This window comes from Desulfovibrio sp. SGI.169 (assembly GCF_050313595.1).
Classification (GTDB): domain Bacteria; phylum Desulfobacterota; class Desulfovibrionia; order Desulfovibrionales; family Desulfovibrionaceae; genus Desulfovibrio.
This window is the reverse complement of sequence record NZ_JBNPLS010000019.1, coordinates 1-49279: the sequence shown is the minus strand read 5'-3', so window position 1 is coordinate 49279 and position 49279 is coordinate 1. Positions and strand designations below refer to the sequence as shown.

The following is a 49279-nucleotide window of genomic DNA, read 5'->3' as shown; positions in this document are numbered from 1 at the left end:
TCTTCCCTTCCCCAGCGCTTTGCGGAGCTGCCCGGCGTTGAGGCCGACAGCTCGCAATGGTTCGGAGAAGGGAAGGCCATTGCGGCGGACACGAAAAACCTGCGCAAAAACCTCAAAAAATGGGCCAAGGAAAATTTCTCCGGCAAGACGACTGTTCCCAATGCGGATACGGGTTGGGAAGTGCGGGTGACGCCCAAGGGTATTGAAAGCTCTCTTTCTCATGGATTTGATGAGCCCCTCGCCCGTTCCGTGCCATTCATTCCTCAGATTGTGGAAAGCGGCATCCATGTGGCTTCCGCAAAGAAAAAAGCCGGCCTCATGTCGCATATTTTTGCCAACAAGATCAGGCTGGACGGCAAGGATTATGTTGTCGGATTTGTTGTGCGGGAGGACGCGAACGGGAATCGCTTTTATGATCACGAGCTGACGGAAATAATCGACCCCGGTTGGTTATATCAGGACCACTTCCAAAAAAAGGAAAACTGGTACACTGAGCCGGCCAACCGGGGCGATGTGATGAACATACTCCGGGACAAGCTCGGCGTCAATGACGGGAGCGGGCAAGTGCTGTTTCAGACGGCCTGGCACGGCACGCCTCACCGTTTCGACGAGTTCAGCCTTGACGCCATAGGCACGGGCGAAGGGAACCAAGCGCACGGCTGGGGTTTGTATTTCGCGCAGAAGAGAGGGACGAGCGAGAGATACAAAACCGACCTTGGCGTCAATATCACACTTGACGGAAAGCCATTTTACGACGGTGTGAAAGGCACTCTGGAATCCAGTACAGGGAACAAGATTGCTGATGATGAGCTTCTTGCGTCCATCGGAAATATCGACGAAGCCATAGCGGAATTGCAGAATGATGTTGATTACGGAGTGCCGGAAGCCGTGGACGCCCTTGAAGTCTTGCGGAATATCAAGGCTGGCGATCGGCTCAAGGTTGAAGAACGCGGACAGCTTTTCGAAGTGGATATTCCCGAAGACGATGTGCTGCTGGACGAGCAGAAGCCGTACTACGACCAACCCGAAGTTGTCCGCAAGGCCATCCATGCAATAAGGGATGAGTTTGGCGAAGAGGCATCATTAGGAGATATACTGAAAGACTGGTCAGGCAAAGGGGTGTACAATTACCTGCGAGGGAAATTGGGCACGGATAAAGCTGCCTCCCTTTGGCTCAATGAACACGGCGTCAAGGGCATCACCTATGACGGCCAACAGGATGGCCGTTGCTTTGTGGTGTTCGACGACAAGGCCATTGATGTTCTCAATACGTACTTCCAGGCCGACGCCAAGCCGGCCAGCGCGCGAGGCGCTATTGTTTTTCGGCCCGAAGACGGACAAGCGTTGATAGGTCTGTTCAGGGGAAAAGCCGATATCTCTACGGTTATTCACGAAGGCGCGGGGCATTTCTTTCTGGAAAACCTGCGGGCAGCCGCTCAGCGACCCAATGCGCCCGCCTGGGTGCGCGATGGATGGAAGGACGTGGCCAAAGCCATTGGAGCGGATGCTGACCCGGGCAGATCCATCGGCACGGAAGCGCATGAAGCATTCGCCAATATGGCGGTGGATTATTTCCGCAGGGGAGAGGCCCCCAACATTGCCCTGACGACAACATTTCAGCGTTTTGCCCGCTGGCTGGCGCATATTTACCGGGCGCTGACGCGCCGAGGCGAATTAAGGGATGTCACTCCAGAAGTAAAGCGCGTCATGGATCGTCTGCTGGTGGCGGAAGACCAGTTGCGCGCGCGGGAAATTAATCGGCGCGTGACCGATGCCCGCAACGATGAGGCCGACCTGTTGCGGGCTGGACTGGCCGGGCGGGAAAAGCGCGATATCATGCGTGCCCAGGAAAAGGCTTTAGCGGATATGGCCGCCGGCCAGCCCGTGGATGTGGGGCCAGTATTAAGGGATTCGCAGGCATTGCGGAAAGCGCGCGCGTTGCAGCGGGAGTTTCCTGACTCAGAGGCAGGCGCGTCGTCCGGAAAAACCGCGCTTGAGCCGGATTACAGCATTGAACGCCGGGATGATTTCCCGCCCGCGCCGGAGGTAAAAAGCGGCGAGGACGCCGAGATGTCTGATATGGACGCCGATGCCGCCGTGGATGCTGACGTGGAAGCGCGTATGGCGGATCTGGAAGCACAGGGCAAGCTGGACGGAGAAGATGCCGCCCTGCTGGCTGAAGCCGCGGATCAGGCCGCCCGCATCGAAAAATATGAAGAGCTTGGGCAATCCGTTCTGGAATGCGTCATGGAGGTGGCGGAATAGCCATGAAAAAGCGAGACTGTATTGCCGCGGTCAGGCAGGCCGGAGCGTCTGAACTGGAAGCCCGCGAAATCGTGGACATACTGCTTGCACAAAAGGCCCGTCTGAAAGAATCCGGCGAGTTATCCCCGCAGAACCTTTCCCGCGCATGGACAGCAACCGCTGAAGGCATGAAGCGACAGCAGGTCGTACAGCGGCGGCGCACAGCCCTGGGATTGATCAGGTATCGCGAGATGGCCGACTTCATTGACTCCGTGAAGGCGCAGGGTTTTTCCGCCCTTGACGGCATTCAGGCCATGCTGGTTGGCATCTCCAAGCGGTTTGACGGCGCGCGGCGTTCTGTCTCCGCATTACGCAATGGCATCTTCAAGTCGTGGATATCACCCATGCTGACAGAATTGGAGGCCGTGGGCGACGGTGAAGCGTTACGACTCATGCGCGAAAGCAAATCTTTCCATGACAACATTTTTCTTGAAATGCGCGAGCCTGGCAGCACCGGAGACGAAAACGCCCGCGCCATAGCAGACATTTTCAGCCGTTATCTGGAGCAGAGCCGCGTACAGCTTAATGCCGCCGGAGCTGACATCGGGCATCTGGAAGGTTGGACGCCACAGAATCATGACCCGTACAAGCTTATGGCAGGCGGCAAGGAGGGAAAACAGAAATGGATTGATTTCATGATGCCCCGCCTTGACCTTGAACGTACCTTTGACGGCGTTGGACTGATAGATGAAGCGCGGGCGCGCGAGTTGCTTGAAGGCGTCTACAAAACATTGACAGTGGGGAAAAACCCGCGTTTGCCCGGAGATTTTACGGGCGGCGGTTCGTCTGTATCCGGTCCGCGCAACTTGGCCTCAAGCATGGGCAAAAGCCGTGTGCTTCATTTCAAGGACGCCGTCAGCGCTCTGGAATATCATGACGCCTACGGGCGCGGTAATATTCTGGACGCCATGCTCTGGCACATGGAGCAGGATGCGCGGGCGCTGGCCTTGATGCAACGGTTGGGGCCAAATCCGCAATTTACCCTGGAACGTCTTTTGAAACGGGAGCATCTTGCGCTTAAAGAAGACAAGACGCTTTCCCCTGAGGAAATCAGCCGGAGAGACAAGGAACTCAGCAATGCTTTTTCACCTGGGATTATTCGCCAGGGTAAAGTCGCACAGTGGTTGGCGGAGCTGAGCGGCGAAACGTCATGGGCCGTTAACCCCACCCTGGCGCGGGTTGGAGCCGTATTGCGGGCGATACAGACGCTTTCCAAACTTGGCGGCGCTTCGCTTTCCGCTGTTTCCGACGCATTTGTCAAGGCGGCAAGCATGCGCGTCAACGGCGAAACCTGGCCGGGGGCCATGTCAAAAAGCCTTGGGCAGTACTTTCAGGGATATGGTGGAGGCAAACGGGAAGTCGCCCGTCAGTGCGGGGCGTTTTGCGACAATATCCGTGGTGAGATTTGCGCCCGTTGGGATGATGCCAGCGGCGCGCCGGGCATGATTTCTGATTTGCAGAACAAGCTTTTCCGCTGGAGTGGGTTGAACTGGATCACCGAGCGCGGCAAGGCTGGCTATACGCTCTGGTTGTCCGGCCACCTGGGCGAAGTTGCGGGCAAATCCTTTGACCAGCTGGACGCTCCGCGCCGGGCCATGCTGCAATATCACGGCGTGAGGCCGGAACGCTGGGAAGTCATGCGCAAAATGAGTCGTCAGGCGGAAGACGGCAAGATCTACTTCACGCCGGAAGCCGCCGCCGGGCTGACGGACGCCGACCTTGTGCCGCTTTTGCCGAAGCGATTGAGAAACGCTCCACCAGATGTTCAGGCGCGCGAGTTGGCCCGTATACGGGATAGCCTGCGTTTTGACAGCATGGCCATGCTGGCGGACGAAACGAATTTTGCCATCATTGAACCTGATGACGCCACGCGCGCTATCATGCGTCAGGGCACACGTCCCGGTACAGCCGCCGGTGAATTCTGGCGGGCGATAATGCAATTCAAGTCATTTCCCATTGCCTACATGCAGCGCGTTCTTGGTGGTCGCCGCTGGGTGCGGGGAGACAGACAACAGGGCATGCGTTACGGCTTGCGCAACTTGCCGGGAGCTGCGCGTGACGCGTTAACGCGGGATATGGGCGGGCTCATGGGATTTGTGTTGTCGTCCGTGGCTTTCGGCTATGCGGCCATGACTCTCAAGGACATCGTCAAGGGCCGCGAGCCGCGAAGTCTGGCCCATAAGGAGACCTGGCTTGCCGCATGCATGCAGTCCGGCGGACTGGGTATTTTCGGTGATTTTTTGCTGGGCAAGGTGAACCGTTTCGGCAACAGCTTTGCGGAAACCGCCGTTGGTCCTCTGGGCGGCCTGGCCGGTGAAATAGGCGCTGTTGGGGGGCAGCTTGTACGCGGCGAGTTCATTGATGCGGGAGAAGACGCCCTTCGCATGGCTATCAACAACGCGCCATTCATTAACCTCTGGTACACGCGGGCGGCTCTGGACTGGTCGCTACTCTACCATATCCGCGAAATGCAGTCGCCGGGGACGCTGCGACGCATGGAGCGCAAAATGAAAAAAGAATTCGGGCAGGAGTTTCTTTTCCCGCCTTCGAAATATATCAGGCGTGGAGGAGGATTCAGGTAAATCTCAGGCAAGAGGCGGGGGCGTGGCAACGCCCCCACCGACCCGGCTGGGGGAGCCGGGCCACGGCCCCGCAAGTGGCGAGCCTCCACTTGCAGAGTATCCGCCGCCAAATGGCTCATCCGTGACGAATGAGTGCCACAGCTTAATCTGGGAGGATACCGGTGGCAAGCTGAAGGACGCCAATATGGCTAAGAGCGCCGAACGTTGCCCCAACTGCGGCAGGCCCGTACCGGCTACCAAAACGGATACCGTGCCGGCCATGCCGGACGACAACTACAAAGGATGGCCGCTGAATGCAGTGAGATACCAGCGGTTGCGCTGTCCTGCCTGCGGCTATGTTGGCGACAGGCTTGTACTGGTCGCCAAGACCCGCTGGACAAAACCGCAAGACAAAGAAGACAGGGGCCGCGCACGATGAAAAGGCCGGACGCTTGTGGCGTCCGGCCTGCATTTGGGTAAAAACGGAAGGTTTAAGAAGTCGTTTCCATATTGCGCCTTCGGTATCCAAAGACGTAGCCTACGCCCCCACCTCCGCCTGCGGCCACTATGTATTTAAGGCATTCCAAGATGAATTGCTCTTTCCCTGAAATGAAAGCTGCAATTACCGCAATAAGGAGGAACGCCCCTACAAAAATCCAGATTCTTAAAGAGGCTTTGTATATTTTCTGTACATGTTCTCTATAGGCTTGGCGGTCTCTCTCCTGTGCCGCCAGAACAGCCATGGAGTAATCAAACTGATTCTTTTCGCGCAATGTTAATAATTCTTTTTGTGCCTGGACATCAGTTGATGATTCAGGAGGCTGGCGCATAGGAACATTGTCAGAAGACACTGTGCTGCTCCTTTTCATTAAAGGCTATACGATATCGAGGTGTAGCCAATTTTACCATAAATCCCCCAGGCTGGCCTGCTATAAGATCGGGGAGGACGATGCGCGTATTCTGGGGGTCAATCTTCCCCTCCGCCCGTCTTTTTTGGTATTCCTCCGCCGTGATAAATTCTTCCGTTTCGATGAAGGAGTCATAAGTCATGGTGGTCATAGCATAACCTCCTTGCTCATGATTAGATAGCAACGAAAGCTAGTCATGGCAATGCTTTTGTAAAAATCCAGCCGCCCAGGTAACGGTCACCTTTGTGGCCTCGCCCATGAACAGCAGGGCCAGCGCCTCCCTGGGCAGGCGGTAGGCGCGTACGGTTTTGCCGTTTTTGCCCGGCACATCCACGCGCGCCAGCAGGCGGGCGGCCAGCTCCGGCGGGAGCATGGAGCGCACCCGGTCAAGGTCGCGCATTAACTTGGAGTGCTTGCGTTGCATACCATGGGCCGCGTCGATGGAGAGGATTGTCCGCGTATCCATGACAGCCCCCTACCTGCTGAAGCTGACGTGCGCCCTGATGTTGTAGATCATGCGCAGAGCGTAGATGGCCTGATTGAGCGAGGTGACGGCCACGTTGGCGGCTTCGTTGGCGTTGTCATAGAGCATCTGTTTTTCATGGGGCAGGATTGCGCTACGTCCGCCGGGGCGGGCAAAAATGTGCAGAGCTTCCCGGATACCCTCGGCATTGCGCCTGAGCTTGCTCACATCGTCGAAAAACTGCTTGCCGCTCGCATAGGTCTTGGCGTCAAGCGTGGCGGCGGCCAATGCCTGTTCAGGCGCGGGTTCAATGGCTGGGGCAACTGTCAAGGATTCCTTGTCGGTTGACGGCAGGGCAGGGGTCAGGCTGTCGATCTTGGCCTGTACCCATTCCAGCGCATCTGGCAGCCAGCTTTCCGGCAGGTCGTCGATGCGCGAAAGCTGGAAGTGCGCCTTGACCTGCGGCCACAGCGCCGTGTGCGGTGTGCCGGATACCTGCGCCCACGCATGCACCAGCGCCCGCAGGGGCTTCCGGCTGGCGGGCGTGGAGAGCCGGGAGACGTCGGGAAGTTCCCTAGCTTCCGCAGCACGTCGCGCCCGCTCCTGCTCCGCGAGCTTGTCAAGCTGTTCCTTCATGGCGTTGAATGCTTCGATGTAGGCCAGCTTCATGGCAAGCGCCTTCTTGCCCGTGTAGCCCATGACGAGCAGGATGAAGCCGTCGAAGTAGACGGTGAAAAATTTTTCTTGACGTTGGGAATTGTTGGGCCCGGCAACGGTTCGGAACGTCTCCGCAAAATTGCGGGCACGAAATTCGTCCGGGCAGTTGGCGTGCAGATTGCGGATGGATTTTGTCACATCATCATGTCGCTTGCCGAAGCACTCGGCTATGGCAAGAGAGGTGGTCGCCGGGCGACCTTCGATGAGGGAAACTGACGGGGAAAAATGTTCGGTGGGAAGGACTTGGGCCTGTGACATGATAAAACCTCGCGTGGTGTTGTTATTGGCCCTTGTCAAAAAACAAAGGCCGGGAGCTAACAACCGCACGCGAGCGGCAGGCATATTCCCCTTGCGGGTATTGTATTAGCCTACTCCCGACCAGATAGCCGTAATCATACCCTAAAAGGGGCAAGAAAAAAGCCTTGACTTTCGGGAAAGGCGTCCGTCGCGTGAGGAGTTGTTAAGCTCCGTGAGCGAATGACGCCATAAAATCAGGAGAATGTCAAGGGGGATATGCCAAACAGCCATGGGTGTTACCGCTATATTTAAGTTGGAATTCCACGAGCCGCAGCTTTTTTATTTATCAGTTCTATATTATTTTTCGCAAAAGACGGGATAGCATTAAAATAGCTTTTTGCATACATGAATTTTTCATATTTGTTAAATATCATCATGTTTTTTATTATATTCCAGTCTTTAATATTAAAAATATAGTTTTCACAATACATTAAAAGTGATAAGTTGAGGGCATATGCTCTCACCTTGTCACTTGTATAGGATTTTTCTATTAAGGGTAGAATAACATCTATAGCAAATTCATCATTTGCGATATTATCTTTTTTGTTCTCAAGAAGTGGACATAAAATAAAGTCTGATAAAGCCGCTGATTCTCCACATATCATAGGGAAAGACTTCGGATGAAGAAATATTACTTTATGCATTAATTTTATAGATGATAATATGATTTCCTCGTTGTTTTTATTTGAGAATTCATAATGTTTTTTTGTGATGCTCTTCGGCATCAATTGTGAAAGTCGTTGTCTTTCAGTGATTTTTTCAGACCTAAACCCTTCAGGAATAAAAGAAATATCATCTTCCATTTTCCCTAAATATTCCCATATTTCTTTACCAAGAAAACGTAATTCTGGAGAAATTGCGGCTCTTATAGTGAATAGCCATATAGAAAAAGCTGATGATAATTCAAATTCATTTTGCTCACTAGATTTCTTTATTAAAAATTTTAACTTCTGCGTAATATTTTTGTCTTGCTCTATTGCAAGAAATGGTTTATATACATTAAGATGCATTTTGTTTTGCAGTGCTATACCAGTTTCTTTTACACCTTTATATATAAAAAATAGTTCTTCATTATCCATCCCTTTGAGCACATCTGCCATAGATTGCAAATCTTTTTTTTGCCTATTAACTGCCCAACGAGTAACGATATCAAAAAAAGCCATCCCCCCCTCCCTATCTTCGCATTACCCTATTAGTCCACAACCTCGCCTGCTGACACGGCTCCTTGACTCTTTGCCCTCAGCTTCCTGCATCGCCGCAGATCATCCCGTGTCTTCTCGCGGTGCTGTTCCCTTGTCAAAAGCTGCATGTTGTCCGGGGTGTCCTTTCCTCCGGCACAGAGCGGAACGATGTGATCAACCTCATAACCCGGCGGGACTCGCGTCAAACCCTGTTGACGCAGAAAGGCGTTCACCTGCGTGCGAGATCGCTCCGGGCGCGCGCAAACACTTATAGACGTCAGGACGAGGCAACAGAGCAGGGTGGCGCACAGCGTAAACTTCTTCATGCCCCCACCTACCAGCAAACCGACGCTGGTGCAACGGGCACGGATTTTTCTTGAGAAAGTCGAGAGAGTGAGGGCAAGAAAAAAGCCGCCCGGAGGCGGCTGGAAAAATATGCTACAGCTGGTGTCCACAGCAAAGATTATCATCTGGGCGTGCGCTTTGCCCTCATTTGACGTACAGCTTGGCGGGTGCAGCCAAGCTCGTCAGATATATCAGCATCACTCTTATTCCAATCCACAGCAGACCAATCTATTTCCTCACGCTTAGAGGGACGCCCACGAGTCGGCTTGTGTTCTGGCAATGTTGGACGCATATGATAATATCCAAGATGCGCGTCGCCTTGCTCAGTAAGGGTAAGATTTTCTGGCCAAGATTGCACCTCGGATATGATTTTTCCCATGAGATCATCGATATCTGGCGGCAACGGTAAGGCCTTGCGCATGAGTGACGCAAAGTTATTTGCCGGTGATGTCATGGCATTATTCAATGCCACAACAGTAAGACCACGCGGCGTCGCCGCGTCTAAAAGGGCCAATACTTGCCCCCAACGATAGGCAATAGATTTAGCGGTGTTCATAGGTACCTCCTTTCGCTAACTTCAAAATATCTTCCTTGCATTTAATTGTCAATAAATTTAAGTTTAATTTATAAAAATTAAACATCGTCGCAGGATTGGCCAAACCTGGCCAATCCTGCGATTTAAAGGCTGACAAAAATCCCCACATGGGCAAAATGATTTTGAAAGCGGATATCCCGCTTTCGGAACCATTTCATCTCATCTGGAGGAATATCATGGCTGAATATGCAAGCAAGGGAGTGGCCGGTTCCGGTCTTGGTCTGGGCATTGCGGGCACCGCTCTTGGTCTGCTCAACGGCGGTTTCTTTAACGGTTTCGGCGGCTGCTTGGGCGGCAACGCTGCCGCCATGGCCGGGCAGGGAGCCTATCAGGTTGCCATCTCTGCCAAGGATGCGGAAATCGGTCAGCTCAAGGCCGAACGCTATGCCGACGGCGTGGGCATCAACACGTTCCGTGAGGCCCTGACCGCCATGGACAAGCGCTTTGACGAAAACCGCGCTCGCATCGGCAACCTTGAGCGCGTGGTTGCCGAAGCCGCCGTACGCGAAGAGGCCATGCGCGGCGAAATCCGTCTGCTGCGCTGCCAGATGCAGGGCACCTATGTGCCCGGCAAGCTGGTGATGCCCGCCGACGCCATCTGCCCCGAACAGATGCCGCGCTACAATTCGTGGGTGGCCCCTACCACGCCCGCCTCAGCCTAATGGCAGCCCCGGCCCAGGCTCCCGCCAAACAGGCGGCCAGCGCCAGGGCGAAAAGGAGCGGCAGAAAGCGGGGTGGGTAAGCCCATAGTGGGGAGGGGGCCGGCCCCTCCCCCATTAAACCAGAGACAAGGTAGGGGAAAATGAAAATCGCACCAACCGACATCGCCACCATCTACGCGGGTTTTGTGGATAACGAACTTGCGCCCAAGGCCGTAAGCGGCCTGCAACGCTTTATGGCTTATGGCTCTGTTTTTGTGGCGCAGCACAGGGCGACGGAGTATTTCGCCAATCCCGATCTGGTGGCGCAGCTCAAAAGCATTGGCGTCATGGATAATGACGGCATGATAGACTTGGATTACACGAAGGAAATGGCCAGCTTTGCCATGCAGAAAAGCGGCGGCAAGGTGACGGTCATGGGGCTGATACTGGATCAGAGCGATATCGACAAACTTTACCAGCTTGGCAAGGCTGTGGCGCGGCAATAGCGCCGGAGGAAACATATATGGAATTTACCGAATGGCGGAACCGGGCCGCCGAAAAAACCGAGGAAAAGGCGCTCAAGACCGTTGACCACATCCTTGAGGAGAGCAACGGCCACCTGGACAGCGAAGAGCTGGACGACCTCAAGGACGCCTGGAAGATCATCTGCATGGCTTCTGGCTGCCATCACCATGAGATGAAGGCCGGAACCGCAGCCGGCAAATAGTCTTGACATCCTGCAAAATGGCCCCCGGTTCCCTATTGTGGCTCCGGGGGCTGTGTATTTTGGGGAGGGGAGGATCGCCCGAGCGGGCTGAGGATGTGCCCTTGGGCACATAGGGAGGGAAGATAAAATGCCAAATTGGACACATTTGGCACATTTTTGATATGCTTTTGTATTATAATTTAAGCATGTTATGTTCTAGGCGCTGGGCCAGCATGGTTTTACCACTGCCCGGCGGCCCGATCATCAACAGGTTGTGCCCTCCGGCGGCGGCTATCTCCAGCGCGCGTTTGGCGGCCTGCTGCCCTTTGACCTCCGCGAAGTCCGGCAAGACGGAGGGCGGCGCGGGGCTTTCGCCCGGCAAGCGGGCCTCCAGAGCCTCGGCCCCGGCCAGGAAGGCCGCGCACTGCGCCAGGTCGCGCGGTGCATACACCGGCAGGCCGCGCACCACGGCGGCTTCCGCCGCATTGCCCGGCGGCGTCACCAGGCCGGCGGCCTTATGCCCGCGGGCGAGAATGGCCAGAGGCAGGACGCCGCGCACGGGTTTGAGGCTTCCGGTCAGTGACAGCTCGCCTGTAAAGAAAAAACCGGACAGTTTGTCCGAAGGAATCAGCCCGGCGGCGGCCAGCAGGCCCACCGCCAGGGGCAGATCATAGCCGGTTCCCGCCTTGCGCTGCCCGGCCGGGGCCAGATTGACGGTGATTCGCGCCGGCGGCAGCCGGAAGTTGCAGGCCCGGAGCGCGGCGAAGACACGATCCCTGGCCTCGCGCACCTCGGTTTCGGCCAGCCCCACCAGGCTGAAGCCCGGCAGCCCCTGGCGGGCGTAATCCACCTCCACTTCCACCGGGAAAGCGTCCACGCCTTTCAGGCCGCCGCTGTACAGACGAATCACCATGGGTTCGCCGCAAGGCTACCTGATCGCCTGCCCGATACGCCCCCAGCGGATGTCGTCCAGTCCGCCCCAGGACCAGTAAATGCGCCAGGCCTTGGCCCGGATGGCGTTGCGATCCACAAAGCCCCAGAAGCGGGAATCCAGTGAGTTGTCGCGGTTGTCGCCCATGACGAAATATTTGCCGGGCGGCACGGTGACCGGCCCGTAGTTGTCCCGCACGGGTTCCATGCCGTCCGGGTCGGCAAAACGGATATAGGATTCCATGACCGGCTGGCCGTTGCGGTAGAGCTGCTTGTTGCGCACCTCGATAACGTCGCCGGGCAGGCCGATGATTCGCTTGATATAGTCCACGCTGGGATCATTGGGGTACTTGAAGATGATGATGTCGCCCCGCGCCGGGTCGTCCCCCTTGTAGACATAGGTGTCGGTAAAGGGAATGCGGACGCCGTAAGCGAACTTGCTGGCCAGCAGATGGTCGCCCACCAGCAGGGTCTGAAGCATGGATTCGGAGGGAATTTTGAACGCCTGAACCACAAAGGTGCGGATAAGCAGGGCCAGAACCAGAGCGACCAGCAAGGCTTCACCGTATTCGCGCCAGAGCGGTTTCCGGGGGCGCGCCTTTTGCCGCAGCAAAGATGCTTTCATGACGATTCCTTTTCAGGGCGAATTCCGGGATGCCCTCCCGGCGCGCGGCCCGCGCAACAGGGCCGGACGCAAAGAAAAAGTATGCCGCGATGCGACGGCAAAGGCAAGACACTCCGCCCGCCTCCTTTCAGCTCTTCCAGAATTTGTCCACATAGCCCGCCACAAAGAGCAGCAGAATCAGGCAGGGCAGCACCCAGGTCAGATAGGCGCGCAACCGGCGCGGAAACCTGACGCCCACGCCCTGATCCACTTCGGCCAGAAAGCCGTCCCAGCCCCAGCCCCGCCGCAGGCAGCAGAACAGCAGAAAAAGCAGGCCGCCCAGCGGCAGGATATTGTTGCTGATTAGAAAATCCTCAAGGTCCAGAATGCTGCTGCCCGCGCCCAGGGGCTGCACAAAACTCAACAGATTGAAGCCCAGCGCGCAGGGCAGGGACAGCAGCCACATGACCCCGGCGTGCAAGACCGTGGCCCTGCGGCGCGGCATGCCCCAGACGTCCGCGCTGTAGGAAATGATGTTCTCAAAAACCGCGATGATTGTGGACAGGGAGGCAAAAGCCAGAAAGATGAAGAACAGCGTGCCCCAGAGGCGGCCGCCGCTCATGGCGTTGAAGATATTGGGCAGAGTCACGAAAACCAGCCCCGGCCCGGCGCCTGGCTCCACACCAAAGGCGAAGCAGGCCGGAAAAATGATCAGACCGGCCATGATGCCCACAAAGGTGTCCAGCACCATGATCCAGAGCGCTTCGCCGGTGAGCGAGCGATCCCTGGTCTGATAGCTGCCGAAAATGGTCATGGCCCCGATGCCCACGGAAAGAGCGAAAAACGCCTGGTTCATGGCCGCGTTGCAAACGCTGAACACGCCCACTTCACTGAATTTGCCCCAGTCCGGCACGAGGTAAAAGCGCACGCCCGCGCCCGCGCCGGGCAGCAGCAGCGCGCGAACCACCAGAAGCAGCAGAATCAGCAGCAGGCCCACCATCATCAGCTTGACCACGCGCTCCACGCCCTTCTGAACGCCCAGGGCGCAGACGCCGAAGCCTATGGCCACGCTCAGGCTCATGCCGATAATCTGCACATCGGCGCGCCCCAGCGCGTTTTTGAAAAAACCGCCCACGGCTTCGGGCGTCAGACCGGACAAGGCGCCTGAAGCCATGAACCAGCAGTAGGAGAGCATCCAGCCCGTCACTGTGGTGTAAAACATCATCAGCAGATAGCTGCCCACCAGCGCCAGCCAGCCAAAACGGTGCCAGCCCGTGCCCGCCGGTTCCAGCACGCGCAGGGCCAGCCCCATGTTCCGGCGCGAGGCGCGGCCCACGGCAAATTCCATGATCATGATGGGCAGGATGGCGAAAAGAAAGAAAATATAGATGCCCACAAAAATGGCGCCGCCATACGCGCCTGTGATATAGGGAAAACGCCAGACATTGCCGAGGCCGATGGCGCAGCCCGCCGACAGTAAAAGAAAGCCCAGGCGGCTGCCCAGCATTTCGCGTTTGCCTTGTTCCTTTTTCATTCCGCCCCCCTGGCGCGGCGCGCACCGAAAATTTCCAGACTGCCTTTTTGCCCTGTCTGCCGACAGCGCATTGCAACGTGAAAAGGCTCTAATGCAGCCGTAGCGCGAAGTTCACCCCGAAACACAGGGCAATGACGCACATGATCAGATTGACGTCTCTGAAACGGCCCGAAAGCAGCCTGACGCCCACCCAGCTCACAAAGCCGAAACCGAAACCCGTGGCGATATTAAAGGTCAGCGGCATGCTTACGATGGTCAGGAAGGCGGGCAGAGCCACGGTGAAGTCCGCGAAGCGGATGCGCCCCACCTCCTGCATCATCAGCGCGCCCACAATGATCAGCACCGGCGCGGTGGCGAAGGAGGGCACGAGCGCCACCAGGGGCGCAAAAAACAGCGAAAGAAAAAACAGCCCGGCGATGACCACGGCGGTCAGACCCGTGCGACCGCCCTCGGCCACGCCCGTGGCGCTTTCCAGATAGCTGGTGGCCGTGGTGGCCCCCAGCAGGGCGCTGGACATGGTGGCCAGAGAATCCGTAATCAGGGCCCTGTCCAGATTTTCAATATGTCCATCCTCGCGCATGAAGCCGGATTTTTGCGCCAGGCCGATGAGCACGCCCATGTTGTCAAAAAGATCCACCATGGTCAGGGTGAAGATAATCGAGAACAGGCCGTGGTGCAGCGCGCCCCTGAGATCCAGCTGCAAAAAGGTTTCCGTGGGCAGCGGCAAGGATGTGGAGAAAATTCCCTCTTTCGGCACAGGCGTTATCCCCAGCAGCATGCCCGCCAGGGTGACGGCCAGAATGCCTATGATCATGGCGCCGGGAATGCGCAGGGCCATGAGCGCGCCGATCAGAAACAGCCCGGCCACGGCCAGCAGGGTCTGGGGCTGGCCCAGATTGCCCAGCGTCACGAAGGTGGAGGGATCCGCCGCCACAATGCCGCAGCTCTTCATGCCGATAAAGGCGATAAACGCGCCAATGCCCACCACAATGGCGTATTTCAGGTCCATGGGCACGGCATTGATGATCATCTGGCGCACGCGGGTGGCCGTAAGCAGCAGAAAAATCACGCCGGAAATGAATACCGCCCCCATGCCCGTCTGCCATGTGTAGCCCGCCGGGCCGCAAATGTAATAGGCGAAAAAGGCCGTGATGCCCAGCCCCGGCGCCACGCCCACCGGAAACCTGGCCCACAGGCCCATGCCCAGGGTCGCCAGAATGGTCACCCAGATGGTGGCGGCCACAGCGGAGTCTTTCGGCATGCCCGCGTCAGCCAGCATGGCCGGCGCCACAAAAACAAGGTAGCACATGGCCATGAATGTGGTCAGACCAGCCAGGCATTCCTTTTTGACGGAACTGCCCCTGGCGGCGGGGTTGAAATATTTTTCCAGCAGACGCATTCCCGACCTCCTGCCCGTACGCGGGCTTATTTCAAAAAACCGTTGATGCCCGTGAACACAACCTGGGCCGCAATGGCCGCCAGCAGCAGCCCCGTAAGTTTTGACAGCACGGCGATGCCGGTTCGGCGCAGCACCCGCGCCACGCCGTCGGACAGGCAGAGCAGCAGAAACATGCCCCCGGCCGCCAGCAGCAGGGAAAGCACCCCCACCAGCATCCCGCGAAAATCAGCGGCGGACGCGCCCATGACCATGACCGCGCCGATGGAGGCCGGCCCCATGCCCAGCGGAATGGCCAGGGGCACCACGCTGATGTCGCCCTCGTGCCTGGCGTGCACAGTGTCGCCGTCGTCGTTCATCAGGGTCACGGCCGTCAGCATAAGCAGAACCCCGGAACCGATGCGAAAGGCGTCCAGCGTGAAGCCGAACAGCTCAAACAGATTGGAGCCAAACAGATAGAGCACCACGCCGATAACAAAAATCGCCGTGGAGGTTTTGAAGGCCACGGAGATTTTCTGTCTTTTGTCATACTCCTTGGTGCCGCTGATAAAGGCGCTGAGCACTGCGGGCGGGGTCATCAGAGCATACAGCTTGATGCTCGTTCCCAGCAGGTCGCTGACGGAGCCTTCCATACATCATTCTCCCTTTCGGCCCCGGCCCGCCGGGGCATGACAACGCAGGCGCATGCGCCGCGCGGCGGGGCCTGCCAGTCCAGTGAGTCCAGCGAGTCCAAAAACGCGGCCATGTTCGTAAAAATCACCCGGGCCGCAATGGCCGCCAGCAGCGGGCCCGGGCCGATGCTAAGGGCGTCCGGCGTGAAGCCGAACAGCGTGAACAGGCGCGAACCGGACAGAAAGAGAAGGGAACCGGCGGCGAAAATCGCCAGGGAGGTTTTGCAGGCCGCCAGCGTCCTTTCCTTCCGCGCACAGCTTCCGGCGCAGCCGATAAGGGCGCGGAGCACGGCGGGGAGCGTCATCAGCGCATACGGCCTGATGCTCATGCCGACAATGCCGCCGGCGGCCATGTTGCCCATGTGTCCTCCAGAGGCGCTCCGCGGGGGGTCTCCGTGGCGGGAGAGCCGGAACCGTTCAGCCCGTTTCCCGCGCGGGGGCGTCTTCGGCCTGGCCGGCCTTCAGCCCGCGCGCCGAAAAACAGCCTGCGCCCGCCCCGCTGACGCGGGAAAGCCCATGGGGCTCTGGCGACGACAGGCGCGTTTTTCGGCTGAAAAGCCTTTGAATCACAGCGCATGGTAAAGGCAATCAGCTCCAACGCGGAACGAATGGGAGAAAAAAGCGACCGCATGCCGGGCGCGGCCGTTTTCGCATACCAAAGCGATGTCGCAGTATGCCACGCGCCCAGCCGGATGTCCATGCGCCGTCCGCGCCCGCGACCCCGGTGTCTAATTGCAAAGGTTCCGCGCGGAATTCCGCGAAGAATTTTTGCGGGATTGTTGGCGAAAAAACGTGGTTTTTCGCAAATGCCCCGGCTGCGCCGCCGCAAAATCCTTGCGGATTTTGTAGTGTGCCCACTTTTGCAATCAGACCCTAGCCGACGGTGGCGTCGCCCGCCTCCGCGTTGTCCCGCCCGCTCTGATACCTGTTCAGCCGGGCGTGCAGGGTCTTGCGGGTAATGCCCAGAGCCCTGGCGGCCTCGGTTTTGTTGCCGCCAAAGCGCTTCAGGGTTTTCAGAATCACGGCCCGTTCCACATCATCCAGGGTCGGGCAATCCGATTCCAGAGCGTCGGCCAGGGCGTCGCCCTGTTCCGGCGCTTTCAGTCGCTCCGGCAGTTCCCGCTCGCTGATGTGCTCGCCCAGCAGCAGAATGGAGGCCCGCTCAATGACGTTTTCCAGCTCGCGCACATTGCCCGGCCAGGCATAGCGCACCAGACGGTCCATGGCGCCGGGCGTGAAGCCTTTGATCCGCTTGCCGTTCCTGGCGGCGAAACGATTCATGAAATGCTGCGCCAGCAGGGGGATGTCGTCCGCGCGTTCGCGCAGCGGCGGCAGGGCCAGGGCAACCACATTCAGCCGGTAATAGAGATCCTGCCGGAAGTTCCCGGCATCCACCTCTCGCGCCAGATCGCGGTTGGTGGCCGCAATGATGCGCACATCCACGGGCACGGCCCTGTTGCCGCCCACGCTGAGCACCTCACGCTCCTGAATCGCCCGCAGCAGCTTGACCTGCATGGACAGGGGCATTTCCCCTATCTCGTCCAGAAAAATCGTGCCGCCGTCCGCCCTGAGAAAAAGCCCCTCGTGCTTTTTGTCCGCGCCGGTGAACGCGCCCTTTTCGTGCCCGAAAAGTTCCGAGGCCAGCAGCGATTCCGTGAGGGCCGCGCAGTTCACCGCCACAAAGGGCCCCTGCGCCCGGCGGCTGGCCGCATGCACGGCCCTGGCCACCAGCTCCTTGCCTGTGCCCGACTCGCCGGTGATCAGCACTGTGGCGTCCGTGGGCGCGATGGTGCGAATCATCTCCCAGAGAGCGGACATGGCCGCGCTGCGCCCCACCATGTCCGAACGGGCCTCGGTGGCGGCCAGACTGCGGGAGAGGGAGGCGTTTTCCTCCACCAGGCCCACATGGGCGAAGACGTTGCGCAGAACGACCTTGAGCTTTTCAAAATCCAGCGGCTTGGTCAGATAGTCGTATGCGCCGGATTTGATGGCTTCCACAGCCGCCGCCACGTCTGAAAAGGCGGTCATGATCAGCACTGGCAGGGCCGGATTGTGCGCCTTGATGTCCTTCAGAGCCTCCAGGCCGTTCTTTTTGGGCATGCGCACGTCCATGAGCGCCAGATCAAAGGGCTGTTCGCGGCAAAGGGCCACGGCCCGTTCGCCGTCCGCGGCCTCGCCGGCGGCATAGCCCCATTCGTGCAGCAGGGTTCGCAGCATCTCCCGGTGAGTGGCGTCGTCGTCGGCCACCAGAATCGTCAGCTTTTTCATGGCCCATCCTCTTCGCGCGCGGCCGCGGGCAGCAATATGGTGAAGGTGGTTCCCTTGCCCGGCCGGCTGAATACCTTTATTTCTCCGCCGTGCTGCTCCACAATGCGCTGGCTGATGACCAGGCCGAGGCCGACGCCGGAAGCCTTGGTCGTGAAATAGGGAGTGAACAGCTGGGCCACGGTCTGCGCCGGCATGCCGCAGCCCGTGTCGCTGATGCTGATGCTCCAGAAATCGTCCCCCCCGCCGGGAGCGCTCTTGCCGGCCCTGTCCCGCGCGCTTTCCAGGCGTATCTCAATGTCGCCGCCGCTTGCCGTGGCCTGCACGGCGTTGACCAGCAGATTGAGCAGGGCCTGCATCAGACGGTCGGCGTCCAGCGGGATGCCCTGCTCTGGAAAAACGCCGGGCGGCGGCAGGCGCAAATGCACGGCCACGCCCTTTTCCTCCGCGTCCGGGGCGATCAGCCGCGCGGCCTGCCTGAGCACGCCTTCCACGCGCACCGGTTTCAAGCGCAGCTCCAACGGCCTGGCCACGCTCAGCAGATCCGACATGACGCGATTCAGGCGCTCGGTCTCCTGAATCAGAATATGCCCCGTGGCATAGGCCATTTTGTCGTTTTTCAGCTTCTCGGTCAGATAGGTGGCATAGCCCTTGATGGAACTGAGCGGATTGCGGATTTCATGGGCCACCCCTGCGGCCAGATTGCCCAACGCGGAAAGCCGCTCGCTCTGCCGAAGCTGTTTCTGAAGTCTGCGTATCTCCCCCAGGTCGCGCAGAATGAACAGATAGCCCAGAAAGCTCTGTTCACTGCCGATGATTTTCGCGGCGCTGAGGCTGACCGGCAACGGCTTGGCCCTGGAACGGAACAGATCCATGTCCCGTTCCAGAATGACAGCGCCGGCATCCAGCTCGTCCATCAGGGCCTGCCAGTTCAGCGACGGCGCGTCATGCAGGGAAAGCGGCTCCTTTTCCCGCCCGGAAAGCCCCAGCATTTCCAGGCCGTGGCGGTTGCTCAGCGAGATGCGCCCATGCGGGTCCGTCACCACCAGCGCGGCGGGCAGGCTGTCAATGACCTGCGCGGCCAGAGCCCGCGTATCCTCCAGCATTCTTCTGGAAAAACGGTAATTCTGAATGTAGAACAGCAGCACGACGCCGCCCAGAACCGCCAGCGTCACAAGCCCGGCTATGACGCTGAGATGAAAAACGTATTCATGCAGCCTTTCCGCAAAGTGCGAGGCGTCCAGCCCCACGAAGACGGCTTGGCCCTCCGCCGGATTCGCCCACGGCATGGCGTGCCCGCCGCCCGCCATATGCCGCCGCATGTGCCCCATGCCGCCCGCGCGGGGCCGGGAAGGCGTGAAGGTTTTGTAGGTTTCGAACAGATCAGGGTCGCCCGGCACGAAACGGCTTTGGGAACTGTCGCTTACACGCAGGCCGCGCAGGGTCTCGCTGTCATAGAGCAGCGCGCCCGCCAGAGCGGGGTCGCTGTGCAGCAGTATCCGCCCGTCCGCATCCACCAGGGCGATATAAGCCACGCCCGGCTGTCTGGCCACTTCCGCCACCAGATTCAGCATGGGGTTCTGGCGCATGTGGCCGAAAGAGCGGGCGCTGCCCTCCAAAGCCCAGATCAGCACATCGGCCCGGCCCTGCATATTGTCCAGCAGCTGGCGCTTTTCCTGCTCGGCCCCGCGCGCGACCATCATGGCCGTGGCGCATATGCCCGCCAGGGCCAGCCCGGCCAGCGCCCGCCAGAAAAACCGTGTATGTCGCCGCTGTTCCTCGTGAGAGAGCGTCGCGTGGCGCTTTTGCATACTATCCCTGTACAAGGCGGATTGCCTTCAGGGCATTGTCGCCCTGAACATATCCAGAATCAAATATGAACCGCCGCGTCCGTATTATTTACAAATTTCATGCCCGCGCCGCCCCTGAATGCCGCAAGCGCGGGCGGCCGTTACGCGGCGCGGTTTCCATATCAGCCGTTTCCACGCCCTCAGGCCATGCGCGTAACCTTTTTACCCGTCAGCGGGTAAAAAGGTTACGCCTTTCCCGCGTTACGGACAACATTTGAGGCAGTACTTTTTAATTATTTATTTTATTTCAATATGTTGATGCAAACGGCACGCGCTTTGCTTTATATCGGGCGGTTCGCCTGAAACATCAGCGCGAACGCCAAAATATATGACAAGCTGTGCGCGCCGCGACGGTTTCGCACACAAACCCTCTGGAGAACACAATGAAAAAGACGACTCTGCGCACAACGACTCTGGCCCTTGCGGCGATGCTTGTTCTGGGCTTCGCCGGCATCAGCCAGGCGCGCGGTTATGACGACTGCGCCGGCGGCCCCCGCTACAATGCCCCCCTCTCGCCGGAGCAGAGGGAAAAGGCCCAAAGCATTTTCAACAGCCATTATGCGAAAATGGACTCCGTTCGCCAGGCTCTGATCACCAAGCGCGCCGAACTGGACGCCCAGATGAGCAGCCCCTCGCCCGACAAGGGTAAAATTGAAAGCCTGTCCAAAGAAATCGGCGAGCTGCGCGGCAAGATGCTTGCCGCCCGCGTCGACCTCCGGGCGCAGCTCGACAAAGAGGGCCTGCCCACGGCGTGTGGCCACATGGGCCCCGGATACGGCCACATGGGTTATGACCACGACATGGGCATGCGCCACGGCGGTCACGGTCATGGCGGTTACGGCGGACGCGGCGGCTGCTGGAGACAGGGGAACTGAAAATACGCCTTTCAGAGCGCGGCCCTGAAAAACGCCTCCTGAACACAATACACGGCAACGGGCGGAAATTTCCGCCCGTTGCCGTAAATCCTTTTCAATGCGGCAATGGACTGTCGGCGGCGGGCGCTGACAGTGCGCGCCGCCATGAGGGCACATATGCCGGTTACTATCCGCCCTGAATCCCCGGAGGACTTTCCCGCCATTCACGACCTGGTGCGCCGCGCCTTTGCGCGCGCCCAGCACGCCGACGGCGACGAACACCATCTTGTTGATCGCCTGCGCCGTTCACGGGAGTATATCCCCCAGCTGAGTCTTGTGGCGGAAGAAGACGGCCGCATTGTCGGCCATGTCATGTTCAGCAGGCTGAAGGTCGGCAATGCGGCGGCCCTGGCCCTGGCCCCGCTGGCTGTGCTGCCGTCGCGCCGCGGTCTGGGCATAGGCGGCGCCCTTGTCCGGCGCGGCCACGAACTTGCCCGCGCTCTGGGCTGGGAATTTGTGATTCTGCTGGGTCATGCGGGCTATTATGCGCGTTTCGGCTACCAGCCCGCATCCGTTTTCGGCCTCGCTTCCCCTTTTGACGCGCCGGAGGAAGCCTTTATGGCCATCCGGCTCGGCGGCACAGGCCGCCTGAGCGGCCTGGTGGAATACTCTCCGGCCTTTTTCCTGGAAAAGGGGGCATAAACGCCATTCCGTCGGACAGCGCGCATGCCGCCGCGCGACATGCGCGCCGCAACGTCAGTAGAGTTTTTCCAGCAGCTCGGCCTCGCCTTCCATGGTGTAGCAGTGTTCCGGCGCGGGGTAGGCCCCCTGCCGCACTTCCCGCGCATAGTCCATGAAGGCCGCGCGCGCGGCCTCGCCCACCGCGCCGAAGCGTTTGACAAACCTGGCGGTTCCGCCGTCGTTGAGGCCCAGCATGTCCTGCCAGACCAGCACCTGACCGTCGCACTCCGGCCCCGCGCCGATGCCGATGACCGGAATTTCCAGCTCCCGCGTGATGCGGGCGGCCAACGCGGCGGGCACACATTCCAGCACCAGGGAAAAAGCCCCGGCCTCCTGCACGGCGCGGGCGTCGTCCAGCAGTTTCTGGGCCGCGGCCAGGCTTTTGCCCTGCACTTTGTAGCCGCCCAGGGCGTTGACCGATTGCGGCGTGAGGCCCAGATGCCCCATGACCGGAATGGAGGCCCGCACCAGGGCGCGCACCTCGTCGCAAAAATCCGCGCCGCCCTCCAGCTTGACGGCCTGGGCCCGGCCTTCCTTGACCAGCCGCCCGGCGTTGCGCACGGTATCGGCCACGCCCACCTGGCAGCTCATGAAAGGCATGTCGCAGATCACCAGGGCCGATTGCGCGCCGCGCGCCACGGCCGCGCAATGCCGGATCATATCCTCCAGGGTCACGGACAAGGTGTCCGCATGGCCCAGCATGACCATGCCCAGCGAATCCCCCACCAGCAGGGCGTTGATGCCGGTCTGGTCCATGAGCCGGGCGATGCTGTAATCATAGGCCGTGAGCATGGTCAGCTTTTCTTTGCCCTTGGCCTGCCTGAACGTGGCGACGGTGTTTTTCATGCGTCTTCTCCCTGTAGGGGGCTCCGGCTTTGCAGGGCCAGAGCCATAAGCAGATGCGTCAGCTTGGCGGCGGTAAAATCCGCGTGGTGCAGACCGGGAATGGGGGCCAGCTCAACCACGTCCAAGCCCACGACCTCCCGCCCCCGGACGCAGCGCTCCAGAATGAACTGGGCCTCGCGCCAGGAAATGCCGCCCGGCGAAGGCGTGCCCGTGGCGGGCATCAGGGACGAATCCAGCCCGTCCACATCAAAGCTGATGTAGATGTGGCGCGGAAAATCCCCAGGCAGGGGCTGTTCCGGCAGGCCCACGCGCGCCAGAAAATAGGCGTCGTAATGGGTGACATTGTAGAGCCTGCGCGCTTCGGCCTCTTCCCGGCTCATGTCGCGCACCGCAAATTGCGCCAGGGGCAGGCCCAGATCAGCCACGGCCCGGCGCATGACGCAGGCGTGGGAAAAGGGGTCGCCCTCGTATTCGGCCCGCAGGTCCGCATGCGCGTCAAACTGGATAACGCCGAACGGCTCGCCGGCTTCCCTGGCCCGCCGGGCCAGAGCGCGCAATGCGCCCAGGCTCACGCTGTGCTCGCCGCCCAGCAGCACGGGCACGGCCCCGCAGTCCAGGGCATGGAGCGCGGCTGCCTCAATGCGGGCCAGCACGGCTTCCACCGCGCCGGAGCAATCCACGGCGGGGGCGGTATAAAAACCTGACTCGCCCGGCGCAAGGCCGCTTTCCCAGGCTTCCAGCTGCTGGGAGGCGGCCAGCAGGGCCGCCGGCCCCCTGGCCGCGCCGCCGCCGTAAGAGACGCTGCGCTCCAGCGGCGCGGGGATGATGTGAAAAGCCGCCTCCCCGGCCTGGGCCGGGGCATATTCCGAAGCAAGAAAATGCTGCTGATCCATGCTGTTTCCGTCCATAAAAAGGGCCCGGCATAAAAAACGGCCCGCTTGGGGAGGCAGGCCGCTTTATTTGGAGGAGGCTGTCAGCAAAAGAAAGGAAGGTACTTTTTATACTGCAACAGGCATGCCAAATTAGAAACTTTTGGAAGTTCTTTTAACTTAATGAAATATAACATAAAAATTTGTGACTCGTTTGCCGGATCGTTAAAAATTTTAAACCCGCCCGCCTCCGACGCAGCCTCGCAAGCTTCAGACGTACAAAAAATTATTCCGTCGCAAGAAGGCCATCTGTTCTAGGCTTAAACCCCAGTAAAAATACGTCATGGGTTTTGTTTGTCAGTAAAAAAGGGAGATTTTTCCGCACGCCGCCCGAAGCGCAACGAAGGGCGGGGCTGTCGCCACAAGAACCCCCAGAATAAGACTGGTTCTTGACTAGTAAAGAGGATTTTCCCTGAGCGGTTTTAGCACCAGAAGGCAAATGTCCTCTTGCCTATGAGTAACCGAAACTCACATTCATTCAAATGGAGATAAAAAGTTTGGGGGCTGTCCTAGTTAAGGCTAATGTTTAGCCCTATTAACCCAATGAATTAGCTGAGATAGAAGCTTTCGATGGTTGCCTCCATTGAACCGCCATTCACACTCCTTCAGGAACCAATAAAAATGTTCCGGTGTTATGCCGTTGAAACGCCGCAAATGCCTTTTCGCTTGATTCCAAAAATTTTCTATCCCATTGATATGGTTAGCTTGTTCCGCAAACTGCCTTGAATGATTGATTCGGTGGTGATGGAACCCGCTGATGTCCAGGGCATTATATGCCTTGAAAGTATCAGTGTACACGATACTGTCCGGCTCAACTCGCTCCTCGATAATCGGCATCAGCGTTGCGGTGCATGCGTTGGGAATTATGGCCGTGTAAACCTTGTCATTACGCTTCAGTAACCCGAAAACTGCTATTTTCCCGGCGGCTCCACGCCCGCGTTTCCCTTTTCGTACCCCGCCAAAATAGCTTTCATCCGCTTCAACTTCTCCAGACAAACGATAACTGGGCAAATGCGTGGCAATCAGGCGTCGCAGGCGCATAAAATACGAGGTTGCCGTATTGCGATGGACACCTACAATTTCTCCTGCCGCACGAGCCGTTGCTCCCGCAACAAAAAAGCGAATCAGCTCAGATTGCTGCCGGGTGGTAAGCTTGCTCCGTCGTTCGTACATGAGCCATCCTAAAAGCATATCCGGGAGGATCATGTAAATTTTATTATATTGCCATGGTTCATTGCCAAGCTTTTATTCTGAAGAAATTTTTTATATGGCGGCAAAACCGCTTCCGCCTTGTCGCCCATCACAATCTTTCCTTCATCTATCCAGTATATATAATCACACTTCTCCACTGTCGTCAGCCGATGGGCCACGACGACCATAGTCACCTGGCCGCTCAGGCTGTTGATGGTATTTTGTATGGCCTGCTCCGAGGCCCCGTCAAGAGCGCTGGTAGCCTCGTCAAAAAGTATCATCTGCGGGCTTTCGTACAGGGCCCGGGCAATGGCGACACGTTGCACCTGGCCGCCTGAAAGGCGCACGCCGCGTTCGCCGATGACCGTATCCATGCCTTCCGGCAGTGCATCCAGAAAATCCATAGCCGCCATGCGACAGCACCGGGCTACCCGCTCTCGGTCAATTGTTCCTCCCCACTGGCTGAAAGCCACATTTTCCGCTATGCTGGCATTGAGCAGAAAAGGCGACTGCGGCACATAACCAATGGAGCTTTGCCAGCCTTTCCGCCGGGCGGGCGTCAGGGGCCGACCATCCACAAGCAGATCGCCGGATGTGGGTTCCAGCAGGCCCGTGAGCAGACCCACCACCGTGCTTTTGCCCGCCCCCGACGGGCCGATAAGCCCGACCATGCCGCCGCGCGGAATCCGCAGGCTGATTTGCCGCAAGGCATCCGGCTTGTCGCCGGCGCTGCCGGGGTACCGAAAGGACACGTCACGCAGTTCCAGGGCCTCATGCAGTGAACAGGATTCTGCTGTGATGCGTGCGGTTCCTGTCTGAGACTTTACCGCGTCCAGCAACGCGAACATGCCTTGAACGTTTATAAGACATTGCTGTAATTGCAGTAAGTATGTGACAAAACGATTTATCGTGGGCAGCAGCCGCCACGCCACCGCCGCCAGCAGAGCCAGTGTGCCCGTAAGGCGCGCGAGAGGCGCATTCTGGGCATTCATATAAAGCACCGCCATAAACAGCATGCCCATCCCCACAACTTCCAGAATCCAGGAGGGCAAGGGATGCACCACAGGCAGCAGTCGTTGCGCCGCGGCGTACTCCCGGCGGGAAGCGGCGTATTCTCGTAAAAACGCTTGCTCCTGACGGTAGATTTTAACTTCCCGGATGCCATACAGGGCGGGATGGCTCGCCTTGCCCATGGCAATTTCCGATCGGGCCAGGACAGCGCTCAACTGCCGTATCTTGTGTCGGCTCAGCCTGTAGGTCAGGGCAGCGCAGCCGCCTGTGCACGCGCAGACAAGCAGGGCCACCACGGGAGCCGCCGCAAAGACCACACCCAGCAGGATAAAGACGACCACCAACTGCCCCAGGGCCTGTTGAACGGCCAGCATAAAATTTGCCGCTGACTGGCACCAGTCGAGCCTGGTCTGAAGTGTGCTGATCTGTTGTTGCACATGCCACAGATACGGCGCATGCAAAAGGCGTCGAAAAAGATCCTCGCTGAAAAACAGCCCCACAGCCTGGCAGAAGCTCGCCTGCCGCCAGGTCAGAAGGCCCAGTGCACATGATTTGCAGATCAGGACGCCGCACAGCGACGCCAGCAGCCAGGCTAAAAGCTGACGCTGATCATGCGCGATTGGCTCCAGAGAAGGAAAAACCTTCAGCAAACGGTGGACGACGGGACTTTGCAGCAGGCTTTGCGGCGCGGCCAGAACCACGCCCAGCAGCGAAACCGAGGCGGCCAGCGCAAATTCCATGACGGCCACCACGCCGGACAGCAGCAGCACGCGCCAAAAGCGATGCCGCAACGGGCTCTCCAGGCGCGTATAACTACTCAGGAGCACGGAAAAAAGTTGAGAATTCAGCATTCACGCATGCCCATTGACAAGAACCGCTTTCTGTAATCCGCAACCATGTTTCTCACAGTCTCGGCCAGCCTTGCGCGTGGCGTTATTCCATCAGCTTATGCTGAAGCCTCCGCTCCGTCCAGCAATTCTTACGATACGCCTTCTCCCTTGCCCGGCGCAGGACGGCTTGTTTCCGTGAAGCCGGCGCCTCAGTCAAGTTCCGCAAAAAAGTCGCGCAAGCGTCTCTGAAATGCGGCGTGCGAATACTCCCGCGTTATAACGGCCATATTTTCACGAATGCCGGCCGCCAGCATTGCGCCGTCCTGCGCGGCCAGATCGCGCAGCAGCGCGGGCAGTTCATCATCCTTTTCAAAGGCGGGCAGGCCGAAGCGTTCCGCCATGTCCGCCAGCACGCCGAGACGGCGTGGGATTACAAGGCAGGACAGAGCCATCATTTGCAAGGGAACCAGAGGAGAGGCCTCAAAAAGTCGCGTTCCCGCGCCAGCCGGGCAGCGCGACGGCACAAGGCAGACCTGCAGGCCGATCTCGTCCGCTTTGCCCGGAATATCCTCCACCCAGCCGTAAAAATGCACATTGGACGGCGCGCGGGCTTTGAGTTCCTCAAAATAGACATGATCGTAAAAGGCCGCGTCGCCAAGCACATGAAAATGCATGCGCGGCAGGGCCGCAGCCAGCGGCAGAAGCGCATCCTGCCCCTTTTCGGCGCAGACACGGCCCACGACGCCCACATGGCGCAACGGTCTTCCCGTGAATCTGTCCTTGAAGACCACGCCGTCAAAACGCTCGTCCAGGCCGTTTTCCACCAAACGCGCGCGGGCGTCGCCGAAGGCCGCGCCGGCCTTGTGAAGAACCCGCTCAATATAGCGGGACGGCAGCGCGATGCGCCGCGTCAGCCTGCTCCGCAGCAGGAGGCGCAGCACGCGCATGTGCGCGTCGCCGGGATTGAGATGCACATGGTACGCTGCGGGTCTGCGCAACAGCAAAGAGGCCATGAAGCAGAGCGGATACATGCGGCCGCCGTTGGCGTACAGCAGATCGGCCCCGCGCAGGGCAGCCAGATGCCCGCAGAATACGCGCAGGGTATGCCAGAGCAGCGCCAGGGCGTCCAGCGGCCCCTTGCGCCCTTCGCGCAAGCGGCATTCAGGCGTGACGCGCACGCGCGCGCCCATCCGCGTCAGAGCCTCCGCGCACGGGCCGGACGGCAAAAGCGCCTCCACACGCCAGCCCGCGTCGCGCGCGGCCTGGGCCAGCGCCAGCAGCACGCGCTGCCCGCCGCCCATACCGCCGTATTGATCCAGAAAAAGCACTGTTTTCACACCCACCCCCTGCCGCTTCACGCCATTGCGTTTCCGCCCGGCTTTGGACATGATACCCGCACTCCGCCCCGCCGGGCAAGAAGGAAGGGAACAATGGAACGCCAGCTTACCGCCGCCCGTTGCGCCGTGGTTCTTGTGCATTACAACAGCGCCGGGGACGCTCTGGCCTGCCTGCGGGCTCTGCATGGCCTGCGGGCCCGGCCCGCCTGCGTGATCATTGCCGACAACGCCTCCCGCCCCGCTGAACGCGAGGCCCTGCTGACAGGCTGGCGCGCGTTGCGGCGCTCTGGGGGGTGTGAGCCTCCCGCCGCGCTGCGCCCTGGTCAGACGCCGCCCGCGACGGATGCGCTGTTTCTGGCGCTGCCTGAAAACAGCGGCTTCGCGGGCGGCAATAACGCGGCCCTGCGTCTTTTGCTGACAGCGCCCGCCTTTGACGGCATAGAGGCCTTCTGGCTGCTGAATACGGATACGGAACCGGAGCCCGACGCGCTGGAGGCCCTGTGCGAGCGCCTCAACGCGCGACCGGAGGCCGGGCTGTGCGGCTCGTCGCTGTGCTACGCCCATGCGCCGGATGTGGCGCAGGCCGCGGGCGGCTGCACGCTTTGCCCGCTGACCGGCCGCACAACCTTCCTGCTGGGCGGCTCGGCCCGATCCCAACTGCTGACGGCGGATCCCGCCGCGGTGGAAGCGCGCATGGCCTACCCCGTGGGCGCTTCGGCGCTGGTGCGGCGGCGTGTTCTGCGTACTGTCGGGCTGCTGCCGGAAGACTATTTTCTGTATTATGAAGATGCGGCCTTTGGCATTGAGGCGCGCCGCGCGGGTTTCATCCCGGCCTGGGCCCCCAAAAGTCTTGTGCTGCACAAAGAAGGCGGCAGCACGGGCGCGCGCGGCGGCGGCATGCCGCATCAAAAAACCGCGCGCAGTCGCCTGATGGACTACCTTGCCATACGCAACAGAATATACATCATCCGCCGCTATTATCCATGCTTTCTGCCCGCAGCTCTGGCAAGCCTGGCCGGCGTGGCGCTTAACCGTCTGCGCCGGGGCCAGTTCAAGCGGCTGCCGCTTGTTCTTCGGGCCGCGTGGCACGGCCTGCGCGGCCGCATGGGCCGACCGGACAGCCGGGATATCGCCTGAGCGCCGACAGGGCCCTTACCCTCGCCAGGCCAGACGCAGCAGGGGATAGGGCCGCCCCGCGTTGTCCAGCGCCGAGCGGCCCGTGATTTCAAAGCCCTGGCGTTGATAAAAGGCCAGCGCTCCCGCGTTCTGCTCGTTGACTTCCAGACGCAGCGCGCCATGCCGTCTCCGGGCGTGTCGCAGCAGCGCGCCCCCCACGCCGCGTCCAAAAAATTCCGGCTCCACAAAAAGCATTTCCACATGCGGCCCGTTGCAGCCCAGAAAGCCCGCCGGGCGGCCGCTCGCTTCGCTCAGCCAGACTTCCGCCACACCCGGCAGACAGACGCTTGCCACCTCCGCGCCGATCCGCTCCAGATCGCCGGGCAGCAAAAAATCATGCGTGGCCTCCACACTGCGCCGCCAGAGTTCGACCAGAGCCGGAAAGTCTTCGGCGGAGGCCCGGCGCACAGGCCAGAGCCGCCCGCGGGAAACAGCGGAGGCGAGAACATCGGCGACATGAGGCGATGAGGACATGAAGGCTCCCATGAAACTCGTCAAATGGGGAGAACAAAGCCTGGAGTGAGCTTTGCCCTCACCCAAAAAACGGCCCCCCCGCCTGCCGGAAGGGCCGTTTTGCTTGCATGCCGGGCGATGGGGCTAGAAACCGAAGCCATCCGCATTGGCGCCGGAAGAACCGAAACCGAAATCATCCGGCACGGCGTTTTCCTCCACAGGCGCGGCCTCGGCGACGTCAGCGCCGGCCGCGGCGGCTCCGGCGGCGACGCCGCCCACCACCATGCCCTTGAGGCCGTCCTTGATGGCATCCTTGATGGTCTGCATCAGGTCGTCATGACTCACGGCCACCTTGCCCTGAAATTCGGCCACCTGCTTGCGCAGACCGCCCATATCGGCATTCATGGTCTTGATTTTGGCCTCCAGCTCGTCGACCTTTTTCTGAAGCGCTTCGGCGCGGGCTTCGGCGGGCTCCAGTTCGCGCACGCGTTCTTCCAGCTTCACCACAGCGGCGGTCTGGGCGGCCAGGCTGTTGTAGGCATCAGCCAGATAATCCAGGCTCTGGGCGGCCAGCGCCTTGGTGCGGCCGTCCATGGGCGTCAGGGAGACATGCTCGCCCAGCAGCCCCTTGGCGCGGGTGACAAAGCCCTCCCAAGTCTGATCCTCACTCCAGCTCATATCCATAAATTTGGGGTACCAGCGCGCCAGCCAGGCGGCTGCGAAGGGCCCTGCGGCCTTGGCGCAGCAGTCGCAGGCGATGGAGCGCCCCACCACGAAACCGGCGACATCCTTGACGTCCACACCCTCTTTGCCCACCACAAGGGCCAGCACGGACTCAACGGGAAACACTTTGCGATCACTATCAGACATGGCGGCCTCCTCCTCGGAGATCGTTATTTTTTACTTCAATGCTTTGCTTTTCTGTTTTTGCCAGGCAGAGGCGGTTTGCGTTCTCCGGCCGCGAAGGCGGAAGCCGCGCGACCGGAGAGCAAGCGCCCGCCTAGTTGCTTCTGCCGTACATGCGGACGTACACCAGCGCCGCCGTGCGGTACACCAGATGCCCAAGCTTGGACCAGGGCAGATAGGCGAAAAGCATCCAGACAAAAACCAGGTGCAGGTAATAGACCACAAAGGCCGGCCTGATGGCGTCCGCCAGGCGGAAGCACTGGGACAGCACGCCGGTCACGGCCACCAGCCAGATGATCCCCAGCAGATACCAGTCATAGAAGCTGGAGCCCTGATAGTCAGGGTTCAGGCGCAGGCGGCGCGCCGTCAGGAGCGCCAGACCGCAGAGCAGCATGAGCGCGCCGATATTGGCCAGAATCTTGACCGGGAAGGTCAGGGGCATGGGCGTCTCGATCTTGATCAGCGGAATAACCTTGCCGCCCCAGTGGCCCAGAGCCACCACCGCGGTGACAAAAGCCAGAATGACAAAGCTCCAGACCAGAACGGCGTGCCCGTACTTGCGGTTGGGCGTGCCTTTGCCGGTGGCCGGGCCGTCCTCGCAATCATTGAACTTGCGGTGGGTGATGATCTCATCCCAGAGCACGTCCCAGAGGTGCCAGGCCCAGCACTTGGTCTTGCCGATGACCGTCATGCGGCCCTCGGGCTTGAACATGGCCCAGAGTTTCATCACCCCGCGCAGCAGGATGAAGCAGGCCCCGAAAAAGGTAATCATGAAGATGGGGTCGATGGTGTAATCGCCATAGAATATCTGGCCGAAGACGATGCGGCCGTCAGCGGCGCGCGGGAACCACTCGCCATTGTTGCAGCCGGCGCGAATCCACCAGACAATCAGCCAGAGCGCCGCCGGGATGGCGAAAAGAATGGGCAGGCCGGAGGGCTTGCTCATCCACTTGCCCACAATGGACGGCGCGGTGAGGTCTTTGTAAATCACGTTGCGGGCCGCGGCCATCATGTCCGCGGGCCTGGCGCCGCGCGGGCAGAGGTCTGAGCAGTTGCCGCAGTTGTGGCAAAGCCAGAGATCCACGTCGGCGCGCAGCTTGTCCCTGAGGCCCCAGGAAGCCCAGACCATTTCCTTGCGCGGATAGGGCGCGTTGGCCGGAGCCAGCGGGCAGGCCACGGAACAGGTGGCGCACTGGAAGCACTTTTTGAGGGATTCGCCCCCCGCTTCCGTGAGCTCCCTGGCAAACTCGAGATCCGGTTTAAGCGTACATTGTGCCATTGCTGCCATCCTCCTACATGCCCTTGAACGGGTTGGGGCCCAGGGCCGTGATGCGGGCCACGAAACCGTCAATCAGATCGGGCACCTTGTCATATTCGTCAATGGCCACTTCCAGCTGATCCACGCGCTCAGGCTGCACGCCCAGACGGTTGAGCGTCTCGGCGATGTTTTCTTTGCGGCGGTTGCAGATTTCGGAGCCTTTCACAAAGTGACACTGGTAATCATCGCCGTATTTGCAGCCCAGCAGCATCACGCCGTCAAAGCCCTTGCTCATGGCGTCGGACACCCAGATGGCGTTGACCGAACCCAGGCAGCGCACAGGGATGACGCGGCAATACGGGCTCCAGGCCTTGCGGCGCATACCGGCCATATCCAGAGCCGGATAGGCGTCGTTTTCACAGGCCAGAATCAGGATGCGCGGGCCTTCCTTCTTGAAGTCCTTGGGCACCTGAACCTCGCGGATCATGGAGCCGATCTGGTCGATATTGTAGTTGGCGAAGGAGATGACGCGTTCGGGGCAGGCGCCGAAACAGGTGCCGCAGCGACGGCAGCGGGCCGGATTGGGCTTGGGCGTGCCTTTTTCGTCGTCGTCCAGGGCCCCGAAGGGGCATTCTTCGGTGCAGCGCTTGCACTGGGTGCAGCGCACAAAGTTGAATACCGGGTAAGAACAGTCGCCGGAACGCGGGTGCACGGCCACGCCGCGCCCGGCCGCTTCAATGCACTGCACGGCCTTGAGCACCGCGCCGCGAGCGTCTTCTTCGCAGGCGTCCATCGTCAGGGGCTGACGCACGCAGCCCGCCGCGTAGACGCCGGTGCGCCGGGTTTCATAGGGGAAACAGATGTAATTGGAATCCGCAAAGCCGTCAAAAAGCTCCAGATCCGGAAAATCCGGCCCCTGGCGGTAAGCGAAATTCACGGTCACATCCTTGGCCGTGGTGGGAACCAGGCCCGTGGGCACGACCACCATATCCACATCCAGGTCAAAATCCATGCCCAGCAGGGTATTTTTGCAGGTCACCACCATGCGGTCCCCGTGATCGCGAATCTCGGTCACGTCGGCCTTGGTCATCATCACGCCCAGGCGGTCTTGCATCTTCTTGTAGAAGCGCTCCAGAATGCCGGGCACGGTCATGTCTTTATAGAGGATGAAAGCCTGGGTGGCGTCGTCGGTCTTTTCACAGATGGTGTTGGCCAGCCGCAGCATGCCCACGCTGTTGACCGCGTTGGAATACTGAAGATGCCTGATGCTTTCCAGGTCTTCCTTGACAAAGGGCCTGGCCTCGCCTTCCTCCCCTTCGGGGGCGGCGGCTTCGGCGGGCGCTTCGGCGGCTTTCCCGGCGGCCTTGCGCACGGCCTCTTCAGCCAGGGTGGTATCCAGCACAAAGGCGATGCGTCGGGCGGTCACTTCGCCCGCCGCCAGCATTTTGCCGAACTGGGCCGCGTGTACCACCTTGGGGCTCACGCCCAGGCCCATGGGGGCCAGATACTTTTCATCCAGCGGCACCCAGCCGGTGGCCAGAACCACCGCGCCCGCCTGTACGCTCACCGGGCCGCCGCTGGCGGCGATGACAGCCGTAAATTCGCCGGGCTGGCCTTCCAGCTTTTCCACATGGGCGTTGCAGTATACCGTAATTTTCTCGTCGCTCGTGACCTTTTCGATTCTGGCGGCCAGATTGACGGGCTGCTTGTCGGTCCACAACGGCCCCAGGGGCGAACCGGTGGGGATGTTGTTGGCCGCGCCGCCCAGCTTGTCGGCCTTTTCCACCAGCACCACCTCATAACCGGTGGCCGCCGCCTCGGCGGCGGCGGTCAGGCCCGTCCAGCCGCCGCCAATGACCAGAATGCGGGGCACGCTCGTGATCGCGGCGGAATCGGGCGCTTCGCTCTTTTGCAGCTTGACCACGCCCATGTTCACATAATCGCGGGCCATAATGGTCAGCAGTTCCGGCGCTTTTTCGCTGTCCACCGGGCTGTTGTCAGGATTTTTATAGGCCAGCACGCACTGTTCGCGCAGATTCACATGCTCCACCTGCACGGGAAAGCGGTAGAGCTCGCCGTCCACCCGCGGCGACGCGCCGCAAAGCAGCACGCCGTCCAGACTCTGGGCTTCAATGTCGGCCCTGATTTCGTCCACCGCGTCCGCCAGCAGGGGAACAACCTTGACCACGGCGGCAAGATCGCCCCACTTGTCGCGCGTTTGAGCGGCCAGGGTCTCCACATCGAGGCCGCCGCCGATATTCTGCAGGTCAAAATAGACGCCAATTTTACCGGCCATGCCGCCTACCTCCCTTTCACCGTTTGTACCGCCTTCAGGGCGGCGGCTGTGCCGGACTGCGCCGAGCGCGTCACATCCAGAGGCATGCGCGCGCAACCGGCGGCGAAAATGCCGGCCTCCTCGCCGCCAGCAATGAAGCCGTCTTCATCCAGCGGCACGGGCAGCGGGGGATTTTCGCCAGCCAGCGAGGGCTGCATGCCTGTGGCCAGCACCACAAGATCATACTCCAGAGTGAGCTTTTCGCCGCGCACGGCGTCTTCCACAGTGACGCGCACCCTGTCGCCTTCGGCCTGAACCGCGTCGGCCACCTTGCCCTTGACAAAACGCACATTGGGCAGGGCCTTGACCTTTTCCAGCACCTTCACATAGCGGCCCGGCGCGCGCAGATCAATGTAATGGACAGTGACCAGGCTTTCCGGATTCTGTTCGGCCAGATACAGGCATTGTTTGAGCGTGGCCATACAGCAGATGTAGGAACAGTAATTCAGGTGATTCTGGTCACGCGAACCCGCGCATTGCACAAAAGCAACGCGGCGCGGCGCGCGGCCGTCCGAAGGCCGGACGATGCGCCCGCCAGTGGGGCCAGACGGCGAAGCCAGGCGCTCCATCTGCATGTTGGAGATGCAGTTTTTCACCGAACCCGCGCCCAGATTGGTCAGCCGGGTCACGTCATAGGGCTTCCAGCCCGTGGCCACCACAATGGCGCCCACGTTCAGCTCGATTTCGCGCTCTTTTTCTGTGAGATTGAGAAATCTGTTGCCCGCCACCCGCGCCGCGTCGGATTTGGACAGGGTGGCCGGGTCCAGCACATAGCGGCCGGGGAAGGCGAAAGGCATGGCCTTGTACAGCCCCTTGCGCCCGCAAAGCCCCAGATCAAATTCGCTGGGGCTTTCGCCCTCCAGCGTGGAGGCCAGCAGGCTGAAGTCCACATTGTGGGGCGCGGTGCGGCGCGGGCTCAGGCGGACCCGCACGCTGTAGTCGCCCTTGCTGCCCGTAAGCCCGACAACTTCGGCCAGGGTGAAGCACTTGACGCGCGGATTTTTCCTGATGCGCTGGAACTGAATCTCCAAGCCGCAGGAGGGGGGACAGAGTTTGGGGAAATATTTGTTGAGCTGAGCCACGCGGCCGCCGAGCCAGGGCGACTTTTCGACGATATAGACGTCGCGGCCCAGTTCCGCCGCTTCAATGGCGGCTGTAAGGCCTGAAAAGCCGCCGCCCACGACGAGAATGGCATTGGACATCCTGGATATCCTCCTGCGTTGTTAGCGGCTGAAGAAGGAAGACCGGCCTCCCGCCGCGGGAAAAAAGAGGGCGGACCGCAAAAGGCCAACCCTGACAGATGCCGGCTCCGAAAAAGCAAGCCGCGCCACAAAACCCGCGCGACCGCCCGCAACGGCATGCGCCGCCTGCCCTGACGGCCTTGCGCGCCGGAACACCGGCAAGGGGCGGGGGCGGCCCGAAGGCCGCCCCCTGATGGTCAGTACCGCCGACTAGTCGGGGATGATCTGGTAGTAGGGCTTCTTGAATATCTTGGTCTCGCCGGTGGCGGGATCGTACTTGGAGTTCACGAAGCACTTCCACTTGCTGTCGTCCAGACCCATGAAGTCGGCGCGATAGTAGAAGCCGGGATAGCGGGATTCCTCACGGAAGGCGATGTGCTGCATGTGCAGGCGCACGGTCCAGAGGCGATGGTAGTTTTCCCAGCAGCGCAGCAGCTCGTGCAGGTCACGGGCGGCCAGCTTCTGGGAGTCTTCTTCCATCATGCCCAGCAGGTCGAAGCCCGTGTCGAGCAGAGCCTTGGAGGTGGTGTAGTAGGTGCCCACACCGCCGCCGTATTCATCGGTGCACTTGACAAGGCGCATCATGAAGTTTTTGGGCGTGATGTAGTTGGGGTTCACCACCGGATCGGTGGAGGCGTCCTTGCCTGCCAGGTAGTTGTAGTAAGGACGGTAGATGAGCTTTTTCAGCTCGTCGGCGCTTTCCTTGAAGGCAGGCGCAAAGTCCTTGTGATCCACGCACCAGCGCACCATCTGCTTGCCGGCGATGCGGCCCTCGGCGTGCGAACCGGAGGAGAACTTGTGACCGGAAGCGCCCACGCCGTCGGCGCAGGTGAACAGGCCCTCCACGGTGGTCATGCGGTTGTAGACCTTGCCGTTAGAGGCTTTCACCTTGTAGTCGTCGGGCACCCAGGCTTCGTCCGGGCCGGACACCCAGATGCCGCAGCAGCCGGAGTGCGAACCGAGCAGATAAGGCTCGGTGGGCATGATTTCGGAACCGCGTTCCTCAGGGGCGGTGTTGGTGGCGGCCCACAGGTTGGCCTGACCCACGCACATGTCGAGGAAGTCTTCCCAGGCTTCGGACTCAAGGTCTTTCTGCTCTTCCTCGTTCAGGGTGGCGAAGGTGTTCAGCAGGGCGGTCTTGGTGTCCATGTAGATGGGGCCGCGGCCTTCGCGCATTTCGCGCAGCATCATGTGGTTGCGCAGGCAGGTGGGGATGACGTGGCCCTTGGCGTAGCCGCGATCCTCGTAGGGCTTCAGCATGGCCTTGTTGGTGGCGCAATAGTCTTCGCCCTTGGAGTTGGTGGCCTTGGCCTTGAACAGCAGGAACCAGGCGCCCACCGGGCCGTAACCGTCCTTGAAGCGGGCGGGCACGAAGCGGTTTTCCATCATGGTCATCTCGGCGCCGACCTGAGCGCACATGGTGTAGGTGGAGCCGGCGTTCCACACGGGATACCAGGCGCGGCCCATGCCTTCGCCGGTGGAGCGGGGGCGGTACACGTTCACCGCGCCGCCGGCGGCCACCATGATGGCGTTGGCCTTGAAGATGTGCACTTCGTTGGCGCGCAGGTTGAAGCCCACGGCGCCCGCGATGCGGTTGGGGGTATTCTTGTCGAGCAGCAGCTTCACGATGAAGATGCGTTCCATGATCCGGTCTTCGCCCAGAGCGTTCTTGGCCGCTTCGGCCACGATGCACTTGTAGGACTCGCCGTTGATCATGATCTGCCAGCGACCGGAACGCACGGGTTTGTCGCCCTTGCGCAGGGACTTGCCGGCGGCCTTGGCGGCGGCGCCGTTCAGGTTGTGGCCGTCGTCGGCCTTGATCCAGCAGGGCAGGCCCCAGTCTTCAAACAGATGCACGGAGTCGTCCACATGGCGGCCCACGTCGAAGATCAGGTCTTCGCGCACCAGGCCCATGAGGTCGGTGCGAACCATGCGCACATAATCGTCGGCGCTGTTTTCGCCCAGATAGGTGTTGATGGCGGAGAGGCCCTGCGCCACGGCGCCGGAGCGTTCCAGCGCGGCTTTGTCGCAGAGCATGATTTTCAGGCCGTGCTTGTCGCCCCAGCGCACGGCTTCATAAGCGACGCCGCAAGCGCCCATGCCGCCGCCCACGATGAGCAGGTCAACCGCATGTTCTTTCACTTCGGGTTCGCTGATGGCTACGCCCTTGTTCGCTTCCTTAACGGGAATCATCGGCATAATGTTTCTCCTTATCGCACTAGCGGTTGAAGCGGCTTAACGACCGTGTTCCATGCAGGTGAAGACCTTGTCGGCTTCGGACACGTCGAACTTCTTGCCCAGAACTTCCTTGGGAGTGGCCAGGGTCTGTTCGGTGAACAGCAGTTCATCTTCCAGGCTGGCGCCTTCGGGACGACCTTCAAAGGGCTTGATGGAGCCTTCGGGCGTGGTGCGAATGGGGAACTTGAAGCGTTTCACGCTGCCGTTGCGGAACTTGACCGTCCACATGATGGAGTCGGCCGAGCGCATGGGGATACAGGTGCCGCCCATGGGCGCGAAGTCCGCGTAGGGACGGGCCGTAATGGCGCCCTGGGGGCAGATTTTCACGCAGGAATAGCATTCCCAGCACGCGTCGGGTTCCTGGTTGTAGGCCTTCATTTCCTCAGGATCGAGGATCATCAGGTCGTTGGGGCAAATGTACATGCAGGCCGTCTTTTCGCCACCCTTGCAGCCGTCGCATTTGGACGGATCGACAAACGTCGGCATACGTATCCTCCAACTCTTAAAGTGTTAAAAACAGTTCGCCAAGCCCACGGCGAGGCGTGTGCGACCCTTGCCGGCACGCCAGTCAGTCGCGCGCCTTGAAAAAGTGGGGGCGCATGGCTTGCGCATTTAGTAACAAGCAAGTGTGGTTTGCGTCAAGCCCCTTTTGCAAAATTTCGCGGGTTCTTTACAGGCCCGCCTCCCGAACGGTATTGATTTGCAACGTTTGAAGCATAGTTGCAAAAAGAGGTCGCGTAAAGCCCCCTGTCATTTTTTCCCGCCTTGTCGGTCAAAAATATGTGTCCGCTCCCGTCGGGCGGCCCGCCGCCGCTTGCCAGCGAACGCATTTCGGGCTAACAGGCTTGCGCAGACAAAAACCCGCCGCGCGCGTTTCCCGCAGAGGACTGAGCATGACCGAGCAATCCCACGACAGCCGCCCCCGCCGCCCCTTGCGGGAGGTGGTCAGCAACATCGACCGCGACATCCTGCACCTGCTGCTGCGCCGCCACAATCTACTGGCGCGCATGCACAACAGCAAGGGCTTTCTGGAACCGACCGAGGAAAAGGCCCTGCGTGAATCATGGGAGGCCGCCGTCTCCCGCGTCAGCCGCGACGCCCGTCTTTCAAGCCGCTTTTTCTCACTGATGCAGGAAGTGGAGTTTCTGCCCCGCCCCAATGCCCAGCGCGATGAAGGAGAAGGCGCGGACAGGCAGGCCGACGGCCCGGAACGCCGCCCGGCCTTCAATCTGGCTCCGCCGCTCAGGCCCGCGCGCCTGACCATGCCCGCGCCCCTGGCCTGCCGGGCCACGCGCGCCTGGCTCATGCTGGCCGCCGCTTCGGGCCAGGCCGTGCGCATTGAGCCCTGCCTGATGAACGACCCTGTCGTGGACTGCGTAAAAGCGCTCAATCAACTCGGCGCCGCTCTCAATCGTGAGGAAGACGGCGTCACCGCCCGCGAAACAACGCCCGCGGGCGCGCCGGACAAGGTGCTGCACGTGGGCGACAGCGCCTGGAATTTCTTTCTGCTTCTGGGCCATTATCTGGGCCGTCCCTCGCGGGCCAAGTTCACTGGCGAAAGCAGCCTCAAGCTGGCCGATTTCTCCGCCGTGCGGCGTTTTCTGCCCCAGCTGGGCGCGCGGCTCGTTCATGTGGTTCCCAAAAGCGACGGCCTGCCCGCGCGGCTGGAATGCTCCGGCATTCTGCCCGATGTCGCGGCTCTGCCCGCCGATGTGCCGGCAGAGCTGGCCGAGGGCGTTTTGCTGGCCGCGCCCTTCTATGAACGCCCCCTGACGCTGGATCTGGCGGCGCACCCGCAACGGCGCTTGATTCTGGCCCGCGTGTCGCCCATTCTGCGCGCCGCGGGCGCGGACATCAGCGTGACGGAAGGCCGCGTGCGGGTTGCTCCCACCCCTCTCCGCCTGCCCGCGCGGCCCCGGCTGCCCCTGGAGCCGGAACTGGCCGTCTTTTTGCTGGCGCTGCCTCTGGCGCTCTCCGGCGAGACGCGCCTGAACGGCGATTGGCCGCAATGGCCGGGAACTCAGGCCGCCTGGGAGCTGCTTCAGGCTCTGGGCCTGGATCTGCGCCGCGAACAGGCCGGAGAGAACGGACGGGACGGCGCGGTACGCGCCCGGGCCGCCGCGCCCCTGAAGCGCGCCTTGCTCACGACCCTGCCCGCCGGGCTTCTGGCCGAACTGCCCGCGGGCTGGACGCCGTTGCCCGCGGCCCTGGCCGCCTGCGCGGCCTTGCGCGACGGCGAGGCGAGTCTGCCCGATCTGCCCGGCGCGGATATGAATGACGTGACCAGCTTTCTCCATGCCGTGGGTCTGGAGCGGAAGGAGGAGGGCGGCTTGTGCAAAATAGCGCAAGAAGACGCGCGACAAAATGCCGCGCAAGCCTGGAACGCCCCCTCGCCACTCTGGGCCCTGGCCCTGGCCCTGGCCGCCTGCGCGCGCGGCGCGGGCAGCCAGGGTTTCCGCCTGGGCAACCCCGGCATCATGACCAGCCTGTACCCGGCCTTCTGGAACCTGTATAACGCCCTGCCCGAACCGGCGACCAGAAAAACCGCCGCCGGCAACACGGCGGCGGCCCCCGCGCGGCGGCGGATCATCACCACGGCCGTGGCCGTGCCGCCGGAACTCAAGGAAGACTAGCGTCTAATTGCAAAAATTCCGCGCGGAACTCCGCGAAGAATTTTTGCGGGATCGTTCGTGAAAAAAACGTGGTTTTTCGTGAATGAACCCGGCCGCGCCGCCGCGAAATCCCTACGGATTTTGTGGTGTCTGCTTTTGCAAGCAGGCGCTGGCAAAGGCCACTGCCGCCACAGCGCCGCCGCTTGCAGAAAAACGCGCCCGCGACGGCGTGAACGGACGGACGGAGCTTATGCGCGCCGCCATGCCGGCGGGCGCGCCTGTTCGGTCTGCCTTTGCGCGACGCCGGCATAAAACAGGAACCCCGCCGGACTGATCGGGCGGGGTTCCTGTTGCGAAAGGCATGGACGCGGGGCCTATTCCTGAGTAAAACGATAGAGCCGCACGGCCAGAGGCTGCATGCTGTCCTTGCCCATGGCTGAAACCACAAAGGCGTAGTCCCGGCTTTCGCCCGCCGGGGGGCAGGGGCCGCGATAATGGCGGGTAAGGCCGCCTTCAGGGATGACGCCCGAACCGTCATTGAGCCAGGAGCCGCCGCCGAAGAAACGCTCTTCGTCGCCGTATTCCACCAGGCGCACGTCAAAAGACCGCGTGCCGGCGGGCATGTCGGCAACGGCGATTTCAGGGGAAATGCGCGAACAGCGGTGCACGTCACGCAAGCTGACGACAATGGACATGCCCTGTTCCCGCTCGGCTTCTTTGGCGGAGCAGGCGGGCAGCAGCAAAGCGGCGAAAAGCGAGGGCACAAAGAATCGCGCCGTTTTTGCGAATATGGTCAGACGCATTCGTATCCTCCGGTGGAGATTGCATTCTGTATCTCAGCAAAGCTATAACCAATACTCATGACGAAGACAACAACCAGCAGGAGTCTCCTATGTCAATTCTTGCAGACAGCGTAAGCGGATATCTGGGCAACGCTTCGTGGATACGCCGCATGTTCGAGGCGGGGGGGCAGCTCAAGGCGCGCTACGGCGCGGAAAATGTCTATGACTTCAGCCTGGGCAACCCCGATCTGCCCGCGCCGCCCGCCGTGGCCGAAGGGCTGCGCGACTTCGCCGGGCACGCGGGCGAGCCCTTTGCCTTCGGCTATATGCCCAACGGCGGCTTCCCCTGGCTGCGCGAAAAGCTGGCCGCCCACCTCAGCGCCGAGCAGGGCGTCAGGCTCACGGCTGACGATGTATTGTTGACCTGCGGCGCGGCGGGCGGGCTGAACGCCTTTCTGCGGGCCGTGCTCAATCCCGGCGAGGAGTTGATCAGCTTTGCCCCCTATTTCGTGGAATACGGCTTTTATGCGGCCAACCACGGCGGCGCGTTCAGGGCCGTCATGAGCCGCAAGGACACCTTTGCCCCGGATCTCGCCGCTCTGGAGGAAGCCGTCAGCGAAAAAACGCGGGTGGTGCTCATCAACTCCCCGCACAACCCCACGGGCGTCATCTACAGCCGCAAAGAGCTCACCGCCCTTGCCGAGCTTCTGGAAAACAAGAGTCAGGAATACGGACGGCCCATCTGGCTGGCGGCGGACGAGCCGTACCGCTTTCTGGCCTATGACGGCGCGGAAGTGCCTTCGGTGCTTCCCCTCTACCCGTACGCCGTGGCCATCAGCTCCTTTTCCAAAAATCTTTCCCTGCCCGGCGAACGGGTGGGTTATGTGGCCCTCTCGCCCCGCCTGCGGGAAAAGGCCGAACTCATGGCCGGGCTGACCCTGACCAACCGCATTCTGGGCTTTGTCAACCCGCCGGTCATCGGCCAGCACATCATGGCCAGGGCGCTGGGCAGCCAGGTGGACCTTTCCGTTTACGCGTCACGGCGCAAGGCCATGGCGGAAGTGCTGCGCGACGCCGGCTATGATTTTCAGACGCCCGCGGGCGCGTTCTACTTTTTCCCCAAAGCGCCGGGCGGGGATGACGTGGCCTTTGTCAATCGCCTGCTGGAAGAACGCGTGCTGGCCGTGCCCGGATCGGGCTTCGGCTGCCCCGGTTATTTCCGCCTGGCCTTCTGCGTGGGCGAAAACGTGATACGCAGCGCCGCCGACGGCTTTGCCAAGGCGCTGGCGGCCTTCCAAAAGTAAAGGCATGGCCATGTTCCGGCATTCTTTTCCGACTTCCGGCCGCGCCATTGCGCGTGGCCTGCCGGCCCGCGCGCTGCTCTGCGCCGCGTTCTGCCTTCTGCTTCATGCCTGGCCTGACGCGGCCCGGGCCAGAGACATCGGCACGCGGGAAGCGGCGGCTCTGCTTCAGTCTCCGCCACAGGGCCTGCTGATTCTGGATGTGCGCACGCCTGACGAGTTTCGGCGGGGGCATCTGCCCGGCGCGCGCAATATGGACTTTTTCGGCGGTCGCTTTGATCTGGAGGCGGCGGCCCTGCCCAGGGAACAGCCCGTGCTGCTCTACTGCCGCACGGGGCGGCGCTCCGCCGAAGCCGCCGAAACGCTGGAAAAGGCCGGGGTCAAGACCATATTGCATATGAACCAGGGCATTGAGGCCTGGCAGGCGGACGGTCTGCCCCTGGAAAAATAGAGACGGGCCGGTCGCGCCGCCGCGCCGGATTGCGATGCCATTGGCACGAATACTGCTTTATTACGGGGCGGAGAGGAATATTTTTCCTCTTCGCCCATTTGATTGCGGGCAGGAAAACTTTAAGAACGCCAGGTCTTGAAGGTAATCCGTTTCAGGAGGCGGCAGCGTGAATTCGGCACTGTATATCGGCGCCACCGGCATGAAGGGTCTGAGCCAGGGCATGCAGGTGACCACCAACAATCTGGCCAATGTGAGCACCATCGGCTACAAGCAGCAGAGCATTCTGTTCTCTGACCTGATCTACACAGGCCAGGCCGGCATGGGCGAATGGTGGAACAACCAGGAGGATTCGCGCGTGGCCCTGGGCCAGACCGGCAAGGGCGTGCAGGTGGACACGGTGCGCACCATCTTCACCCAGGGGGCCATGGAGTCCAGCAATACGGTCACAGACATGGCCATCAACGGCAAGGGCTTTTTCCAGGTGACCGACGGCGTGAGCCTTTACTATACCAGGGCGGGCGATTTTCGCCCGGACAACGAGGGCGTCTGGCGCACCCCCACCGGCCTGGCCCTCAACGGCTACAAATATAATGAAGACGGCAGCCTGGGCGGCCTGCAGGAAGTCAGGATCGACAAATTCGGCGTCATGCCGGGCAAGGGAACGGCGCGGGTGGATCTGACCATGAACCTGAACTCGGGTCAGGACAACGCCGTGAGTGAAGACAACCCCTATTTCAGCCTGCTGAACCTCTATGACGCCACGGCCTCCAGGCCGCTTTCCAGCGGTTCCTACAATTATTCCCAGGGCATGACGCTCTACGACGCCGACGGCAACGCCCATACGGTCACGGCGTATTTTGACGGCGCGCCCGGCGGCGCTTCGGACTCCATGATCGAATTTCTTATTGCCGCCGGAGCCTCCGCCGCGGGCAAGACCGATGCCGACGGCAACGCCCTTGAGCCTTCACCGGGCGACGGCCTGCTGATGAGCGGCGTGCTGCAATTCGACGCTTCGGGCAGGTTGACGGGCATGTCCGCCTTTACGCCCGCCGCGGCAGGCAGCAAGGATCTGGCGGACTGGCAACCGGCCGAGCTGAACGGGGGCCTGCCGCAACTTACTCTGGACGGCGCGACCATGGCCGTGAACTTCGGCATCAGCGCCGCCGGAGGCTGGCGGAACGCCCCGGCTTCAGCGGCGGATGTGGGCACGGATCAGGCCAGGCTGCCCTCCATGGGCACGGACGCCGTGCGGGCTGAAGGCGCCAGCACGCTCTACAACAGCTCCGCGCCCCGCGGCGCCTATGCCCAGGACGGTTACGGCGAAGGCATTCTGAGCACTGTCGCCGTCAAAACCGACGGCACGGTGGTGGGCCGCTATTCCAACGGGCAGGATCAAAACCTGTGGCAGATTCCCGTCTGCCGCTTTGTCAGCGAGGACGGCCTGCGCCGCGAGGGCGGCAATCTTTTTGCCGCCACGGCCGAGGCCGGCCAGATGGACATGGGCGTGGCCGGCACGGAAAACTACGGTTCCGTGAACGCATATAACATCGAAGTATCCAATGTGGACATGGCTACGGAAATGGTCAACATGATCATCACTCAGCGCGGTTTTCAGTCCAACAGCAAGGTGGTGACCACGGCGGACCAGATGCTCCAGAAGGCTATGGAGCTGAAGCGCGGCTAGCGCCTGATTGCAAAAGCAGGCACTGCAAAATCCGTAAGGATTCTGCGGCGACGCAGCCGCCGCGAGTGAGCGAAAACCACGTTTTTTCGCGAACGGTCTTGCAAAAATTCCGTGCGGAATTCCGCGCGGAATTTTTGCAATCAGACACGAGGCTCAAACCTCATTAAAAAACAGGTTACGGGTTTTGACGGCCCTCGCGACGAAACGGCAGACTGGCAGGCTCAAATCAGAGGCGCATGCCCTGTCGCGACGCTCTGCTTATCTGGCGTACTTTTCCCTTTTGGTCTACAGTGCGATAATGGATATGAAACAGATAACGCGCCGGGCCTATGTGGCCGCCGGGCAGGTTCAGGGCGTGGGCTTTCGTCCTTTTGTCTACAGACTGGCTCTGGAAGGGGGGCTTACCGGCACGGTGGGCAATACCTCGGACGGCGTGCGCATGGAGGTGCAGGGCGCGCCGGAGGAGGTGGCGCGCTTCGGCCGCCGCCTGCGGGCGGAGCTGCCCCCCCTGGCCCGGCTGACGGGACTGGATGAAGAGGAATTGCCGCCCCTGCCCGCCGAAACGGCCTTCGCCATTGTGCCCAGCCACAGCCATGCCGGGCACAGCGTGCTGGTCAGCCCGGATATGGGCGTCTGCCCGGACTGCCTCGCGGATATGCGCGACCCGGCCAACCGCCGTTACGGCTATGCCTTTACCAACTGCACCAATTGCGGGCCGCGCTACACCATCACCCGCGCCATTCCCTATGACCGGGCCACCACCACCATGAGCTGTTTTCCGCTCTGCCCGCGTTGCGCGGCGGAATACGCCGCGCCCGCCGACCGCCGCTTTCACGCCCAGCCCACGGCCTGCCCGGTCTGCGGCCCGCGCCTCTGGTTTGTGGACAAAAGCGCGGCCCGCGATGGCGTCACCGGCCCCACGCGGAACAATCAGCGCGACGCGCTGGCCCGCGCCGGCCAGATTCTGCTGCAAGGCGGCATTCTGGCGCTCAAGGGGCTGGGCGGCTTCCAACTGGCCTGTGACGCCCGCGACGCCGGGGCGCTGCGGGAATTGCGGCGGCGCAAAAGCCGTCCGCACAAGCCCCTGGCCCTGATGACGGCTGATTTGGCCACGGCGCGCACGCTCTGCGAACTTACGCCTGAGCATGCGGCCCTGCTGCAAAGCCCGGAAAAACCCATTGTGCTCTGTCCGCGCCGCGCGGCTCCGGCGGGGGCGGCGGGCGCGCTGCCGCCGGAAGTGGCGCCGGACACGCGCGCCGTGGGCCTGATGCTGCCCTGCACGCCCCTGCACGCGGCCCTGTTCGACTGGCTGAGCCGGCGCGCGGAGCTGCCACCGGTGCTGGTCATGACCTCGGCCAATCCCCACGGTGAGCCGCTTTGTCTGGGCAACCGCGAGGCTCTGGCCCGTCTGGGACATCTGGCCGACGCCTGGCTGCTGCACGACAGGGACATTCTGGTGCGCGTGGACGACAGCGTGCTCACGCTGGCCCCGCGACCGCCACGGCCAGCCGACGACGAGGGAGCCCCCGTTGCGGGGGCCGCCCCTCCGGCGGCGGAGCCGCTTTTTTTCCGGCGCGCGCGCGGCTATGTGCCGCGACCGGTCTTTCTGCCGCCTCCGGACGGCGCGCCGGTCGAAAAAGCCTCTGACCCGGCGGTGCTGGGGGCCGGGGCCGAACTCAAGAGCGCCATCTGCCTCACACGCGGGCGCGAAGCTTTTGTGGGCCAGCATGTCGGAGACCTGAAAAATCCGGCCACGCTGGCTTTTTACGAGGAAGTGGCGAACCATCTGGAGCGGCTGCTGGAAGTGCGGCCGCGCGCTCTTGTCTGCGACCTGCACCCGGATTTTCTCTCCACCCGTTATGCCGAGGCCCGCGCCGCGCGCGAGGGCCTGCCCCTCTGGCGGCTCCAGCACCACGCGGCGCACGCCGCTTCCGTACTGGCGGAAAATGGCTGCTGCCAGCCAGCTCTGGCTCTTTGCCTGGACGGCACGGGCCTGGGGGACGACGGCGCCATCTGGGGCGGGGAACTGCTCTGGATGGATTTGTCCCGTCCGGCCTGGAAGCGCCTGGGGCGTCTTTCCCCCTTTGCCCTGCCTGGCGGCGAGGCCGCCATTCGCGAGCCCTGGCGCACGGCGCTGGCATTGCGGCTTCAGGCCGGGGGCGAGGCGCGGGCCGCTTCCTGGGAAGGCCCATACGCCTCCGCCGCCGTCGCCGTGCGGGAAATGCTGGCGCGCGGCCTGAACTGCCCGCCCACCTCCAGCTGCGGTCGTCTTTTTGACGCCGTGGCCGCGCAACTGGGGCTTTGCGCGGCCACCACCTATGAGGGCCAGGCGGCCGTCCGCCTGGAAGCGGCCGCGGATGAAGCCGCGTTGCGCGACAGCCCGGCCTGGCCCGTGCCTTTGGCGCAAAAGGGCGGCCTGCTGGAGCTGGACAGCGCGGCCCTTTTCGGTCATGCGCTCCGGGCCCAGGCCGCCGGGGAGCCCGTGGGGCGCATCGCGGCCTGTTTTCATGACGCGCTGGCGCAATCTCTGGCGGATATGGCCGCGCGGGCGGCCCGCGCCAGCGGCGCGCATCAGGTGGGGCTTTCCGGCGGGGTCATGCAAAACGGCCTGCTGGCGCGTCTGCTGCCGCAAGCCCTGGCGGAACGCGGGCTCAGCCCGCTCATGCATCACGAACTGCCGCCGGGCGACGGGGGTCTGTCGTTCGGGCAGGCCGTCTGGGGCCGCCAGTTGCTGCGCCGCGGTCATTGACGCGCCGCTCGCGCGCGGCTATGCACTGTAGTTATGTTTTCTTTAACATATTACAGGAGGTCGCGCCCATGAAGCGCCTTTCCATTCCGGCCCTGGCCGCCGCATGCTGTCTGGTTCTGAGCCCGCCCGCGGCCCGCGCCGCGGACAAGAGGCTGATGATGGCCACCACCACCAGCACTCAGGATTCCGGTCTGCTGGAATACCTGCAACCCGCCTTCAAGGCCGAAACCGGCATTGATCTCAAATGGGTGGCCGTGGGCACGGGCAAGGCCCTGGAAATCGCCAAAAACTGTGACGCCGACGTGCTGCTGGTGCACGCGCCCGCCGCCGAGATGGAGTTTGTCAAAGCCGGGCACGGCGTGGATCGCCGCCAGATCATGTACAATGACTTCGTACTGGTGGGCCCCGCTCAGGACCCGGCCCAGGTCAGGGGCAAGGCCACGGCCGAGGCCCTCAGGGCCATTGCCGGGCACAAGAGCCCCTTTGTGAGCCGCGGCGACCAGTCCGGCACGCACAAGGCCGAGCTCAAGCTCTGGAAAGCCTCCAGCCTTTCGCCGGACAGGGAACCCTGGTATGTGTCCGCCGGGCAGGGCATGATGGCCACCCTGAATATGGCCGCTGAAAAGAATGGCTACGCCCTCACCGACCGTGGCACCTGGATCAAGTTCGCCAACAAGCAGGGGGAAAAGAATCCTCTGGCTATCGTGGTGGAGGGCGACAAGGCCCTGTTCAACCAGTACAGCGTGATCACGGTCAATCCGGCCCAGTGCCCCAAGGTCAGCAGAGAACTGGCCCTGGCCTTCGAAGACTGGTGGGTAAAGCCTGAAACCCAGCGCCGCATTGCCGAGTACACGCTGGAAGGCAAGCAACTGTTCTTTCCCAATGCCGGAAAGTAGATGACGAAGGGGAAAGCGGAACATGGTTCCGCTTTCCCCCGCCGCACAGGGTTGACGCGGCCAGCGCCGAAAAAGGCCGGTTGTGACGGCTGGGCGACGGCTGCCTTGCGGAACGCAAATCAGACGCGCCTGCCCCGCAGAGCGCGCATACAGCTATGGACTACCTCTCCCAGGGCTTCATGCAGGCCTTTGCCCTGCTTCTGCACATGGATGCGGCCACATTGTCCGCCATCAGGGCCACATTGCTTTCCACTGCCTGCGCCATGACGGCGGCCATGCTTCTGGGGCTGCCCTGCGGCTTTCTGCTCGGTTACTGCGATTTCCCCGGCAAGCGCTGCCTGCGGCTCATCTCAGACACTCTGCTGGCCTTTCCCACCGTGCTCATCGGCCTGCTGGTCTACGCCTTCATCACCTATCGGGGGCCGCTGGGCGAATACGGCCTGCTTTTCACCCTGCCGGGCATGGCCATCGGTCAGGCCGTGCTGGCGCTGCCCATCGTGATATCCTGGACGGCCCAGTCCGTGGAGGGGCTGGACCCGCGCTGCCGCCAGACCTTGCTGACCCTGGGGGCTTCAGGCCCGCAGGTGGCCTGGGGTTCGCTGAAAGAAGCCCGCTACGAAATCGGCATGGTCTGCGTCACGGCTTTCGGCCGGGTGATCACCGAAGTGGGCGTCGCCATGATGCTGGGCGGCAATATCCGCTACGAAACCCGCACCATGACCACGGCCATCGCTCTGGAAACCGGCAAGGGCGAGTTCGCCCAGGGCATCGCGCTGGGGCTGGTGCTGCTTCTGATGGCCTTTGTGGTCAACCTCGCGCTGGCGGTCTTGCGTCAGGGAGGGCGCGGCGGCAAAGGGGGCGGGGCGTGAACGCGCTCTACCAGTGCCGGGGGCTGACCCAGCGTTATGAGGGCCGCACGGTGCTGCGCCTGCCGGAACTGAACATCGCGCGCGGCGAGGTGCTGGCCCTCACCGGCCCCAATGGGGCGGGCAAGAGCACCTTGCTGCGCCTGCTGGCCTTTCTGGAGGAACCGGCCTCCGGCGAATTGCGTTTTCACGGCACGCCGGGCCGCGCGCGCCGTCAGGAAGTCAGCCTGCTGCTGCAGGAACCCTACCTGTTCAAAACATCGGTGTTTGAAAATGTGGTCTATGGCCTGCGTGTGCGCGGTCGCCGCCGCCATCTGCGCGAAGCCGCCGAGGAAGCCATGCTGGCCGTGGGCTTCACGCCGGGGAAGAACATGCTGCGCCGTTCCTGGAAGGCGCTTTCCGGCGGCGAGAGGCAGCGCGTGGCCCTGGCCGCCCGGCTGATCCTGCGCCCTCTGGTTCTGCTGCTGGACGAGCCCACCTCCAGCGTGGACGCGGCCAGCGCCAGGGCCATTGAGGCCGCCGTGCGACAGGCCGCCCTGGCCGGAACAACGGTGGTGGCCGCCAGCCATGATCTGGATTGGCTGGCCTGCCTGGACGCGCGCCGCCTGGAGCTGGAACGGGCTT

44 protein-coding genes and 1 pseudogene are annotated in these 49279 nt (G+C 61.4%); 17 read left to right on the top strand and 28 right to left on the bottom strand.

Annotated features, from left to right (window positions below; genetic code table 11):
• The 3 genes and pseudogenes from ACQRA4_RS10130 to ACQRA4_RS10120 form a co-directional block, all read left to right on the top strand.
• A pseudogene (locus ACQRA4_RS10130) lies at positions 1–2265 on the top strand (hypothetical protein); the annotation flags it as partial.
• Between the two features lie 2 nt (positions 2266–2267).
• Positions 2268–4886, top strand: coding sequence for a hypothetical protein (locus ACQRA4_RS10125; protein WP_427822957.1), 2619 nt, complete (start codon positions 2268–2270; stop codon positions 4884–4886).
• Positions 4887–5070: 184 nt separating this feature from the next.
• Positions 5071–5304, top strand: coding sequence for a hypothetical protein (locus tag ACQRA4_RS10120; protein ID WP_427822956.1), 234 nt, complete (start codon positions 5071–5073; stop codon positions 5302–5304).
• 52 nt (positions 5305–5356) lie between these two features.
• On the opposite strand, the gene ACQRA4_RS10115 is transcribed toward ACQRA4_RS10120, so the two are convergent.
• The 7 genes from ACQRA4_RS10115 to ACQRA4_RS10085 form a co-directional block, all read right to left on the bottom strand.
• Positions 5357–5716, bottom strand: coding sequence for a hypothetical protein (locus tag ACQRA4_RS10115; RefSeq protein WP_427822955.1), 360 nt, complete (start codon positions 5714–5716; stop codon positions 5357–5359).
• A complete protein-coding gene (locus ACQRA4_RS10110) occupies positions 5706–5924 on the bottom strand; it encodes a hypothetical protein (protein ID WP_300907150.1) in 219 nt (72 codons plus the stop codon). Before ACQRA4_RS10110 ends, ACQRA4_RS10115 begins: the two co-directional genes overlap by 11 nt.
• A gap of 39 nt (positions 5925–5963) precedes the next feature.
• Positions 5964–6239, bottom strand: a complete 276-nt coding sequence (locus tag ACQRA4_RS10105) for a hypothetical protein (RefSeq protein ID WP_427822954.1) — start codon at positions 6237–6239, stop codon at positions 5964–5966.
• Between the two features lie 9 nt (positions 6240–6248).
• Positions 6249–7211: a Rha family transcriptional regulator gene (locus ACQRA4_RS10100; RefSeq protein WP_427822953.1), complete on the bottom strand. Its 963-nt coding sequence runs from the start codon at positions 7209–7211 to the stop codon at positions 6249–6251.
• A gap of 287 nt (positions 7212–7498) precedes the next feature.
• Complete coding sequence (locus ACQRA4_RS10095; protein WP_427822952.1) at positions 7499–8413, bottom strand: hypothetical protein; 915 nt, start codon at positions 8411–8413, stop codon at positions 7499–7501.
• A 29-nt stretch (positions 8414–8442) separates the two neighbouring features.
• A complete protein-coding gene (locus ACQRA4_RS10090) occupies positions 8443–8757 on the bottom strand; it encodes an HNH endonuclease signature motif containing protein (RefSeq protein WP_427822951.1) in 315 nt (104 codons plus the stop codon).
• A 140-nt stretch (positions 8758–8897) separates the two neighbouring features.
• Positions 8898–9332: a hypothetical protein gene (locus ACQRA4_RS10085; protein WP_427822950.1), complete on the bottom strand. Its 435-nt coding sequence runs from the start codon at positions 9330–9332 to the stop codon at positions 8898–8900.
• Positions 9333–9547: 215 nt separating this feature from the next.
• Between ACQRA4_RS10085 and ACQRA4_RS10080 the strand changes: the two genes are divergently transcribed.
• The 3 genes from ACQRA4_RS10080 to ACQRA4_RS10070 all read left to right on the top strand — a co-directional run bounded on the left by ACQRA4_RS10080 (position 9548) and on the right by ACQRA4_RS10070 (position 10739).
• Positions 9548–10033: a hypothetical protein gene (locus ACQRA4_RS10080; RefSeq protein ID WP_427822949.1), complete on the top strand. Its 486-nt coding sequence runs from the start codon at positions 9548–9550 to the stop codon at positions 10031–10033.
• 140 nt (positions 10034–10173) lie between these two features.
• Positions 10174–10518 carry a hypothetical protein gene (locus tag ACQRA4_RS10075; protein ID WP_427822948.1) on the top strand — a complete coding sequence of 115 codons (345 nt, stop codon included), beginning with the start codon at positions 10174–10176 and terminating at the stop codon, positions 10516–10518.
• A 17-nt stretch (positions 10519–10535) separates the two neighbouring features.
• On the top strand, positions 10536–10739 hold the full coding sequence (locus ACQRA4_RS10070; RefSeq protein WP_427822947.1) for a hypothetical protein: 204 nt from the start codon (positions 10536–10538) through the stop codon (positions 10737–10739).
• Positions 10740–10911: 172 nt separating this feature from the next.
• Here the strand turns inward: ACQRA4_RS10070 and ACQRA4_RS10065 are convergent, their stop codons facing one another.
• The 8 genes from ACQRA4_RS10065 to ACQRA4_RS10030 all read right to left on the bottom strand — a co-directional run bounded on the left by ACQRA4_RS10065 (position 10912) and on the right by ACQRA4_RS10030 (position 19929).
• The gene (locus tag ACQRA4_RS10065; RefSeq protein ID WP_427822946.1) at positions 10912–11631 is read right to left on the bottom strand and encodes a magnesium chelatase domain-containing protein; all 720 of its coding nucleotides are present in this window, start codon (positions 11629–11631) and stop codon (positions 10912–10914) included.
• Positions 11632–11646: 15 nt separating this feature from the next.
• The gene (lepB, locus tag ACQRA4_RS10060; protein ID WP_427822945.1) at positions 11647–12273 is read right to left on the bottom strand and encodes a signal peptidase I; all 627 of its coding nucleotides are present in this window, start codon (positions 12271–12273) and stop codon (positions 11647–11649) included.
• A 127-nt stretch (positions 12274–12400) separates the two neighbouring features.
• The gene (locus ACQRA4_RS10055; RefSeq protein WP_427822944.1) at positions 12401–13786 is read right to left on the bottom strand and encodes a sodium-dependent transporter; all 1386 of its coding nucleotides are present in this window, start codon (positions 13784–13786) and stop codon (positions 12401–12403) included.
• Between the two features lie 88 nt (positions 13787–13874).
• On the bottom strand, positions 13875–15185 hold the full coding sequence (locus ACQRA4_RS10050; protein ID WP_427822943.1) for an NCS2 family permease: 1311 nt from the start codon (positions 15183–15185) through the stop codon (positions 13875–13877).
• 26 nt (positions 15186–15211) lie between these two features.
• On the bottom strand, positions 15212–15814 hold the full coding sequence (locus ACQRA4_RS10045) for a MarC family protein (RefSeq protein ID WP_427822942.1): 603 nt from the start codon (positions 15812–15814) through the stop codon (positions 15212–15214).
• Positions 15760–16215, bottom strand: coding sequence for a hypothetical protein (locus ACQRA4_RS10040; RefSeq protein WP_427822941.1), 456 nt, complete (start codon positions 16213–16215; stop codon positions 15760–15762). Before ACQRA4_RS10040 ends, ACQRA4_RS10045 begins: the two co-directional genes overlap by 55 nt.
• A gap of 511 nt (positions 16216–16726) precedes the next feature.
• A complete protein-coding gene (locus ACQRA4_RS10035; RefSeq protein WP_427822940.1) occupies positions 16727–18121 on the bottom strand; it encodes a sigma-54-dependent transcriptional regulator in 1395 nt (464 codons plus the stop codon).
• Complete coding sequence (locus tag ACQRA4_RS10030) at positions 18118–19929, bottom strand: ATP-binding protein (RefSeq protein WP_427822939.1); 1812 nt, start codon at positions 19927–19929, stop codon at positions 18118–18120. The genes ACQRA4_RS10035 and ACQRA4_RS10030 overlap by 4 nt, the downstream gene beginning before the upstream one ends.
• 422 nt (positions 19930–20351) lie before the next feature.
• On the opposite strand from ACQRA4_RS10030, the gene ACQRA4_RS10025 reads away from it, so the two are divergent.
• A complete protein-coding gene (locus tag ACQRA4_RS10025) occupies positions 20352–20843 on the top strand; it encodes a periplasmic heavy metal sensor (protein WP_427822938.1) in 492 nt (163 codons plus the stop codon).
• A 156-nt stretch (positions 20844–20999) separates the two neighbouring features.
• Positions 21000–21524 carry a GNAT family N-acetyltransferase gene (locus tag ACQRA4_RS10020; RefSeq protein ID WP_427822937.1) on the top strand — a complete coding sequence of 175 codons (525 nt, stop codon included), beginning with the start codon at positions 21000–21002 and terminating at the stop codon, positions 21522–21524.
• Positions 21525–21578: 54 nt separating this feature from the next.
• Here the strand turns inward: ACQRA4_RS10020 and panB are convergent, their stop codons facing one another.
• The 5 genes from panB to ACQRA4_RS09995 all read right to left on the bottom strand — a co-directional run bounded on the left by panB (position 21579) and on the right by ACQRA4_RS09995 (position 27707).
• Positions 21579–22409 carry a 3-methyl-2-oxobutanoate hydroxymethyltransferase gene (gene panB, locus ACQRA4_RS10015; RefSeq protein ID WP_427822936.1) on the bottom strand — a complete coding sequence of 277 codons (831 nt, stop codon included), beginning with the start codon at positions 22407–22409 and terminating at the stop codon, positions 21579–21581.
• Positions 22406–23302: an agmatinase gene (gene speB, locus ACQRA4_RS10010; protein WP_427822935.1), complete on the bottom strand. Its 897-nt coding sequence runs from the start codon at positions 23300–23302 to the stop codon at positions 22406–22408. Before speB ends, panB begins: the two co-directional genes overlap by 4 nt.
• Before the next feature lie 555 nt (positions 23303–23857).
• A complete protein-coding gene (locus ACQRA4_RS10005) occupies positions 23858–24511 on the bottom strand; it encodes an IS1595 family transposase (protein WP_427822934.1) in 654 nt (217 codons plus the stop codon).
• A gap of 29 nt (positions 24512–24540) precedes the next feature.
• A complete protein-coding gene (locus ACQRA4_RS10000; protein ID WP_427822933.1) occupies positions 24541–26391 on the bottom strand; it encodes an ABC transporter ATP-binding protein in 1851 nt (616 codons plus the stop codon).
• Between the two features lie 188 nt (positions 26392–26579).
• Entirely contained in the window at positions 26580–27707 is a 1128-nt protein-coding gene (locus ACQRA4_RS09995; protein ID WP_427822932.1) for a glycosyltransferase, read from the bottom strand.
• 93 nt (positions 27708–27800) lie between these two features.
• On the opposite strand from ACQRA4_RS09995, the gene ACQRA4_RS09990 reads away from it, so the two are divergent.
• A complete protein-coding gene (locus ACQRA4_RS09990) occupies positions 27801–28844 on the top strand; it encodes a hypothetical protein (RefSeq protein WP_427822931.1) in 1044 nt (347 codons plus the stop codon).
• A 15-nt stretch (positions 28845–28859) separates the two neighbouring features.
• On the opposite strand, the gene ACQRA4_RS09985 is transcribed toward ACQRA4_RS09990, so the two are convergent.
• The 7 genes from ACQRA4_RS09985 to aprB all read right to left on the bottom strand — a co-directional run bounded on the left by ACQRA4_RS09985 (position 28860) and on the right by aprB (position 37800).
• On the bottom strand, positions 28860–29357 hold the full coding sequence (locus tag ACQRA4_RS09985; RefSeq protein ID WP_427822930.1) for a GNAT family N-acetyltransferase: 498 nt from the start codon (positions 29355–29357) through the stop codon (positions 28860–28862).
• 123 nt (positions 29358–29480) lie between these two features.
• Positions 29481–30206 carry a coiled-coil domain-containing protein gene (locus ACQRA4_RS09980; protein ID WP_427822929.1) on the bottom strand — a complete coding sequence of 242 codons (726 nt, stop codon included), beginning with the start codon at positions 30204–30206 and terminating at the stop codon, positions 29481–29483.
• 130 nt (positions 30207–30336) lie between these two features.
• Positions 30337–31521 carry a quinone-interacting membrane-bound oxidoreductase complex subunit QmoC gene (gene qmoC, locus ACQRA4_RS09975; RefSeq protein WP_427822928.1) on the bottom strand — a complete coding sequence of 395 codons (1185 nt, stop codon included), beginning with the start codon at positions 31519–31521 and terminating at the stop codon, positions 30337–30339.
• A gap of 13 nt (positions 31522–31534) precedes the next feature.
• Entirely contained in the window at positions 31535–33796 is a 2262-nt protein-coding gene (locus ACQRA4_RS09970) for an FAD-dependent oxidoreductase (RefSeq protein WP_427822927.1), read from the bottom strand.
• A 5-nt stretch (positions 33797–33801) separates the two neighbouring features.
• Complete coding sequence (locus ACQRA4_RS09965) at positions 33802–35037, bottom strand: CoB--CoM heterodisulfide reductase iron-sulfur subunit A family protein (protein WP_427822926.1); 1236 nt, start codon at positions 35035–35037, stop codon at positions 33802–33804.
• Positions 35038–35286: 249 nt separating this feature from the next.
• Positions 35287–37275 (bottom strand): adenylyl-sulfate reductase subunit alpha, encoded by a 1989-nt coding sequence (gene aprA, locus ACQRA4_RS09960; protein ID WP_427822925.1) that lies wholly within the window; start codon positions 37273–37275, stop codon positions 35287–35289.
• A gap of 36 nt (positions 37276–37311) precedes the next feature.
• On the bottom strand, positions 37312–37800 hold the full coding sequence (gene aprB / locus ACQRA4_RS09955; protein ID WP_427822924.1) for an adenylyl-sulfate reductase subunit beta: 489 nt from the start codon (positions 37798–37800) through the stop codon (positions 37312–37314).
• Between the two features lie 407 nt (positions 37801–38207).
• Here aprB and ACQRA4_RS09950 point away from each other — a divergent pair, with 407 nt between their 5' ends.
• Entirely contained in the window at positions 38208–39947 is a 1740-nt protein-coding gene (locus ACQRA4_RS09950) for a 3-phosphoshikimate 1-carboxyvinyltransferase (protein ID WP_427822923.1), read from the top strand.
• Positions 39948–40300: 353 nt separating this feature from the next.
• Here ACQRA4_RS09950 and ACQRA4_RS09945 read toward each other — a convergent pair whose 3' ends face one another.
• On the bottom strand, positions 40301–40729 hold the full coding sequence (locus tag ACQRA4_RS09945; protein ID WP_427822922.1) for an MbtF: 429 nt from the start codon (positions 40727–40729) through the stop codon (positions 40301–40303).
• Positions 40730–40818: 89 nt separating this feature from the next.
• Here ACQRA4_RS09945 and ACQRA4_RS09940 point away from each other — a divergent pair, with 89 nt between their 5' ends.
• The 7 genes from ACQRA4_RS09940 to ACQRA4_RS09910 form a co-directional block, all read left to right on the top strand.
• Positions 40819–42012, top strand: coding sequence for a pyridoxal phosphate-dependent aminotransferase (locus ACQRA4_RS09940; protein WP_427822921.1), 1194 nt, complete (start codon positions 40819–40821; stop codon positions 42010–42012).
• A 10-nt stretch (positions 42013–42022) separates the two neighbouring features.
• The gene (locus ACQRA4_RS09935; protein ID WP_427822920.1) at positions 42023–42460 is read left to right on the top strand and encodes a rhodanese-like domain-containing protein; all 438 of its coding nucleotides are present in this window, start codon (positions 42023–42025) and stop codon (positions 42458–42460) included.
• Positions 42461–42626: 166 nt separating this feature from the next.
• On the top strand, positions 42627–44144 hold the full coding sequence (locus ACQRA4_RS09930) for a flagellar hook protein FlgE (RefSeq protein WP_427822919.1): 1518 nt from the start codon (positions 42627–42629) through the stop codon (positions 44142–44144).
• Positions 44145–44442: 298 nt separating this feature from the next.
• Positions 44443–46893, top strand: a complete 2451-nt coding sequence (gene hypF, locus ACQRA4_RS09925; RefSeq protein ID WP_427822918.1) for a carbamoyltransferase HypF — start codon at positions 44443–44445, stop codon at positions 46891–46893.
• Between the two features lie 68 nt (positions 46894–46961).
• Positions 46962–47789, top strand: coding sequence for a substrate-binding domain-containing protein (locus tag ACQRA4_RS09920; protein ID WP_427822917.1), 828 nt, complete (start codon positions 46962–46964; stop codon positions 47787–47789).
• Between the two features lie 155 nt (positions 47790–47944).
• Positions 47945–48658 (top strand): ABC transporter permease, encoded by a 714-nt coding sequence (locus ACQRA4_RS09915; RefSeq protein ID WP_427822916.1) that lies wholly within the window; start codon positions 47945–47947, stop codon positions 48656–48658.
• On the top strand, positions 48655–49279 hold a 625-nt coding region (locus ACQRA4_RS09910), incomplete at its 3' end, for an ATP-binding cassette domain-containing protein (RefSeq protein WP_427822915.1). The genes ACQRA4_RS09915 and ACQRA4_RS09910, both read left to right, overlap by 4 nt.

Excerpts from the sequence above, each read along its gene's own strand:
- ACQRA4_RS10125 (WP_427822957.1), top strand. The coding sequence starts at position 2,268 with ATGAAAAAGCGAGACTGTATTGCCGCGGTCAGGCAGGCCGGAGCGTCT.
- ACQRA4_RS10120 (WP_427822956.1), top strand. The coding sequence starts at position 5,071 with ATGGCTAAGAGCGCCGAACGTTGCCCCAACTGCGGCAGGCCCGTACCG.
- ACQRA4_RS10110 (WP_300907150.1), bottom strand. The coding sequence starts at position 5,924 with ATGACCACCATGACTTATGACTCCTTCATCGAAACGGAAGAATTTATC.
- ACQRA4_RS10105 (WP_427822954.1), bottom strand. The coding sequence starts at position 6,239 with ATGGATACGCGGACAATCCTCTCCATCGACGCGGCCCATGGTATGCAA.
- ACQRA4_RS10100 (WP_427822953.1), bottom strand. The coding sequence starts at position 7,211 with ATGTCACAGGCCCAAGTCCTTCCCACCGAACATTTTTCCCCGTCAGTT.
- ACQRA4_RS10095 (WP_427822952.1), bottom strand. The coding sequence starts at position 8,413 with ATGGCTTTTTTTGATATCGTTACTCGTTGGGCAGTTAATAGGCAAAAA.
- ACQRA4_RS10090 (WP_427822951.1), bottom strand. The coding sequence starts at position 8,757 with ATGAAGAAGTTTACGCTGTGCGCCACCCTGCTCTGTTGCCTCGTCCTG.
- ACQRA4_RS10085 (WP_427822950.1), bottom strand. The coding sequence starts at position 9,332 with ATGAACACCGCTAAATCTATTGCCTATCGTTGGGGGCAAGTATTGGCC.
- ACQRA4_RS10080 (WP_427822949.1), top strand. The coding sequence starts at position 9,548 with ATGGCTGAATATGCAAGCAAGGGAGTGGCCGGTTCCGGTCTTGGTCTG.
- ACQRA4_RS10075 (WP_427822948.1), top strand. The coding sequence starts at position 10,174 with ATGAAAATCGCACCAACCGACATCGCCACCATCTACGCGGGTTTTGTG.
- ACQRA4_RS10070 (WP_427822947.1), top strand. The coding sequence starts at position 10,536 with ATGGAATTTACCGAATGGCGGAACCGGGCCGCCGAAAAAACCGAGGAA.
- ACQRA4_RS10065 (WP_427822946.1), bottom strand. The coding sequence starts at position 11,631 with ATGGTGATTCGTCTGTACAGCGGCGGCCTGAAAGGCGTGGACGCTTTC.
- lepB (WP_427822945.1), bottom strand. The coding sequence starts at position 12,273 with ATGAAAGCATCTTTGCTGCGGCAAAAGGCGCGCCCCCGGAAACCGCTC.
- ACQRA4_RS10055 (WP_427822944.1), bottom strand. The coding sequence starts at position 13,786 with ATGAAAAAGGAACAAGGCAAACGCGAAATGCTGGGCAGCCGCCTGGGC.
- ACQRA4_RS10050 (WP_427822943.1), bottom strand. The coding sequence starts at position 15,185 with ATGCGTCTGCTGGAAAAATATTTCAACCCCGCCGCCAGGGGCAGTTCC.
- ACQRA4_RS10045 (WP_427822942.1), bottom strand. The coding sequence starts at position 15,814 with ATGGAAGGCTCCGTCAGCGACCTGCTGGGAACGAGCATCAAGCTGTAT.
- ACQRA4_RS10040 (WP_427822941.1), bottom strand. The coding sequence starts at position 16,215 with ATGGGCAACATGGCCGCCGGCGGCATTGTCGGCATGAGCATCAGGCCG.
- ACQRA4_RS10035 (WP_427822940.1), bottom strand. The coding sequence starts at position 18,121 with ATGAAAAAGCTGACGATTCTGGTGGCCGACGACGACGCCACTCACCGG.
- ACQRA4_RS10030 (WP_427822939.1), bottom strand. The coding sequence starts at position 19,929 with ATGCAAAAGCGCCACGCGACGCTCTCTCACGAGGAACAGCGGCGACAT.
- ACQRA4_RS10025 (WP_427822938.1), top strand. The coding sequence starts at position 20,352 with ATGAAAAAGACGACTCTGCGCACAACGACTCTGGCCCTTGCGGCGATG.
- ACQRA4_RS10020 (WP_427822937.1), top strand. The coding sequence starts at position 21,000 with ATGCCGGTTACTATCCGCCCTGAATCCCCGGAGGACTTTCCCGCCATT.
- panB (WP_427822936.1), bottom strand. The coding sequence starts at position 22,409 with ATGAAAAACACCGTCGCCACGTTCAGGCAGGCCAAGGGCAAAGAAAAG.
- speB (WP_427822935.1), bottom strand. The coding sequence starts at position 23,302 with ATGGATCAGCAGCATTTTCTTGCTTCGGAATATGCCCCGGCCCAGGCC.
- ACQRA4_RS10005 (WP_427822934.1), bottom strand. The coding sequence starts at position 24,511 with ATGTACGAACGACGGAGCAAGCTTACCACCCGGCAGCAATCTGAGCTG.
- ACQRA4_RS10000 (WP_427822933.1), bottom strand. The coding sequence starts at position 26,391 with ATGCTGAATTCTCAACTTTTTTCCGTGCTCCTGAGTAGTTATACGCGC.
- ACQRA4_RS09990 (WP_427822931.1), top strand. The coding sequence starts at position 27,801 with ATGGAACGCCAGCTTACCGCCGCCCGTTGCGCCGTGGTTCTTGTGCAT.
- ACQRA4_RS09985 (WP_427822930.1), bottom strand. The coding sequence starts at position 29,357 with ATGTCCTCATCGCCTCATGTCGCCGATGTTCTCGCCTCCGCTGTTTCC.
- ACQRA4_RS09980 (WP_427822929.1), bottom strand. The coding sequence starts at position 30,206 with ATGTCTGATAGTGATCGCAAAGTGTTTCCCGTTGAGTCCGTGCTGGCC.
- qmoC (WP_427822928.1), bottom strand. The coding sequence starts at position 31,521 with ATGGCACAATGTACGCTTAAACCGGATCTCGAGTTTGCCAGGGAGCTC.
- ACQRA4_RS09970 (WP_427822927.1), bottom strand. The coding sequence starts at position 33,796 with ATGGCCGGTAAAATTGGCGTCTATTTTGACCTGCAGAATATCGGCGGC.
- ACQRA4_RS09965 (WP_427822926.1), bottom strand. The coding sequence starts at position 35,037 with ATGTCCAATGCCATTCTCGTCGTGGGCGGCGGCTTTTCAGGCCTTACA.
- aprA (WP_427822925.1), bottom strand. The coding sequence starts at position 37,275 with ATGCCGATGATTCCCGTTAAGGAAGCGAACAAGGGCGTAGCCATCAGC.
- aprB (WP_427822924.1), bottom strand. The coding sequence starts at position 37,800 with ATGCCGACGTTTGTCGATCCGTCCAAATGCGACGGCTGCAAGGGTGGC.
- ACQRA4_RS09950 (WP_427822923.1), top strand. The coding sequence starts at position 38,208 with ATGACCGAGCAATCCCACGACAGCCGCCCCCGCCGCCCCTTGCGGGAG.
- ACQRA4_RS09945 (WP_427822922.1), bottom strand. The coding sequence starts at position 40,729 with ATGCGTCTGACCATATTCGCAAAAACGGCGCGATTCTTTGTGCCCTCG.
- ACQRA4_RS09940 (WP_427822921.1), top strand. The coding sequence starts at position 40,819 with ATGTCAATTCTTGCAGACAGCGTAAGCGGATATCTGGGCAACGCTTCG.
- ACQRA4_RS09935 (WP_427822920.1), top strand. The coding sequence starts at position 42,023 with ATGTTCCGGCATTCTTTTCCGACTTCCGGCCGCGCCATTGCGCGTGGC.
- hypF (WP_427822918.1), top strand. The coding sequence starts at position 44,443 with ATGGATATGAAACAGATAACGCGCCGGGCCTATGTGGCCGCCGGGCAG.
- ACQRA4_RS09920 (WP_427822917.1), top strand. The coding sequence starts at position 46,962 with ATGAAGCGCCTTTCCATTCCGGCCCTGGCCGCCGCATGCTGTCTGGTT.
- ACQRA4_RS09915 (WP_427822916.1), top strand. The coding sequence starts at position 47,945 with ATGGACTACCTCTCCCAGGGCTTCATGCAGGCCTTTGCCCTGCTTCTG.